The organism is Flavobacterium sp. AK-345 (assembly GCF_058310175.1).
Genome location: NZ_JBZEER010000006.1, coordinates 115,343 through 173,013, shown reverse-complemented (window position 1 = coordinate 173,013; position 57,671 = coordinate 115,343). Strand labels below are relative to the sequence as shown.

Genomic DNA, 57,671 nt, shown 5'->3' with positions numbered 1-57,671 from the left:
GACATCGGCATTCAAAATCAGGTCTTCTGTGTGTTGCTCTTCTTCCCAGGCAATCCCATTAATTATAAGAACTTCTTTATAGCTTTCTTTTATCTTTCCAAAATCAGAAACAAAAACATCGTATCCTTTTTTCTTTCCGAGAATAGCCGTTCCAACGCCACTTTCTCCTCCGCCTAAAACAACTAGTCTCATAATTTATAAATTAAAAATTGAGAATTAAAAATTAAAAATCTAATACACGAGGCTTCTAATTGCATCACTTTTTCCCTTTTAAGGTTATTATAATTTTCGCTAATATTTTACATATTTCTTCTGCTTCGTTATGAATACTTTCGAATTCATTTACAGAAATATAATCTGTTGCTTTTAATAATTTCAACCAGTAAATTGTTTCTCTTGCTTCCTTGTATGAAATCTCAAGTTTAAACAAAAACTCTTTATCCGATCTTCCTCCTATTGATTCTTCAATATTTGCTCCTATTGAAGTTCCACTTCTTAAAAGTTGTTTACTTAAAACAAACTCTTTTTTTGTATTTGTTAGATGTTTGTATAAATTAACTATTCTAACTGCAAAGAGAAATGACTTCTCTTGAATAATATTCTCCTTCATCTACCCGAACAAACAATCTTTTAATTTTTAATTCTAAATTTTTAATTGAACTTATCTAAGTTTCAAGGTAACAATTGATAATATGGCTAACATAATGGCAACAATCCAGAATCGGGTTACGATTTTACTTTCATGATAGCCCTTTTTTTGATAATGATGATGTAATGGCGACATCAGAAAAATTCTTCGGCCTTCGCCAAAACGTTTCTTTGTATATTTAAAATATGCCACCTGAATAATTACTGAAGCACTTTCCGCAAGGAAAATTCCGCAAAACAATACGATCAAAATTTCTTTACGAACCGCAATTGCCAAAACTGCAATGATTCCACCAATGGTTAAACTTCCGGTATCCCCCATAAAAACAGAGGCGGGATAGGAATTATACCAGAGAAATCCGATCAAAGCTCCCACAAAGGCAGATATAAAAACCGTCATTTCTCCTGAATTGGGTATGTACATTATATTGAGGTAATTCGAAAAAATTATATTTCCTGAAACAAACGTAAATATTCCGAGTGCGAGGACGGATATTGCCGAGGTTCCTGCGGCGAGTCCATCAATTCCATCTGTTAAGTTAGCCCCGTTAGAAACTGCTGTGATGATAAAAATCACTACGGGAATAAAAATCAACCATGCCCATTTTTCATATCCATCTCCTAAAAACGATAAAACTTCTGCATAATCAAATTCATTATTTTTTACGAATGGAATTGTTGTTGCAGTTGATTTTTCTTCAACAGGTGCTGGTACAACCAGAGTTGTAGTCGTATTTGCTTTCAATAAATCAGTTCTTCCAGTATCGGTTCTTACGGTCACAGCAGGATTGAAATACAAAACAGTACCTACAATAAGTCCTAACCCGACTTGTCCAATAACTTTAAAAATTCCTTTAAGCCCTTGTTTATCTTTTTTGAATATTTTGATATAATCATCCACAAAACCAATTGTTCCCATCCAAAGTGTAGTTACAATAAGCAATACGATGTAAATATTTTGCAAACGAGCAAACAATAAAACTGGCACAATAGTGGCAAAAATGATAATCAAGCCACCCATTGTTGGTGTTCCTGCTTTTTCATTTTGACCAGCAAGACCAAGCTCACGAACTGTTTCACCAACTTGCTGCTTACGCAAAAAATTGATAACCCGTTTTCCGTAAATTGTTGATAGAAGCAACGAAAGCATAAATGCCAACGCTGATCTAAAAGTAATGTACTGAAAAACCCCTGCTCCCGGCATGTCTAATGTTTTTCTCAAATATTCAAATAAATAGTATAGCATATCTTTTTGTTTTAAACTCCAATTTTGAAACTCCAAATTCCAATTTATTCTGTGGCATTTTCGGATTTAAAAACTGATTATTATTTATTTAGCTGATCTAATATTTCTTTTACAGTTTCCATATCATCAAAATGATGACGAACTCCATTTATTTCCTGATAGGTCTCGTGTCCTTTTCCGGCAATTAATATAATATCATTAGGCTGAGCCAATTGACAAGCCGTTTTAATAGCTTGCTTCCTGTCTGTAATTCTCAGCATTTTTTTATAATTCTGTGGTTCAACACCTTTTTCCATTTCATCCAAAATCACTTCAGGATCTTCATTTCTTGGATTATCAGATGTTAAAATGGCTTTATCGCTTAAATCTGTAGCAATTTTAGCCATAATTGGTCTTTTAGTTTTATCCCTGTTTCCGCCGCAGCCTACAACCGTAATCAATTGTTCGTTTTTAGTTCGGATGTCGGCAATCGTTTTTAAAACATTGTCTAAGGCATCAGGCGTATGCGCATAATCTACAATTGCTGTAATATTTCCTTCTGAAATGATATACTGAAAACGTCCTGAAACACTTTCTAAATCAGACAATAAACGCAAAGCTTCTAAACTGTCCATTCCTAATTCCACCGCAGTTACATAAATAGCCAGGACATTATAAGCATTAAAAGTTCCGATAAGTTTTACCCAAACTTCGTTATCATTTACTTTCAATAATAAACCTGACAATTGGCTTTCTAAAATTTGAGCTTTAAAATCAGCATAAGTTTTTAGAGCGTAAGTTCTTTTTCTTGCAACCGTATTTTGAAGCATTACGGGTCCGTTTTTATCATCTATATTGGATAAAGCGAAAGCCGTTTTTGGCAATGAATCAAAAAATGATTTTTTTACATCTCTGTATTCTGCAAAAGTTGGATGATAATCTAAATGATCGTGCGAAAGATTCGTAAAAATCCCTCCAACAAAATGCAAAGCTTCTGTACGTTTTTGGTGAATTCCATGCGAACTCACCTCCATAAAACAATGCGTTACACCAGCTTCAATCATCTCATTTAAATAATGATTAATGGTGATAGAATCCGGAGTTGTATGTGTTGCATTATATTCTGTTTCATCAACCATGATTTTTACGGTTGATAATAAACCAACTTTAAAACCTGCTTTTTGAAACAACTGAAACAATAATGACGCAATTGTTGTTTTTCCGTTTGTACCGGTTACGCCAACTAATTTTAATTTTTCAGAAGGATTTCCAAAATAATTAGCTGCCATAAAAGCCAATGCCGTATTGGTATCTTTTACTTTTATATAAGTGATTCCTTTTGCAGGATTCTCTGGTAAAGTATCACAAATAACAGCAATTGCACCTAACTGAATTGCTTTTTCGATATAATCATGACCATCAGAAAGTGATCCGCGAATGGCTATAAAAACATCATTGTCTTCAATTTTTCTTGAATCGAAATCAATTTTGTTTACAGCGATTTCTGTCGAACCTGTTACAGACTCAATAGCTACTTTATATAATATGTCTTTCAGTATTTTCACGATAATTCTAATACTATAGTTGTGTTTTTACTAATATTTTGTCCAGCTTGTAACGACTGTTTTTTTACTTTTCCTACTCCGTTTACTTTTACTCTCAAACCTAAATTTTCTAGTAAAGCGATAGCATCCATTCCCGGCATTCCTTTTAAATCCGGAATTCGATTTGATTTTTTATTGGCTTCAACTACATAATATTTATCATAACTAGAATCCTGTTTTGGAACTCTTGAATCCAGTTTTTTAATTTTATTGGTTGATGGCGCATCTGTAAATATTTTTTGAGCGATTCTTTTAAAAACCGGACCTGCAACATCGGCACCATAATAATTATTCTTAGATGTATTTGGTTTGTGAACCACTACAATACAAGAATATTTAGGATGATCTGCCGGGAAGTATCCTACGAAAGAAGAAGCGTAATACAACGCTGATTTCCCTTCTTTCCCTCCATAATTCATCTGAGCTGTTCCTGTTTTTCCTGCCATCGAAAAATCTTTCGAATACAATTTTGATCCTGTTCCTTTTTTTACAACATTCTCTAATACTGCTTTCAGTTTTTTAATAGTTTCCTGTGAACAAACTCTTGGGTTCATTACTTCAACATCAAACTTTTTAATGGTCTTATTCCACTCTTTAATTTCTGACACAAATTGCGGCCTCACCATTACACCATTATTGGCAACTGAATTGTAAAATGCCAGTGTCTGCATTGGTGTAACTGAAACTTCATATCCAAAAGCCATCCACGGAAGTGAAATTCCCGACCAATGTTTATCTCCTGGTTTTGGTATATATGGCCTTCCTTCTCCTTTAAAATGCAATCCTAACGGTTTATCTAATCCATAACTCTTAATGTGATTCACAAATTTGGATGGATTGCTTTTATAGTTGTCATAAACTGCCTGAACCATTACGGTATTTGACGAAAGTTCGAAACCACGTGCTAATGAAACTTTTCCATAACCTCCATGATGCGAATCATTAACAGGACGCCCGTAATATTTTACTTGTCCGCCGTGACTATCGTAAACCGTACTTGTATCTGCTACTTTATCTTCTAAAATTGCCATTAAATCGACTAATTTAAAAGTCGAACCTGGCTCATGAGATTCTGCAACAGCATAATTTGTGGTTTCGTAATACGATCCGTCTTCTGCTCTTCCTAAATTCGAAATTGCTTTTACGTGACCGGTTTCTGTTTCCATAACTACCACACAACCGTGATCGGCTTCGTAATCTTCCAATTGTTTCAACAAAGCGTGGTGTGCAATATCCTGAATAAAAACATCTATTGTCGAGATTACATCGTAACCATCGATAGGATCAACTTCGTTTAAATCACGAATTGGTTTCCACTGCCCTTTTGCAATTTTTTGTTTTAAAATTTTACCGTCTTTTCCGTTCAGGTAACTTTTAAAAGCCCATTCGATTCCTTTACCTACCTCTACTCCTGTCGCGGGATCAATTCGGTCATAACCAATGGTTCTTTCAGCAATTTTTCCTATTGGATGTTTTCTAACTGTTTCCTGCTCGATGATAATTCCGCCTTTAAACGGACCTAAATTAAACAATGGAAATCCTTTTATTTTTACATATTCGGTATAACTCAAATTGCGTCCTATTAAATAGTAGCGATTTTTATTTTCTCTGGCTTTTCTTAATTCTTTTTCATAGTAACCTCCCGGTCTATCCAAAACCGTTGCTAATGAATCTGATAACGCTTTTACATGCTTTTCAAAAGTTTCTGTTTTTGGCGCTTTTGCATCAAATCTAATTTCATAATTAGGTATTGATGTTGCGAGCAAACTTCCGTCTGCAGAATAGATATTTCCTTTATTTGCCGGAATTATAAAATTCTTAATGGTACGCTGTTTTGCCAGTTTTCTATAGTAATCTCCTTCAACCCATTGAATATTAGTCAATTTAACAACAATAGCAATTGCCATCAAAAAGATGAAAACTGCTACGAGGTAAATTCTGTAGGATATATGTTTATCGTCTACTGCCATATTCTTTTAAAGAAATTTTTTTCTTCTTCTTTTTTAACTTCTATTTTTACAGGAGGAACCGTTGACGGAAAAATTTGCTTTTCCTGCATTTTATCCGATATCGTCGACTCCATTTTTAACTTCATTAATTCTGATCTTCTGTCTACAAATTCTGATCGTAATTCTTTTACTTCATTATTCAGTTTTGCAATTTCAAAAACCTTTTGCTCGTATCGTTGCGTATTGGCAATCATTATTATGGCAAGCAGAATAAGGAAAACAATAAACCGCCAGTTTTTTACCGCGTCATCGTTTAATAGAAATCTTGCTTTTAATATGCTAAATACTCCGCCTTTCATTTTTATACCTTAATTATATCTTTTCAGCAATTCTTAATTTTGCGCTTCTTGCTCTGTTATTAATTTTAATTTCAGTATCATCAGGAACAATTAATTTTCCAATGGTTTTAAAAGGAACTGAGAAGTTTCCAAAAAAATCACGCTCAGGCTCTCCTTCAAACATTCCGTTTTTAATAAATCTTTTTACCAATCTGTCTTCTAAAGAATGATAAGAGATTACTGAAAATCTTCCGCCCGGTTTTAAAATTTCTAACGATTGCTCGATAAATTCTTTTAAAACATCCATTTCCTGATTTACCTCAATTCTAATCGCCTGATAAATCTGCGCTAATATTTTATTTTTAACTCGTTCCGGTAAATATTTTGCCAGAACTTCTTTTAATTCATCTGTTGTTTTAATTGGTCTATGCTCTCTGGCTTCTACAATTGTTCTTGCCAAAACGGGTGCATTTTTCAACTCCCCATAATCAAAAAAAACACGACGTAAATCCTGTTCTTCATATTCGTTAACCACCCGATAAGCATTTAAATCACTTTTCTGATTCATCCGCATATCCAGATCGGCATCAAATCTGGTTGAGAAACCTCGCTCCGGAACATCAAACTGATGGGATGAAACTCCTAAATCTGCCAAAATTCCATCTACACTTTTTACTCCGTGAAAACGTAAAAATCTTTTTATGAATCTAAAGTTCTCATTAATTAAGGTAAACCTTTCATCCGGTAATGCATTTGCAAGCGCATCTTCATCCTGATCAAAAGCAAACAATTTTCCGTTTGGTCCCAATCGTTTCAAAATTTCTTTTGAATGACCTCCGCCACCAAATGTTACATCTACATATATTCCGTCTGGTTTAATATCTAAACCATCAACTGTAGGATGAAGTAAAACCGGATTATGATATTCCATTGTCGTCGTCATTAATATTTCCCATTACTTCTTCGGCTAAATCTGCAAAATCCATATCTTCGCCGCTTATTGATTTTTCATATAAATCCTTATCCCAAATCTCCACAATATTAACCGCAGATGAAAAAACCACATCTTTTGAAATACTTGAAAAAGCAACCAAATCCTTTGGAACCAATAACCTCCCTAATGCATCGATTTCTACCACTTTAACTCCTGCAGTAAATCTTCGGATAAAATCATTGTTCTTTTTTACAAAACGATTAAGCTTGTTGATTTTTTGCATCATCAAATTCCATTCGTCCATTGGATATAATTCTAAACACGGTTGAAAAACAGAGCGCTTCAAAACGAAACCGTCCTGAAGAGATGAAGCCAATTGCTTTTTTAAAGGTGCAGGCATCATTAGCCTTCCTTTAGCATCGACTTTACACTCGTATGTTCCTACAATTGTGTTCAAGAAAAATTCATTAACATGTTATACAGCAAAAATATAAAAAAAAATACCACATTTTACCACAATCTACCACTTTGTTAATAAGTTTAACCACTTTTACCACAACTCACTTAATTAATAGATAATCAATACGATAGATTATAATTATTGAATTGATAATTCTGTTTAACAATTGCAAAAAATACATAGACTTTCTCTTAAAAATTAGCCATAATATTAATTTTTTAACATTTGGCAATTATTCATTTTTAAACAATAAAACCTGATTTTTAACCACTTATAAATTCTACTGAAATTATCTAGTTAAAAAATGTCACCAAAAATTTATTTTTATTTATTAAACCCTATATTTGTCCAAATTGAAATTGGCATTAGATTAAATGGACAAAAACTACAAAAAAGAAGGCAAATACAGCTATTATGAAGCTGGAGAAGGAACTCCTATCGTAATTTTACACGGCTTAATGGGAGGTCTAAGTAACTTTGATGCTGTAGCAGAATATTTCCCAACAAAAGGATACAAAGTTGTTATCCCTGATTTGCCAATATATACCCAAAGTATTCTAAAAACGAACGTAAAAAGTTTTGCGAAATATGTAAAAGACTTTATCACTTTTAAAGGTTTTGATAAAGTAATTTTATTAGGTAATTCACTTGGAGGACATATTGCTCTTTACCATACAAAATTATATCCTGAAAAAGTTGCCGGCCTTGTAATTACCGGAAGTTCTGGTCTTTACGAAAGCGCAATGGGAGACAGTTATCCAAAAAGAGGTGATTATGAATACATCAGAAAGAAAGCTGAAGATGTTTTTTATGATCCAAAAATTGCTACTCCGGAATTGATAGATGAAGTTTATGCAACCGTAAATGACCGCATTAAATTAATCAAAACCTTAACGATTGCAAAGAGTGCTATTCGCCACAATATGGCCAAAGATTTACCAAAAATGACAGTGGAAACCTGTATTATTTGGGGTAAAAATGATGCCGTAACTCCACCAAATGTGGCCGAAGAATTTGATAAATTATTGCCTAATTCATCTTTATACTGGATAGACAAATGTGGACACGCTGCTATGATGGAACATCCTCAGGAATTTAATGCAATTCTTGAAGAATGGCTCGTTAAAAAGAATTTATAGCACTTAACTTTCGATTTTAAGGAGGTTTTAAAAACAAAACACATGAAAATTACAACCGCCGAATTTATTATCAGTAATTCTGAAGTTGCAAAATGTCCACAGGATTTTTTGCCGGAATATGCTTTTATCGGAAGATCAAATGTTGGTAAATCATCGTTGATTAACATGATTACCAATCATAAAAATTTAGCAAAAACATCCGGAAGACCTGGAAAAACACAACTTATAAATCACTTTAAAATCAATAACAATTGGTTTTTAGTCGACTTACCGGGTTACGGTTATGCTAAAGTATCTAAGAAAACAAAATCTGTTTTTCAACAATTTATTACCGATTATTTTGAAACGAGAGAACAGCTTGTATGCGCTTTTGTTTTGATTGATATTCGCCACGAAGCTCAAAATATTGACATTGAATTTATGTCATATATGGGCGAAAGCGAAATTCCGTTTTGCATTATTTTTACTAAAGCAGACAAAATCAGTAAAGTAAAAATAGATTCGCATGTTGCAGCTTACAAAAAACAAATGTTTGCTAATAACTGGGAAGAAATGCCTCGATATTTTGTAACCTCATCTACAGAATCCACCGGAAAAGAAGAACTTTTATCTTATATCGACGAAGTAAATCAGGAAGTTTTTAAGAACAATAGTCAGTTTTAAAATTCCAAAATTTAAATTCCAAATTCCAATAAAAGGAATAATCAAATAGAAAATCCCAAATTCCAATTTATAATTGGAATTTGGGATTTTTTTATTTGGAATTTCAATTCCTTGGGTTATTTTGTCAAACTTTGTATAAAAAAACCTTTGTCAAGGTTTAAAACTTTGACAAAGGTTTCCCGTATAGTTTGGAATTTGGAATTTAAAATATTGGGATTTATTTAGTAAGTTCCAGTTTCTCTGCAAAATAATCACAGAAATCTTTCATTGTATCTGCCATCTTTTCGTCGTCTGTGGCACGTTTAAACGTATCTGACATTGCTACTAATGTTTGGTGAAAGAAAATTTTCATTTCATCAACCGGCATATCTTTTGTCCACAAATCAATACGCATTGTTTCTTTAGCTTTGCTATCCCAAATAGACAACATTATTGCTTTTGCTTCTTCAGCTTGTACGCCACCGTCTTGCGCGCTCCATGTTAATTTTTCAGGAACACGGTTTTCGTCTAATTCTATATTGAATTTAATTTCTGAGTTTATTGTATCTGACATTATTTCTTAGGTTTATATTTGGACTTTTCGAAAATTTCTTTAGCATTTGTTTTTAATAATTCCGGCAGCGTTACATTATTATTTTTCATGAACGAACGTACTACTTGCCAGCCAATCCAGGCACCAACTCTTCCGGGAGAATCGTTATCTATTTCAAGATAAAATTTAGAAAATGGTGCAGGAGCAATAAATCGGGTATTTAATTTAGGATCTTCACTATACAGCATTTCATTTTCAATAAAATGACGCCACATGTATTCTTCATTTTCTTCACACCATTTTATTTGTTCTGACGTATAACCCATTTTTTCTGCATCTGTATAGTCTGGTAAAAGCAAATCTTTGGCATACAATTGTTTTCCTTCAAAAATCATTTGAGAAAGCAAAGTTCTATCCGCAGAAGCCTGAATTTTTCTAAAAGAAAAACTAGAAACTACATCAGGCATAATTTGCCTTTCCTCAAAATTCTCTTTCAGGTAATTGGGAAATTCATAAAACTTATGGTTTTTTCCCAAATACAATTCTAATGCAACAATAACCAGACTATCTGCGTAAATTGCTTTTGCATTATAATCCATTTCTCCAATTACCGTAATTACTTTTGGTATTTTAGTTTCAGGAAAATAATATTTTACGTGTTGGAAAAGCGCATTGAATTCTTCACGAACAGGTTCAAAATTGGAATATTTTTTTTCAACTTCTGTGTAAACTTCTCTCCAGATTGGATCCTGCATTTTATTCAGCCACACATTATCATCATTTCCGGCAGGGAAAAAGAAAGGATATTGTTTTTTTACTTTGGCTAAATCCTGAGGTTTTGTTTCAAAAAATACTTTATCGAAACGTTCTACTTTTACATCAACCGGAATTTCCTCAACAGCTTTTTCTACTTTACTTTTTTGATCACAAGACAAAAAAAACAAGCACAGAACCACTACAAAGCGATATAATTTCATTTTATTTTAATTAGATTTGTGTTGCATGAATTTAAGCACAACATGCACTTAAAAATATTTGTGCAAATATACATTCCAGTATCTTAAACTTGACCTATTATGACTAAAAAAAGCACAATTCAAGCAGAAAAAGTAAATACGCATATTGTTGAGTGGTTAAAAAATTACGCTAACAATGCAAAAGTAAATGGTTTTGTAATCGGAATTTCCGGTGGAGTTGACTCTGCTGTAACTTCTACTCTATGTGCCCAGACGGGTTTAAAAGTTCTATGTGTTGAAATGCCTATTCATCAGGCAGAAAGTCAGGTTTCGAGAGGAAGAGAACATATTGACCAATTGAAAAAGCGTTTTCCTAACGTTTCGGATGTAAAAACTGACTTAACATCAACTTTTGAAGCTTTTAAGGCTTCTGTGCCATCTACAGAAGATTCAACAAAAGTTAATTTATCACTAGCTAACACACGTGCACGTATCCGTATGACGTCATTATATTATTTAGCCGGAATTCATGGCTTATTAGTTGCAGGAACAGGGAACAAGGTAGAAGACTTTGGTGTTGGTTTTTATACTAAATATGGAGACGGTGGAGTCGATTTAAGTCCAATTGCTGACTTAATGAAGTCTGATGTTTATGCTCTTGGAGAATTTTTAACAATTCCAGCCTCAATTTTAACAGCAGCGCCTACAGATGGTTTATTTGGTGATAACAGAACCGATGAGGACCAATTGGGAGCAAGTTACGACGAACTTGAATGGGCAATGGAAGCCTCAGAGTCAGGAAAGACGCCAGCTGACTTCACAGGGAGAGAAAAATCTGTCTTTGAAATTTATAAACGTTTAAACACCAGCAACAAGCATAAAATGGATGCCATACCTGTCTGTTTAATACCAAAAACGTTAAAATAAAACTTTTTAACATTTGTCTGCGATTAATTACAGAATTTATTTATTAATTTTACAGCTCCAAAAAACATGATAATAATTCTAAAAAGGTAAAATTATGATTAAAGTATGTCTTGCAGACAATCATCCTGTGACTCACTTTGGCGTGAAATCTTATTTCAAAGACCACGATCAAATTTCAATTGTTGCTAACGTAGGCAATTTTTCAATGGTTAGAGATATTCTTCAGACGAAGGAGATCGATATTCTAATTCTGGATTTAGAATTAGAAGGTCTTTCGAGCATCTTCGAAGTGAAATCTATCCTAAAAAATTTCCCGAAAACAAAAATTGTAATCTTCAGTGATCTCGCTGAACAAATGTATGCTCCAAACGCGATTAAAGCGGGAGTTTCCGGGTACGTGCACAAAACAGAAAAACTTGAAACTTTAGGTCTTTCTATTATTAAAGTACACGAAGGGAAAATTATTATCAACGAAACTGTACGTAAAAACATGGCGCTTATTGCTAAACAAAGCAAAAGCGAACGCTTGTACAGAAAACTTTCGAACCGCGAAATTGAGGTTTTGCGTTACTTAAGCGATGGTAAAAAGAATAATGAAATCTCTAAAATTTTAAACCTGAACGAAAAAACGATCAGTACTTACAAATTGAGATTATTAACTAAATTAAACGTGACTAATTTAGTTGACTTAGTAAATAAAGCTAAGACATTAGAAATTATTTAATGGTGTAAAATTACTCTTGCTGATATCTTCCAAATATCAGTTGAATAATCCAGAAACCGTAAACAAAAGCTCTGTACTATTAAGTACAGAGCTTTTTAAGTTTTTAGTGATAAGGAACTACAACCCTGCCTAATTTTCTTGAAAAATTATTCAGCAGCTTAGAATAATCAACTACCATAGATAAAAGCTCTGAATTATCTTCTTGCGGATCTGACAATAAAGATTGTTTTAATTCCTGTATAATTTTTGAAACCAAATACCAGCGCATGGAGAAAATAGTATCAGAAACATTTTGTTCTATTGTTACATTTTTATGTTTTGGAAAAATATTTTGCCCTTCCCAATTGTGAATAGCCACTTTTTCATCTTCCATTAATATATTGGTCACTTCCTGAGCAAATTCCGGTGGTAAATGCATTAAATATTTATCTAAACTAAAACTTTCGTTTTGGTTGTAGAAATCAATCAAACCGTTAAAAATACTTTGGAATAAAGAATTGGAGAGTTCCACCTCATCTTCCTGAAGACTTAAATATACTTTTTCGTAAACCTTATATTTTCTTTTTTCGCTTACTTCTTTAATAACGCCTTCTTCATCGGCTTTTAAGTAAACATCTTCAAAATCTTCGAGAACACTTCCGTAAAGCAATAATATTTCGATTATTTTGCGTTCAAAACCATATAGAATATCTACTTTTTCTGCCTGTTGCGGATATCCCGATTCTCCAGGATAATCATCCGGAGGACCTGTTCTTGGATCATCTGGATCGCCGCCAGAATAACCGGTATTTGGATTTTGGTTTCTAACTACTTCAAAAGGTTTTTGTTGCTGCTTTTGCTTTTTATCAGCATCAGCAATATCTTTTTGAATCAACTGTGCCAGTGTGCTTACTAAAACCTGCTCAGAAATATCCATAATTCGGGCACATTCCTGAAGATATACTTCTCGCTGAATACGGTCTGGTATTTTCGAAATACTAGTTACCATATCCCGAATCAAATCTGCTTTTTTGATTGGGTCGTTTTTGGCTTCGTTCATTAAAATTGAAGCTTTAAACTGTATAAAATCTTTGCTGTTTGCTTCTAAATAGGCTACTAAATCATCATGAGAATTTTTTCGTGCAAAACTATCCGGATCTTCCCCATCAGGAAAACCACAAACTCTTACGTTCATTCCTTCTTCCAGAATCAAATCGATTCCTCGAATAGACGCGCGCAAACCTGCAGCATCTCCATCAAAAAGCACAGTAATGTTTTTTGTTAAACGATTGACCAAACGAATCTGATCTGGCGTTAAAGCCGTTCCTGAAGAAGCAACAACATTCTCGATTCCGGCCTGATGAAACTGGATTACATCTGTATAACCTTCAACCAAATAGCAATTGTTGAGTTTTGCGATCGATTGTTTGGCCTGAAAAATTCCGTAAAGCACTCTACTTTTATGGTAAATATCACTTTCGGGAGAATTTAAATATTTGGCTGCTTTTTTATCATTGGTTAAAATACGCCCTCCAAATCCTAAAACTCGTCCGGACATACTTTCTATAGGAAACATTACACGACCCTTAAAACGGTCAAAAGGGCGATCTTCTCTGGCAATTGTCAAACCCGTGCTTTCCAGAAATTCCAGTTTGTATCCTTTACCCAAAGCTTCTTTGGTCAGTGCGTCCCAGGTTTCCGGTGAATATCCTAAACTGAATTTCTTGATGGTTTCGTTGGTAAAACCTCTTTCTTTAAAATAGGAAAGTCCAATTGCTTTTCCTTCTTCTGAATGTAAAAGTGTATTATGAAAATATTCTTTTGCAAATTCTGAAACCAAGTACATACTTTCGCGAACATCCGTAATGGCTTTTTCAGCATCTGTCTGTTCAGTTTCTTCAATTTCAATATTGTATTTTCTGGCTAAATACCGAATGGCTTCCGGATAGGTAAATTGTGAGTGTTCCATTAAAAATTTAACAGAGTTCCCTCCTTTTCCGGTACTAAAATCTTTCCAGATTCCTTTTGCTGGCGACACCATAAACGACGGAGAGCGCTCATCTGAGAACGGACTCAGACCTTTAAAATTACTTCCGGCGCGTTTTAAATTTACGAAATCACCAATAACCTCCTCTACACGAGCAGTTTCAAAAACAGTATCAATTGTATTTTGTGAGATCAAAACGTAAAATATTTTTAAAATTTAGAGCCTGTAAAAGTACATAAATCAATCTTGAAATCTGATCATTTTTTCATAAAAAAAGCACCTCTTTCGAAGTGCTTTTTTACTAACTAAACTCAACGCAATTTTTAATTTAAATCGAAACGCAATCCTAATGAAATATTTTTTTCGTCAACCAGATTATCCTGAAACAAAGGATTTAAATCATATTTTGCATACAAACTCAACGATTTGTAACCGATGTAAGAACTTAATCCGTAAATAAAATTATTTACATTATAATCGCCTTTTATGGTTGTTTTATATTTTAAATCTTCTTCTTCAAATTTTAAAATTTGTTTCGATTTTACGTTAATTCCGGCATAACCTCCAATTCCGAAACGGAAACTTTTATGTGTTTTAAAATACGTTTTTCCGTTATTTACTGTGGGCTTAGTAAAATCAAATTCTAAATGTACAGGCAATACTAAATACACGTTTCTAAATCGGGATTCATTGAGATGTATCCTATTGACCTCCAAATTTGTCTGATCTTGATTTACTACAAAACTGCGATTGTCTGTTGGACGAATATTATTATACATTAATGACAGTCCGTATTTTGCATGCAATAAATTATCGTTTTTCATTAATCTTGAATTATAAGTAAAACCCCATTCATAAAAATGCGAACCTATAAAACTGTAATTCGAATCCTGAAGTTTGCCATCGACCATCATATTATTTAACCCCATTGCAAATACAAATTGCGAAGTGGTTCTTTTTTCGCCATGAATAGAATCTTTTGTTTTTTTTCTTTCTTCCCAATTTCGGTCATTCCAGTGAATAACCAGCATATGTTTTTTTGTTGAATCCTGCTCTTGAATTTTTCCATCTACTTTTTGCTGTACCAGATCATTAAGTTCATTTTGAGCCAAAGTAACTTTTTCTTCGATTATTACGGCTCGGGCTTCAGCCAGTTCTTTCTTGCGTTTATCGGCTTGTTCCTGAGTTATTTTCCCTTCTGACAACTGAACATTTACAGCTTCAACTTCTTCTTTTAAAGCAGCTTTTTCTTCTTTTGTTATCTTTTCTATTTTGTCGGCAATTTGCCTTGCCCTAGATTCAAAAGTTTCCTGTCCCAACACTTTGCTGACAAATAAGAAAACTAAAATTACGAGGTAAACGGTAAAATTTTTCATGATTGATTTTTTAAAATGATTTTGATTGATGATGATTAATTGTGAATTGTAAATACTTTTATTCCATCTCCATCGGGTTAAAACCCGACGCTACAATATGGATCGTTCCTCCGGAACTAAAAATCTATATTCTATTTTCTTTACTCTTTCTTCTTTACTCTTTCTTCTTTACTCTATTTTCTTTACTCTATTTTCTTTACTTTCCTGATTTCGATTCGCCAATGCCACTTTTACGGTTTGATAATTTTTATTGACTTTTGTAATTACTTTTTCTCTAAACGAAGTTTCTAATTCTCCATCGACTTGATTAAGTAAATCATTGGCGTTGATTTTTATTTTCGATTTTGGTTTAGCCGAATGTTCTGCCACCACAGTTTTTTCGGCTGTGTTTAGCAATTGATCGACATTTTCATTTTTAGAAGTTTCGACAACTGAAGTTTGATTATTGATTGATTGTTTTTCCTGATTGTTTTTGATGATGACTGAAGACTCCGCTATTTGATTTTTTTCATTTTTTATAAGTTGTTGATATGATTTTTGTACAGAAACATCTGGATTACTATTTGCTTCTTTTTTATTTGATGTTTTAATTGTTGCTTTTTCTGAAACTGCAATTTCTATTTTACCAGATTCTATCCTATTTATATTGGGTTTTACTGCTGAGTCTTTTTTTGTAATTTCTTCTATAACGACATTATTCTTTTGAGTCTCAACAGAATCTTTCTTCTGATTGAAAAAGAAAGTTCCAACTAATAAAAAACCAACAATACTTGCCGCGATATACAACCATTTATAGTTCTTTTTAGGCTGCTTTTCTTCTGCAATACTCAACATAGCGTCTAATCGATCCCAGGCTTTGTTGCTTGGTTCAATTGTACGTTGGTTTAGTTTTTCACGGAAATCCTTTTCAAAATTATTCGGTTCCATTATCTTGTTTTTTTAATGTATTAATTTGTGTTTGCAGCATTTTTCTGGCGTGCGATAATTGCGATTTTGATGTTCCTTCATTTACACCTAACATCTTGGCAATCTCATTGTGTTTATAACCTTCAATTGCATATAAATTGAAAACCATTTTATAACCGTCTGGCAAAGCATCAATTAAAAACTGAATTTGTTCTATCGAAAACTGGCTGTCAATGGCGTTGAAACTTTCTTCGACATAAATTTCGTCTTCGGTAAATTTTACCTTTTTCTGAACTCTTAAATACGATATGCATTCATTCACCATAATTCGGCGAATCCAGCCTTCAAAACTTCCTTTGTGTTCAAATTTGTTCAGATTGGTAAACACTTTCATGAAAGCAGTTATCATTACATCTTCTGCCAGTTGAATGTCTTTTATATATTGTCGACAAACACTTAACATTTTTGGAGAAAACCGACCGTAAATTTGCTGTTGAGCTTGTCGATTATTCTCGACAGCCAACTTTATAATTTCAGTTTCTTCCTGATGTAAATGAATAATTTTCATTAATAAGCGTTCCGGTTTTGTTTTACTAACAGACTTCTATTAGCATAGACGAGTTTGGTTTTGAAATGGTTGCATGGAAAATAAAAAAAATCAAAAAATAAATTCCAAATTCCAAAATAAAAAACAAAAACAACTGATTTACAACAAAGTAAAACAATTTTCTAATTTTCTAATTGACAAATTATCTAATTACTTCTTTCTCTCAATAACGTAATTCACCATCAGAATAAGGGCATCTTTAAACTCAGAATCGGGGTAATTCTCTAATAGTGAAAGTGCTTCCTGCTGGAATTCGATCATTTTATTTTCGGCGTAAGCCAAACCATTATTGTTTTTTACAAAAGCAATAACTTCTTTTACGCGTTTTTTGTCTTTGTTGTGGTTTTTGATGGAGTTTATCAGCCACTTTTTTTCTTGCGGAGTACAAGTATTTAAAACATGAATTAAAGGCAAAGTCATTTTTTGCTCTTTAATATCGATTCCGGTTGGTTTACCTATGGCTTCTTCGCTGTAATCGAATAAGTCGTCTTTGATTTGAAATGCCATTCCGATAAGTTCACCGAATTTGCGCATGTTCTCGACCTGAATATCATCTTCAATTACCGATTTTGCACCAAGAGCGCAACAAGCCGCAATAAGTGTAGCAGTTTTTTTTCGGATAATTTCGTAATAAACCTCTTCGGTAATATCGAGTCTTCTAGCTTTTTCTATCTGAAGTAATTCTCCTTCGCTCATTTCGCGAACGGCGACAGAAATAATTCGGAGTAAATCGAAATCGCCATTATCTATCGAAAGCAATAATCCTTTCGACAATAAATAATCACCAACCAAAACAGCAATTTTATTTTTCCAAAGTGCATTGATAGAAAAGAATCCGCGGCGGCGATTACTGTCGTCCACTACATCATCATGTACTAAAGTTGCGGTGTGAATCAACTCAATAACAGAAGCTCCTCGATACGTTCTTTCATTTACAATACCCCCGGAAACCATTTTTGATGTCAGAAAAACAAACATCGGACGCATTTGTTTTCCTTTTCGATTTACAATATAATACGTAATTCTATTCAGCAACGCAACCTTTGAGGTCATCGATTCATGGAACTTTTTTTCGAAAAGTTCCATTTCGTTAAAAATGGGCTGTTTTATTTGAGAAGTAATGTTCATTTCGACTCCAAATATACTATTTTAAATAAAAAAACGTTGACTATTTTATGTTAGTATATGAACAATTTATGTACTAATTAAAAAATTAACCAAAAAAACATCTAATTCCAATTCCCAATTTGAATTCATTAATTAAAAGTAAAACCTAAACTATTTATTATGAAAACAAAATTTTTATTAATTGGAACTTGTATCACTTTATCATTTTTTATTAGTTGTAATTCTGATGAAAGTGGAAACGACGGAACGAATGCTAAAATTTCAAATGACGAAATTGTTACCAATTCTAAAATTGATGCATCGATAGAGGATGTAACTAATATTGCTGAAGATCAATTTGATGCTCAGCAAAACAGCACTAATAAACCTAGCGGAATAATCAAAAACTTTTTACCAAGCTGCGCCACAATTACTACTGTTTTAACCAATAATACCTGGACAAGAACGGTCAATTTTGGTGTTGAAGGCTGTACGCTAGACAATGGAAATTCGGTAAAAGGAAAAATGACTGTTTCGTTCTCTAATGACTTTTCTGCATCGACACAAACGATTAGTTATACTTTTGAAGGTTTTTATCACAATGGTAAAAAAATTGAGGGAAGCAAGAGCATTGTTCGGACAAAAAAAGCTACCGATTTGCTTGCAGAAGTGCATCCTGTTTTAACAGCAACAATTGACATGACTGTTACTTTTGATGATGGAGGCGTTTATACCCGAAAAGGAACTTTGACAAAAGAAACTATTTCCGGTTATGATACCTGGTTTAATTGGGACGATAATAAATCTGTTGTAACAGGAAGCGGAACCACGACTTTCCCAAATGGAGATACTTATTCGGCAGAAATTACAACTCCACTGGAATTTAATGCTGCGTGTAAAAAACCATTTGCCGTAAAAGGTGTTTTATCGTTAACTAAAAACGGCGCTAATGCGATTATTGATTATGGAAATGGAGATTGCAACACTTTGGTAACAGTTACTAAAGATGGAGTAACCGAAGAAATAGATTTGAAAAAATAAGCCTTTTTTGCCCAAAAAAAGCATTAAAAACAGGTTTGATCTTGTCTTTAATGCTTTTTTATTTATATAATTAAATGTGTAGTCCCCAACGGGACATTCTATCGGTTATCGTTTTTTTCTACCAATATGTAATTCCTAACGGAATATTTTGCTGCTATTAAATGATTAGATTGGTATTATTCTGCTTTTTTATAACTTAATTCTTTCAATAAATATCTCGGAGAGATTACATATTGGTAGAAATTAATTATTACGCGTGTATTTTGTCCCGTAGGGACTACACAAATATTTCAAAATCAATTATCATTTCCTTCCTTGTTGGCCAATTGTCCGCAAGCGGCATCAATATCTTTTCCGCGGCTGCGACGAACTTTTACTACTACTCCAATATTTTCCAAAGCTTTTATGTAGGCCATAATAGATTCTTCCGAAGCTTGTTGAAACTCTCCGTCATCAATTGGGTTGTATTCAATTAAATTAACCTTACAAGGCACATATTTGCAGAATTTAACCAAAGCATCAATAGAAGCTTTATCGTCGTTAATTCCTTTCCAAACCACGTATTCGTATGAAATTTTGCTTTTTGTTTTTCTGTACCAATATTCAAGTGCTTCTCGTAAATCTTTTAAAGGAAAATTTTTGCTGAAAGGCATAATCTTCGCACGGATTTCATCAATTGCCGAATGCAGAGAAACTGCCAATTTGAACTTCACATCGTCATCGGCCATCTTTTTAATCATTTTCGGAATTCCTGATGTCGAAAGCATAATACGCTTTGGCGACATTCCTAAACCTTCCGGCGACGTGATCATATCGATTGCTTTAATGACATTATTATAGTTCATTAAAGGTTCTCCCATTCCCATAAAAACAATATTCGAAAGCGGATGATTGTGATACAAACGGCTTTCTTTATCAATCGCCATAATCTGATCGTAGATTTCTCCCGGTTCCAGATTTCGCATACGCTTTAATCTTGCCGTCGCACAAAAATTGCAGTCTAAACTACAGCCAACCTGACTTGAAACGCAAGCTGTTGTTCTGGTATCTGTTGGAATCAAAACAGATTCTACCACTAAACCATCATGCAGACGAACGGCATTTTTTACAGTTCCGTCACTGCTGCGCTGCATTGTATCAACCTTAATATGATTGATTACAAAATTATCTTCGAGCATAGAACGTGTTGTTTTGGCAACATTCGTCATATCCTCAAAACTGTGTGCTCCTTTGCTCCACAACCATTCATAGACTTGATTTCCGCGAAAAGCTTTGTCATTATTTGCGACAAAAAAATCTCGTAATTGATCTTTTGATAAGGCTCTTATGTCTTTTTTCTCCAATTGCATGGTGCAAAGTTACTGTTTTTTTCTTAAAAAATTCTGACGATATATTGTTGCTTATTACCTGCAAATACTTGTTTTTATTTGGGGAACTACACCTTTTTCTATTTTACAAATTATAATTATTTAATAAATTTCCAACTATGATTTTTATCATTCTCTGCTTTATGTATTCCCAATAATTTTGGTCTAAGAAATAATAGGAATTTTTAAAGATTAAAAATTCATTGAAGTTTCCTTTATTCCAAAAACAAACTAATACCATATCAAAATGAAAGTAATTAAATCAATTTTATTGACAGTGATTTTTACAACAATGTCATTACAGGTAAACGCACAAAAAAACTATACTATAGCAAGATCAACTTTTGAGGTTGCAGGAACTTCAAATGTACACGATTGGTCAATGAAATCTTCAGAAGGAAATGGAATTGCCAATTTAACAGTTATAGATTCTAAATTGGTTGATATAAACAACTTAACTATTACATTATTAGCAGAAAGTTTAAAAAGCACTAAAACAAGCATGGATGATGTGGCTTACGAAACCCTGGACACAAAAACATACAAAAACATTAAGTATGTTTTAAAATCTGCCACTAAAATAAACGAAACAACCTGGAATTTAACCGGAACATATACAGTTTCAGGAATCAGTAAAGAGTTTAAAACTGTTGTAAACGTAACGTCTATAAATGGCAGCTTTATTTTGAAGGGATCAAACCAGATCACTTTTGCAGATTTTGGAATGTCAGCCCCAACAGCAGCACTTGGTGTGGTTAGAGCCGGAAAAGACCTAACTTTAATTTTCAATCTTACTTTTAGCGAACTAAGCATGAAAGGATCTTTAACACAAAATTGATTGCTATAATATAAAATAACAAAAATTCAAAAAGAGCTATTTGACAAAAATCAAATAGCTCTTTTTTTATACATCAATTTTAATAAAAATGAAAACGTTGTAGTTCTTAAATATGAATTTAATAAAATTTTAACAATGATTATTGTCATAAAAATCCTGGAATAACAGGAATAAATTTGAACAAGAAAATAAAACACGTGATTAAAATTGAATTCAAAAAATTATCTCACTTCACTAAATAATAGTAAAAATGAAATCAAACAAAATTAAATTATTCGCCTTTATCATTTCTTTTTTAGGGATGACCACATTTGCAACTGCACAAAAAAATTATGTATTAGACAGCAAGCCTGCATTTTCAGTTTCAGGCACTTCAACGTTACATGACTGGGAAATGAAATCAAATTCAGGAACAGGAACGGGCAACTTTACAATAGTCAATTCAAAAGTTACTGATATCGAATCTTTATCAATAAATCTTTTAGCAGAAAGCGTTAAAAGCGAGAAAAAAAGCATGGATAAAGTGGCTTATAAAACACTGAAAACTGATACGCAAAAAACTATAAAATATGTTCTTAAATCTGCCCAAAAAATAAATGAAACAACTTGGGAACTAACAGGAACGTATACTATTGCAGGCGTGAGCAAAATCCTGAAAACTACTGTAAAAACAGCTATCACAAAAGATGTATTAAACATGCAGGGATCTAACAAAATTACTTTTACAGAATTTGGAATGAAATCTCCAACCGCAATGTTGGGAACCATCACAACCGGTGAAGATTTGACTGTAAAATTCAACTTAAACTTTAATTTATAACCGCCATGAAAAAGATTTATGTATTCATTATTGCATTAGTCAGTACGTTTGCCGTCAATGCACAAGTTAGTTTTGGACATATTCAGAATCAAATTCCACGAAACCAAAAAGGAATTAATCAATTTGATGTTAAAAAAGATACTGTTGCCTTTAATGGTTTAAGTGTAGATATGGGAGCTGCATTCGCGCTTCAGTTTCAGGCTTTGAATTCGTTTAATGATCAAAGAGATTTGGCTACAGCACCGGGTTACAGATTGAATAATCTGGAGAATAATTTTAATTTACCCAATGCTAATTTCACTATTGGAGCTCAGTTATATGATGGTGTTCGTGTGAATTTAGATGTTTATCTGGCTTCAAGACATCACAACGAAACCTGGGTAAAAGGAGGTTATTTGCAAATTGACAAACTGGACTTCATTAAAAAAGATTTCCTGGCTGATTTTATGAAATATACAACGATCAAAATTGGTCAAATGGAGAATAACTATGGTGATGCACATTTTAGAAGATCAGATAACGGAAATGCCTTCATGAATCCGTTTGTTGGAAACAACATTATGGATGCGTTCATCACAGAAATGGGAGCAGAAGTTTATTATAACAGATCTGGTTTTGTAAGCATGATTGGAGTCACCAATTCTAAACTAAATCAAAATGTTGCAGAGATTGTACCAGCAACTCCAACGACTGCAAAACCAGATTCTAATACCACTATAAGTCCAACAATATTAGCAAAATTAGGCTGGGACAAACAAATCAACGAAGATTTGAGAATTAGACTTACAGGATCTTATTACCATACTGCAAACTCTAGTGGAAATTTATACGCTTCAGACAGAGCAGGAAGCCGTTTTTATGGTGTAATGAGTCACACTGATTATAATATTATTGATCCCGCAACCGGAAATATTGTTACATCTGTAGCAAACAATTTTGATCCGACTGCTAATAAAGATACAGGAAGATTTAATCCCGGATACGGAAACTGGGCAACATCATACATGGTAAACCCGTTTATAAAATATAAAGGACTTGAATTTTTTGGAACTTTAGAATTTACTTCAGGAGGTGATTTTAAAGGTACAGACGACACTCGTAAAGTAAACCAATATGTTGGGGATTTAGTCTACCGTTTTGGTGAAGGAGAAAGATTTTATATAGGCGGAAAATATAATTTAGTTGATGGAAAATTGGCCAACGCAAATACTCAGAGTATTCAAATAAATAGATTTGAAGCGGCGGCGGGCTGGTTTATGACTAAAAATGTTTTGGCAAAATTAGAATATGTGGATCAAAACTATAAAAACTTCTCTCAATTTAACGGAGCAACTCCTAACGATCTTTTTGGCGGTAGTTTTAAAGGATTAATGTTCGAAGCAGTAATTTTATTCTAATGAAATGAAACGCCTGTTTTTAAATTTAATCTTGGGTTTAGTATTTTTTTCATTCTTAGGAAGTACTAAACCCGCTTTTTCAGGTGATCCTCTTTTGATGATTAATAAAATCAAAATAGAAATTACAGGAGTCTCCACCGTTGGCAAATACAATTGTTCAAATACATTTTCTAAAACAGATACTGTTTATTTGAATTCTAAAAACAACAACTTCAATACCGAAATCAAAATGACAGATTTTGATTGTGGCAACAAAATAATGACTAAAGATTTACAGGGAACTGTAAAAGCAAAAAAATTCCCTAACAGTACCGTTTTTCTTTCCGACATTAAACCTTGCGGAAAAAATTACAAATGCAATCTCACTTTTTTAATCACTAATAAAACACTTAAATACAAAGATTTTATTCTCTATAATGCTGAAGATAAAATTCACGGATCTTTAAACTTAAATTTTTCTGATATAGAACTTGTACCGCCTGTAAAAATGGCCGGTTTAATAAAAGTGAAAGACGAAATTGTGATTAATTTCAGTTTATACAAAAACCCACTTAAACAATAAAGCAAATTATTAACCAGATTGGATTTTACTTTTTACTTCCTACTATTCTTTAAAACCGATTTCAAAGGAATTTTTAAAATCTAAGTTTCAAAAACAAAAAATTTGGCACGAGAATTGTCTTGCTCTTAGCAGAAAAATAATCTTACGAAGAGCGCTTAATTTTAAAATTTGTATTTTTATTTTTTCAGCTTTATAACCTTTATATTTTATCAACTTTTAAAAATGAATTAATCATGAAAAAACAAATTTTAAGCTTAGCTGTTATTGCTCTATTGGCATTTGCCGTACAATCTTGCGGAGATAAAGAATTAAAACCTAAGGAAGACAATCTGACTCTTGGAAACAAAGTCGATTCTTTAACAACAGATATTGAAGAAGTGAAAGACAGTGCCGTTATTAAAGCCGAAGATGCAGCTTCAAAAGCAAAAGCAGCTTCAGAAAACGCTGTTCAGGATGTAAAAGATGCGGCTAAAGAAACAGCTGCAGATGTAAAAGAAGCTTCTAAGAAAGCTGCAGATAAAGCAGAAGCTGCTGCAAAAGCTGCCAAAGACGGAACAGTAAAAACTGCTAAAGACGTTAATGAAGCATTGAAAAAATAATTTCCTTTGAAATCAAACTTAGAACCATTCGTTACGGCGAATGGTTTTTTTTATGAAAAAAAGTGAGCCGATATTTTTTGTATTTTTGTCTTTAAATAAGAACTACAACAAAATGCATTTTATATCACAAGAACTAGAAGATTATATTGAACAACATTCTGAAAACGAACCGGAATTGTTAGCAAAACTAAATAAGGAAACCTACCAGAAAATACTTTTGCCAAGAATGTTAAGCGGACATTTTCAGGGTCGCGTTTTGAGTATGTTGTCTAAATTGATTCGTCCGGTAAATATTCTCGAAATAGGAACTTATACTGGCTATGCAGCTTTGTGTTTGTGCGAAGGAATGCAGGAAAACGGACAATTACATACTATCGATATTAAAGAAGAATTAGTCGATTTTCAGCGTAAATATTTTGATGCTTCGCCTTGGGGAAAACAAATTTTTCAGCATTTGGGTGAAGCTGTAGATATTATCCCAACCCTGGACGTAAAATTTGATTTGGTTTTTATTGATGCCGATAAGGAAAATTACCTGAATTACTGGGAAATGATTGTTCCGAAAATGAATAAAGGCGGCATTATTTTATCTGATAATGTTTTATGGAGCGGAAAAATCCTCGAACCTGTTCACCCAAATGATGTGAGTACAAAAGTACTTTTAGAATACAATTTACTTTTAAAAAACGATCCGAGAGTGGAAACAGTTTTACTGCCTATTCGCGATGGATTAACGGTGAGTAGAGTACTTTAGAAAAGTTGCTAAGGTTCTGAGATACTAAGATCCTGAGTTTTCTTTAGAATGGAAAGACTTAGAACCTTAGTATCTCAGAAACTTAGAATCTTTAAAAAAATTATCCCGGAAAATATTGCGGTTTTAGTCGTTTATAAACCAAATAAAGCAACGATCCAAAAACTGCTCCGAAGAAATAACCTGTAAGAATGTCTCCGGGATAATGCAATCCTAAATAGATTCGGCTATAAGCGAAGATTAAAGGCCATAAAAACAATAATCCGAAATACTTGAAATGGCGTTTTAAAATCCAGAACAAAAAGGTAGCAACCGCCATTGTATTGGCAGCATGTCCTGAGAAAAAACTGTATGAATTACGAATCTGAACGGCACGAATAACACCTTTAAGATCAGGATTGTTACACGGACGCAAGCGCGCAAAAGTATGTTTAAAAAGATTTGTAGTCTGATCTGTAAAAGCGATCAAAACCGCTATAAAAAGCAATATATATAGAGTCTGCTTTACTCCTATTTTTTTGTAGATCAGAAAAAAAAGAAATAAAAAGAATGGTGTCCAATACAATTGATTGGTAATAATAAGCCAAAGGCCGTCAAATTTTTCAGAACCTAAACTATTAAGATATACCAATAAATTGATATCAAATTCTTTTATTTTTTCAAGCATTATTTTTGGCGTTTAACTGGTCCTGAGATTGTTTCTATATCTTCTTTTACTTTGTCGATTTCTGCAGCAGTATCACCCAATAAATTAGTAGAGACACTAGTCGTATCGCCTAATAAATTAGTTTTTGCCTCGTTAATCTGCGCATTGATATTACCGGTGATATTCGTCAAAGTTTGAGAATCAAAACCATTAGCTTCTGCTCCTTTATGAATTTCACTTTTAATATCGTTGGTTGCGTTTTTTAACTGCGCCATTGCTTTACCCATAGTACGGGCAATTTCCGGCACTTTATCAGAACCAAAAAGCATTAAAACTATAAATAGTATGAAAACTAATTCTCCTCCTCCTATACCAAACATAACTTTTATTTTTGTGTGTCACAAAGATATTAAATTTTGTAGCTCATGAACTTTAAAATTTCCTTAAAAAAAAAGACTCTTTTCAGAGTCTTTTAATTGTATGCTTAATCAAATTTTGATTTTTCTTCTACTTTTGGCCAGGAGTTGTTGGTTACATCAATATCTGCAGTCATCAATTTTGGATCTATCTGAATGCTTTTTATAGCTTTTTCTGTAGCGTAAACTTTTTTGGCAGTATCATTGCTTTTTCTCCAGATTTGAGCCGGATACTGGAAGTTTTGTTTAGAACCATCTTCATAAGTAATCTCAACAAGAATTGGCATAATCATTCCGCCTGGTTTGTTAAACTCAACTTCGTAGAAATATTTAGGCGATTTTAAACTTGCTTTTTCTTCTGCTGTAAAAGTTTGGTCAACGTAATCAGATAATAATTTTACATCATCCACTTTCAATGCTTTTTTCTTCGAAGCATTTACCTCAGCGTTATCACCAGCTACTAAATATACAAACGGTCCTTTATCAAAACCAAAACGCCCTTTTCTAACTTTTACATCTTTAAGATCAGCTGTTGGAGTATCAGAAACATAATATTGTTTCACTTCTTTAATTCCGATATCTACGAAATCTGTAGAGTAAAACCATCCTCTAAAAAACCAATCCAAATCTACTGCAGAAGCATCTTCCATAGTTCTAAAGAAGTCTTCCGGAGTTGGATGCTTGAATTTCCATCTGTTTGCGTATGTTTTAAAAGCATAATCAAACAATTCTTTACCCATAACTACTTCTCTTAAAATATTAAGACCTGTAGCCGGTTTTCCGTATGCGTTATTTCCAAATTGGTGAATAGTTTCTGAGTTAGACATAATTGGCTCTAAAAACTTTTGGTCTCCACTCATGTAAGGAACAATATTTTTTGCAGGTCCGCGTCTTGAAGGGAAATTTGGATCTAATTCCTGTTCAGCCAAATATTCTAAAAATGAATTCAAACCTTCATCCATCCAAGTCCATTGACGCTCATCTGAATTTACAATCATTGGGAAGAAAGTGTGTCCAACTTCGTGAATTACAACACCAATCATTCCGTTTTTAACTTCTTTGCTGGTCACTCCGTTTTCGTCAGGACGACCAAAATTCCAGCAAATCATTGGATATTCCATACCCTGATCTTCTGCAGAAACTGAAACCGCTTTTGGATAAGGATAATCAAAAGTATGAGAGGAATAGCTTTTCAAAGTATGCGCCACTGTCATTGTTGAAGTTTCTCCCCAAAGCGGATTTGCTTCTTTAGGATAAACAGACTCTGCCATAACGATTTTACCACCCAATTGTACAGCCATCGCATCGTAAATAAACTTTCTTGACGAAGCAATACCAAAATCACGTACGTTTTTAGCGCTAAATTTCCACGTTTTTTTCTTTTCAGAGAAACCTTTTTCAGCCGCTTCAGCCTCCGCTTGTGTTACAATTACAACAGGTTTATCAAATGATTTTTGAGCTTGTTCGTAACGTTTTACCTGTTCTGCAGTAAAAACTTCAGCCCTGTTTGTCAATTCTCCTGTTGCGTCAATAACGTGATCAGCAGGAACTGTAATGTTTACATCAAAATTTCCGAAAGGAAGAGCAAACTCCCCGCTTCCCCAAAACTGCATGTTTTGCCATCCTTCAACGTCGTTATAAACTGCCATCCTTGGATAAAACTGCGCAATTACATACAATTTGTTTCCGTCTTTTTCGAACAATTCATAACCAGAACGCCCGCCTTCTTTTCTATAATTATTGATGTTATACCACCATTTTATTGCTAATGAAATTTTTTCACCCGGTTTTAAAGGAGTTGCCAGATTAATACGCATCATCGTTTCGTTGATCGTATATGACATTGGATTTCCTTTAGCATCTTTTACCTGTTCGATATTAAAACCACGCTCTAAATCTTTTTTCAAATATTTGCTTGAAAAACCATCAAGTGGCAAAACCTGATTGATTTTTTCGCTTTCAGCCAAAGTCGACTGTGTATTTGCTTTTGCCTGATTTTGATCTAACTGAATCCATAAATATTCTAAACTATCCGGAGAATTGTTTGAATACGTAATAACCTCAGATCCCGTTATTTTTGATTTTTTATCATCTAATTCGATATCAATTTTATAATCTGCCTGTTGTTGGTAGTATGCAGGACCCGGCGCTCCGGAAGCCGTACGAAACATATTAGGCGTAGCTAATAAATCATACATCTGGCTGAACTTATTCGTATCGTATTTTCCTTGTTGTTTTGGAGCAACGACCGAAGTTGATTTTTCCTGAGCCATTAATAAAGCAGGAAAAATTAATAATAATGAAAGTTTTTTCATAAAAATGTAATAGGTAGTTTTGTCAGGGTGTGAAAATAATAATTATAATGGTAATTTTACTTATCCATTAATACTTTAACACTTCTTTCCTTGAAGATTCTGTAAAGAGAACACTCTTTTTAGTACCAAAAGCTGAAATATGTGTAATATTCTGCTGCTCAGCATTCCAATCAACTAAAATTGTATTCGAAATCTCAATTGTTTTAAACTTGTCAATATCCTTTATTCTGGAGTAACAAACCAAAACATCGCCGGCTTCGACTTCTTTAGACAAAAAAGTAATTGCTTTTGACTGTCCGTTTATTTTTATTGTAAAATTTTCTGAAAGATATTTTTTCAAAAGATCTAAATCCTCCTGTGTTTCTTTCTCTGTTCCTACAAATGTTTTTTTATGGTATTTTTTTTCCATACCATTATTCAAATCATCAATAAAAATACGCGACGTAATTTGAATCATTTTTTTTTCCGCTACATAATTGACCTGATAAACGCCCATGTAAAACTTATGAAACGCAAAAGATGATAACGATATAAACAAGATTCCAATTAAGAAATAAACTAACTTTTTTTTCATTTCTGTTTCATTTCCACTTTTTTGAACTCTTTATTTTTATTAATCATAAAGTCCATTAATTCAAACTTTTCTTCCGGTTTTAAATATTTCTTAGATTCTGCATCATTAGAACAATACATCAAAAACAAGTCAATTTCATCTTCTTTTAAACCCAGTGTTTTGGTAAAAAAGTCGGGAGTAAAATTACCTTTAGAATATTCAACAAATGCGATATCACTTATCACCTCTTCTTTTACATCTTCATCTTTACGAAACAGCTTTTTTACGTCTTTAAATATCCTAACAAAATCAGTTCCGTATTTAATAGTCTGATCAGAGTACATTGCCTTATTTTCAGGACTTGATAATTTATCATCTTCAAACTGCATATCAACAATTCCCTGCGACCCGCCTTGTAAAGATTTAACTTTTAATTCTTTATGAACCAAAACTTCTTTCAGCTCTATATTTACCAAATCCAGAGGCACCGTAAAAAGTACTTCTGCACAATCTTTCTCTGTCAACACCACTTTTTTAGATTGAAATGCAATTCCGGTAAAGAGCAAAGTGTCTTTAGGCCTTGCCATAATATCAAACAATCCGTTTAAACCAATAAAAGTTCTAACATTGGCATTTATATTCATTACATAGCCACTTTCTATGGTAAGTGACTTATTGGTAACTTGTCCATGTAATGGTTTCCTTGAGTTTTGTCCAAGCGCAATCTGACAAAATAAGCACACAACGAGTATTCTTAGGCTATTTTTCATTTTCGAGAATTTTTAGATATTTTCCGGCTAATTCAGTTATTAAAAACATACTCATTGTTTTGTTTTTACTATTCAAAGATACGGCAAATTCAGAATCTTCTATGCAATATAATTGAAATCCTTTAATATCTTCTACCGAAATTTTCAATCTTTCTGTATAATATTTCTCATCAAAAAGGTATTCTATTTTTCTAAAAAGCGCTTCTTTTTTCTCGACTTGCACTTCTTTTTTCAACATTGAAGTTCTCCCCGAAATTGCATTTAACAAAGCATCACCCGGAGTCGATGTTGCTGTGTACACTTTTCTTTCTGCAGGCGTATATTTTTTTTGTCCTGCCGGAATAATGCCCAGATTTTCGGCATTAATATTTGCATTTTCGTTTACAACGACTTCTTTCAATTCAATTTCTTTAGCAACCATTTTTATCTGAAGCAGATTAGATTTTAAATCTTCAATTGTAATTCTTCGTTTAAAGGGCTCCAAATTAACTGATGAAAAAACCAGCACATCGCCTTCTTTAGCAACAATCGAAAACATTCCGCTTGCATCAGAAACCGCTGTTACCTGCGTTTCATTATTGATAATATTAACCCCTTCAACAGAAGTTGATTGTTCGAATATTTGACCAAGAATTTCTTTGGCACCAGTAGTTTGCCCAAACGAAATTTGGGTTATCCAGAGAAAAAATATGAGTAAGGTTTTATTTGTTTTCAACAGCAAGTATTTCTTTATATTTTACAGCTAATTCTCCTAAAAGAAATTCTGTCGAAGTTTTATTTTTAGAATTTAAAATCGTCGTAAACTTATCGTTTTCAACAGCGTAATATTCAAATCCTTTTACATATTCATTTGGAATTTTTAGTCGGTTTACAAAATGATCCAGACTAAACATCTTCTCTAAAAGTTTCATAAAAAACTCTTTTTTCTCTACTGCAACTTCCTTTTTCAGCATTGCCGTGCGCCCTGATAAAAAATTCAATAACGGATCTGCAGAAATTGAACCTCCGGCAAGCGAACTCGTACTTGCAGTTGCATTTAATGCTGTAGCAGTGTGTAATTTTCTTTCCGCCTCAGTATATGTTTTTTGTCCTGCGGGTATAATTCCTAATGCCACAGCATTTATATTATCGTATCTTCTTATAATAACTTCCTGCAATTGATGCATTACAATATTAAGTTTTACTATAAAATTAAGTTCCGAAAAATTTTCAGGAGTAACTAAAACTCTCTTTTCTTTAAATTGAATAGAGGAAAAAACAAGTTCATCTCCTGCTTTCGCCAAAATCGAAAAAGCTCCTTCAGCATTTGTAGTTGTCATGACTTCAGTTCGTGCATTCACTACATAAACACCTTCCAAATCATTTGTATTAGAAACAATTTTTCCGCTTATTATAATGCGCTCTTCATTTTGAGTCCACGCAGTCTGACTCAAAACAACACATAAAACACATAAAACTTTGTTGATCAAAATGAAAAAATTAAAATTATTCTTAAAAGTGTAAAAATATCTTAATGTACTCCAAATTTAGTATTAACGGCTTGGTAAAAATATGTTAATTAAACTTTGAATTTTAAGCCTAAAAAAGGAGTTTTTAATATCTTTAGCAGCATAATCTGAGATTAAATTTTATGAAAAATATTATTATTGCCAGCACTTCTACTTTGCACGAAGGGAGTTATTTAGAGTATTTATTACCTACTTTGCAAATTCATTTTAAAAATTGTAAAAGTATTTTATTTATTCCATATGCGCGCCCTGGCGGAATTTCACATGACGAATATACCGCAAAAGCTGCTCTGGCATTTTCGAAAATTAACATAGCCGTAAAAGGAATTCATGAGTTTGAAAACCCTGAAGATGCCATAAAAAATGCGGAAGGAATATTTACCGGAGGCGGAAATACTTTTTTACTTGTAACAAAATTATACTACCATAATGTGATGCAGATTCTCTCTGAAACTGTAAAAAACGGAACTCCATATCTAGGAACAAGTGCCGGAAGTAATATTTGCGGTTTATCTATGCAGACTACGAACGATATGCCAATTATTTATCCTCCAAGTTTCCAGACTTTAGGATTAATTCCTTTCAACTTAAACCCACATTACCTAGATGCCGATTTACAATCGAAACATATGGGCGAAACGCGTGAAACCAGAATCAAAGAATTTCACGCCTTTAATTCAATTCCCGTTTTAGGATTAAGAGAAGGAAGCTGGCTTGAAGTAAATGGAGACAAAATTACTTTAAAAGGAAATTTAAAAGCGCGTTTGTTCCTGCAAAACGAAACTCCTCAGGAATTAGAAACAGAAAGCGATTTAAGTAATTTAAAATAAAGCTTTTTTACCATTAAGATATTAAGTTTATTAAGTTTTGAGCTTAATTTATCTTAATATCTTAATGGTAAAAAACAAAAAAGCCTTAAACTAATAGTTTAAGGCTTTTTGAAGAGCGAAAGACGAGGCTCGAACTCGCGACAACCAGCTTGGAAGGCTGGAGCTCTACCAACTGAGCTACTTTCGCATTAACAGGGTGCAAATATAAACAATTAAATCATTTTAAAAAATAAAAATCAAAAATTATTCAATTTTGATAAAAAAACCGAAATAATAAAATTTCGGTTTTTTAGAGCGAAAGACGAGGCTCGAACTCGCGACAACCAGCTTGGAAGGCTGGAGCTCTACCAACTGAGCTACTTTCGCATTACTGGTGCAAATATAAAAAATAAGTTCAGTTCAAAACAAGCTTTTTTGCAAAAAAATTAATTAAAAAACAACGATTCCTTATAACCTATTTAAAACTAAAAAGTTATACTTTTATTATTTTTTACACATTATGACTATTATCAAAGAAATTCCATCAAAAGACACTTATATCGTTCGTCAACCAGTACTCAGAAAAGGAAAACCTATCGAAAGCTGCATCTTTGAAGGAGACGGTTTAAATACTACACATCATTTTGGGTTATTCGAAAACGACGACTTAATAGGTATTATTTCATTATTCTCCCAAACCAACACTATATTTGCCGACAAAAATCAAGCTCAGATTCGAGGCATGGCTATTTTGGAAAATCATCAAAAAAAAGGATTTGGTGAAGCTCTCGTAAAATATTGCGAAGATTATTGCAAGTCGCAAAACGTTGATTTAATTTGGTTTAATGCCAGAACAGCAGCAGTTGGGTTTTACAAAAAAATGAATTATCAAATAATTGGCGAGCCTTTTGATATAAAAGATGTTGGCGAACACTATTTAATGTTTAAAAAATTATAAAATGAATAAACTCTACTTTCTGATTGTAATATGTTTTTTTATTAGCTGCAAAAAAGATGAACCAAAAGTTATTCGTGTAAAAAAGACTCCCCCACCGGCAATTATACTTACTGATGAAAGAAAAGTAGTTGTCGATACTGCATTAATAAATGTTTTTAAAAGTGAAACTCTGAAACAATTTTATATTGCTTCAGAAAATAAAAGCGTTTGGGGAAACCTTAAAAAAAGAACTTACGTTTTATCCCAATTAAAAAAAGCGGAAGAATTAGGTTTAAATCCCGAAGATTACAAAGCTGCAACACTGGAAAAATTTGAGAAAAGAATCAGTTCTTTAAATGATAAAGAATTGGCTACTTATGACATATTACTAACTTATAATTTTGAATTATACTTAACTCATTTATATAAAGGAAAGCTCGATCCTAAAAAACTATATACAGATTGGGATTTGGAAGAAAAAATATTTGATCCAAATAATACTCTTATTAAAGCTTTCAATAAAAACAAATTAGACAGCATTGTAGATAATATTCAACCAAAACATCAAACCTATAAAGAGCTTTTAAAAGCACTGGAACTCATCAATACTTATCCGGAAGAAGAAGTTACAGATACTATAAAATCTGCGGATAAAATAACACTGAATGACACTAACAATGCTTTAATAGACATTAAAAAGAAACTTTTATTCTGGAAAGATCTGACCGGAAAAGACAGTCTGACTAATAAATACGATAAAAAAACATTCGAAGCTGTAAAAAGATTTCAGGAAAGACACGGTTTAGCCGCCGATGGTGTTATTGGAGCAGGAACCTTAAGCGCTTTAAACTTTACTAAAGAAGGAAGAAAACAACAAATAATTGCCAATCTTGAAAGATGGAGATGGTATAATAATGATTTTGCAGAAAATTATTTCATAATTAATATTCCGAATTACAGTTTGAATGTTATTGAAAATCAAGACACCACTTTGGTTCGAAATGTTGTTGTGGGAACAAGCAAAAGAAAAACACCTATTATTACATCAAAGCTAAAAACGGTCGTTTTTAACCCAACATGGACAGTTCCTCCCACTATCCTGAAAGAAGATATTATTCCTGAGATGAAAAAGAACAGAAACTATTTAGCCAAAAAAAGAATCACCATATTTGATTCTGCCGGGCGCGAAGTTGATCCTAAGGCATGGAATGAGGACAAACCTAATAGTTACCGTTATGTACAAAGTCCGGGTTATAACAACTCTTTGGGATTAATGAAAATTTTATTTCCAAATCACCATAGCGTTTATTTGCACGATACCAATCATCGTAATTATTTTGGAAGAAACAATCGTTCTTTAAGTTCAGGATGTGTGCGTATTGAAAATCCGTTAGAATTGGCAGAACATATTTTGAATGATACAATTGCGACAAACTGGCCAAAAGAAAAAATCGATTCTATTATTGAAACAAAAAAAACAATAAACATCAGAATCACAAAAAAATATGCTTTATACCAATGGTATTGGACAGCATGGAGCAAAAAAAATCAGCTCATTTTCAGAGCTGATATTTATAATCTTGATTCGGATTTGTATAGTAAACTAAGAAATTAGTTTTGCCTCCATCGCAAAACTTCTTGATGGATGATAGATATACAAACACGATTTATCTTTTATTGTTTCGATGATTTCATTTGTTAATTCAAATGGAATCGCCGGACAACCCTGGCTTCTGCCTAATCTTTTATTATTTCTGATGAAAGATTCAGAAACATAATCGGCTCCGTGCATAACAACCGCTCTTTCACGGGCATTATCGTTTACACCTTTTTCTAATCCGTCTAATTTTAGTGAAACGCCGTGTTTTCCCTGATAAATTTCGCCAGTTGAATAAAACCCTAAACTACTTTTAAAAGACGAGTTTGCATTCGAAAATGCCGAAGCAAATTCTTCTCCTGTATTTCTTCCGTGGGCAACCAAAGAATGGAATAAGATTTTATTTGAATTTAAATCAATTACCCAAAGGCGTTTTATGTTTGATGACAATCCAAAATCAATCAGCGTTAAAATATCTTTTTTGACAATTCCTTTCTCTTTTAATAAGTAAAAGCCTTTTAATGCTTCAGAAAAAGTTTTAAGTTCAGGCAACTCAAAATGGTTAGAATTTAATGCATTATAAACATTTTCAATTTTAGCATCTACAGAAAGTTTTTCAACTTTAGCAATACTTCTGGTCGTTACCTTTTTCAATTCTGGAGTGTTCTTAGTGTCTTTTCCAAAAGACAATAGCAAAAACACCAATAAGGGATAAATTTTGTAAATCATTGAAATTCTTTAGGTTAATAATAAATTTGGGTTCAGCAAAAGTATAAAAAAAATATAGCGCACAAAATAAATCACTGTAAATCAGGCATGTTTTGTTTAAAATTTAACAGATAGGAAAGAAAATTTTAGCATATCGACGGAAAAAACTTATTTTTACTGATTATTTTAGATTTAAATATGTAATCATAAACTTACATCTGTTGAAAAGATATAATTATTGAATATTAAAGTGTAACAATTAACAAAAACGACTGTCTATTTACAGGCAATCATATTCGTTATTTTTATTCAAAAATGAAAAAAATATTTTTTTTAAGTTTTTTACTATCAACATGCTTCGTTTTTAGCCAAAAGAAAACTTTACAGGCACAGCCAATTTCTCAATCTATTGTGGTTGATGGAAAATTAGATGAAGTCGCATGGGAAAATGTTCCTGTAGCTACAGACTTTGTTATGTTTGAACCTGATAATGGCAAACCTATTCCTAATACTAAAAGATCTGAAATCAAGGTTTTATACAATAATGACGCACTTTATATTGGTGCAATGCTATATGATGATGAGCCAGATAAGATTTTAAAAGAAATCTCTCAACGTGATAATTTTGGAACTGCAGATATTTTTGGTGTTTTCATCAATGGTTTTAACGACGGTCAGCAAAATTTTGAGTTTTTTGTTTCTGCTTCTGATGTACAAGGCGATTGTATTATGACAGATGCAAATGGTGAAGATTTTACCTGGGATGCGGTCTGGATCAGCAAAGCCAGATTAAGCGATAAAGGCTGGATTGTTGAAATTAAAATTCCGTATGCAGCTTTGCGTTTTTCTGCAGAAAATAAACAAACGTGGGGAATTAATTTTTTCAGGGAAATAAAAAGAGAACGTAAAAAATATACGTGGAATTTAATTGATACCAAAATTGGCACTTTTACACAGCAAAACGGTAACCTGGAAGGAATTGAAAACATCAAACCTCCTACCCGATTGTTTTTTATGCCTTACGCTTCTTATTATTTAAATGCCGGAGAGGGACAAAAAACCTACGGAACAATGAAAGGCGGAATGGATATTAAATATGGTATAAACGATGCTTTTACACTCGATGCCATTTTAATTCCTGATTTTGGACAAACAAAATACGATGATCAGATTTTGAATTTAGGTCCGTTTGAGCAGCAATTTAACGAAAACAGGGCTTTTTTTACCGAAGGAACTGATTTGTTCAACAAAGGAAATATGTTTTATTCGAGAAGAATTGGAGGAAAACCGTCCATTGATCCGGATTTAAATGATGATGAAAAAATCATCGAAAATGTTCAGAACGTAAATCTTATAAATGCGCTAAAAGTTTCGGGAAGAACTAAAAATGGTCTTGGAATCGGGGTTTTAAACGCTGTTACCGAAAAAACATTTGCTGTAATACAAGATACAATAACCGGCGCAACGAGACGCGAAGTTGTAGAACCTTTGACAAATTATAATGTTTTGGTTTTAGATCAGCGCTTTCGCAAAAATTCATCAGTAACCTTAATCAATACAAATGTTTCCAGAAATACACATTACAGAGACGCCAACGTAACCGGTCTGGCGTGGGATTTAAATACAAAAGCGAATACCTATAATTTATCCGGAAATGTAAAATACAGTTTAATTAATGCCGAAGAAGATAAAAAAGGAATTTATTCAACTATTGGCTTTGCCGAAACAAGCGGAAATTATCGCTACAGTTTTGGTTCTGATTTTGTTTCTAAAGATTTTGACCCGAATGATTTGGGAATTAATTTCTACACTAATTATTACAACTTTTACGGAAATGCCAATTACAGAATTCTAAACCCAACAAAACTTTTCAATAGTTTCAAGATTAACCTGAATTTGTATTCAGAATTTAATAAAGAGTCCGGAAAAGTACAGGACAACAGCATCAATGCAAATGTGAACCTTACAACTGTAAAAAACAATTATTACGGAACAGGAATTACATTTTACCCATTAGAATCATACGATTATTATGAGCCAAGGGCAGACAATAGATATGTAGCGCTTCCGCAAAGGATAGAATGGTGGGGCAGCATTTCGACCAATTACAATTATAAATTTGCTTTAGATTTAAATCCTACTTTATTACTTTTTAATCAATCAGGGCGACTGAATTATGGCATTGACATTGGCCCAAGATATCGTTTTAACGATAAACTATTGTTGACATACACTTTTAGCTATTTAAGAAAAGACAACAACAAAGGATATATCGACAGTGTTGATGAAGATGATAATGAAAGCACACCCGAAACTATTGTTTTTGCAAATCGAAATGTAATTACTTACGCTAACACTTTAGGCGGAAAATATGCAATAAACAGTGCGATGACGCTTAATTTGGCCGTTCGCCAATATTGGTCGTATGCCGAAAACAAAGATATTCTTGAACTGGAACAAGACGGAACTTTATCTCCACATCCGCAATATACAGAAAACAAAAATTCGAGTTTTTATTCCTGGAATGCAGATCTTTCCTATTCCTGGTGGTTTGCTCCTGGTAGTCAGGTTTCGGTTTTATATCGTAATAGCGCAGCTAATTTTGAACGTACAATTGACAAAGAATTCAAATCGAATGTAGCCGACTTATTAACTAATACGGCATTAAAACATGTTTTTTCTGTAAGCGTAAAATACTTTATTGACTATAATGCGGTCAAAAATAAAATTAGAAAGCGAGCGTAGTCTGAATTAATTTTAAAAAATAAAGACTTATATAATTAATTTAATATTTTTAAATACAATTCATTTTATTAAATATAAATTGTGACATTGCTTTCTTGCTCATTTTATAAATGGTTTATCTTTGTAAAAAACTAAAAATGATGAACAAAAAAGTAATACTTATGATTTTAGACGGTTGGGGAAAATCTCCTGACCCTAAAGTATCTGCAATAGACAATGCAAACGTTCCTTTTATAAACAGTCTTTACCGAAATTACCCAAGTGCACAACTTAGAACTGATGGTTTAAACGTAGGTTTACCAGAAGGGCAAATGGGAAACAGTGAAGTGGGTCACATGAATCTTGGTGCCGGAAGAATCGTATATCAGGATTTAGCCAAAATAAATCTGGCAGTAGCACATAAAACGCTTGCAAAAGAGCAAGTACTTGTTGATGCATTTAAATATGCCAAAGAAAACAATAAAAAAGTTCACTTTTTAGGATTAGTTTCTGATGGAGGTGTTCACTCTCATACTTCACATTTACGAGGATTAATTGACGCTTCTCAGGAATATGGTTTAGATAATGTTTTTATCCATGCTTTTACAGATGGTCGTGATGTTGACCCAAAATCGGGAGCTAAATACATTCATGATTTAGAAGAATATATTAAAGAAACTCCTGTAAAAATTGCTTCAATCATTGGTCGTTATTATGCAATGGATCGTGACAAACGCTGGGAAAGAGTTAAACTTGCTTACGATTTATTAGTAAATGCAAAAGGAACTCATTCTCAAAATGCAGTTGCCAGCGTTCTTGACAGTTATGCAAATCACGTTACCGATGAGTTTATCGAACCAATCGTTATGGTTGATGAGAAAGAAAATCCATTGGCTACGATTATCGAAGGCGATGTTGTCATTTTCTTCAATTTTAGAACAGACAGAGGTCGTGAGCTTACAGAAGCACTTTCTCAACAAGATTTTCACGAGCAAAACATGCACAAAATAAACTTGTACTATGTTACGCTTACCAACTACGACGAAACGTACCAAAACGTAAAAGTTGTTTACAATAAAGATAATATTACTGAAACTCTTGGTGAGGTTTTAGAAAAAGCCGGCAAAAAACAAATTCGTATTGCCGAAACCGAGAAATATCCACACGTAACTTTCTTCTTTTCCGGCGGAAGAGAAACTCCGTTTGAAGGCGAAAGCAGAATTTTAAGAAACTCTCCAAAAGTAGCAACTTACGATTTACAGCCAGAAATGAGTGCTTTTGAATTGAAAGATGCGCTTATTCCTGAATTAAACAAAGGCGAAGTTGATTTTGTTTGTTTAAATTTTGCAAACGGTGATATGGTAGGCCATACCGGAATCATGAGCGCTGCAATTCTTGCTTGTGAAGCTGTTGATGCCTGCGTAAAAGGGGTTATCGAAGCAGCTCTTGCAAACGATTATACTACAATTGTAATTGCAGATCACGGAAATTGCGAAACTATGATTAATCCTGACGGAAGCCCAAATACGGCACACACAACAAACCCGGTGCCGATTATTTTGGTTGACAAACAATTAAAGAACATAAACGATGGTGTTTTAGGTGACATCGCTCCTACTATTTTAGAGTTAATGGGCGTTCAGCAACCAGCAGCAATGACTTGTCATTCGTTGTTGTAGAAAACATCTTAGGTTAAATTTTTAAACCATATAAGTTATATAAGTTCATTTAAAAAACTTACTATACTTATATGGTTTTATTTTTCCAAAAAAACAAATCACGCTGATTTATATTTACTTATATAACTTATATGGTTTAAAAAGCATCACACTATAAAAAAGTGATAAATCTGTTCTACGCCATAAATAACAAGTCCTATCATTCCTCCTACCAGCGTTCCGTTGATTCTGATGTATTGAAGATCTTTCCCGATTTCCAGTTCTAATTTTTCAGAAACTTCCTTTCCGTCCCAGCTTTTTACAGTAGAGGAAATTAAATCGCCTATCACTTTTTTATTATTCAAAAGCATTGATAATAAATCAATTTTGATAAAATTATTGATTTTGTCGATCATTATTGGATCGTCTTTTATTCCGGTTCCGAAACCCTGAATTAAATTTGAGATACTATTTTTGATGGAAGATTGATCCCCTTTTTCCAAATCATTAGTAATAGACAGTTTTATCTCATCCCAGATCCCGTTTACATAATCCTGAACTTCTTTTTTGCCGGCAAAACCAAGAATTAGGTTATTGATTTTTACTCGCATTTCTTCTGAATTTTTTACCTGATCCAGAAAATTATAAACATACTCGTCTATTTTAATTCTCACGGCGCTGTCTGGATTTTTGGCTTCATCTAAAAATTCGGCCAAACCATTAAAAATTCCTTCTGAAATGCTTTTATCAGCTAAGCCAAAACTCAAAAAAGGCGTTGATTCTTTTACTTTTTTGCGAATCAAATCTTTATTATTTGCCAATTCGGTGCTCATAACTTCCATCAAATTGGTTAGCAATTGATCTTTTACATTTCCTTTTTGCAAAGGTTCCAAAGCCAAAGCGACCCAATCTCCAAAATTAATCCCTTCTAGTTTTTCCTTAAACTGAACCTGAATTAATCGTTTTACATCTTCATCTTTTATAGTTTTTAAAACACCCGGAATAATATTTACGACAACCAAATTGGCAATTTTATTGGCATTTTCTCCCTGTGAAAGCCAATCTGAAGCTTTTGTCGCAAAATTGAATTCTTCTATTTTAATTTCCAGTTTTTCCCGATTCAGGAATTCTTCGGAAACAAAACTGCCCAGATTTTCGCCAATTTCATTTTTCTTTGTTGGAATAATCGCTGTATGCCAAATCGGGATTCCCATCGGATGACGAAATAAAGCCACAACTGCAAACCAATCTGCAATTCCACCCACCATTGCTGCTTCGCTAAACGCCTGCAGTATCGGAATCTTAAAATAAATCGCAATTATAAATAAAAGGACCGCAAAACCTAAAAGTGCCAAAGCGTTTCCTTTCATTTTTCGTAAAGCTTTTTCTTTGGATATATTTTCCTGGACTATCGGAGTTTTCATGATTTAAACGTTTTTACTACTAATTTACGTTTTTTCTGTCAAATATTAAGTTGAAAAGAACAAGAGATTAAAATTGAAAGTTTGCCACTCCCGATAGCTATCGGGATCACTAATTAGCACTAATTATATTGGTTTTAAAAATTCTACTAAACTGTTATTCGTGGAAATTCGTGAATTCGTGGCGAAAAAAACCAATTCGAGGCAAAAAATTTTAGCCAAAAATTTATATTAAAATTGTACTTTTGCGAACTGAAAATCTGAAAAATATGATTATCCAAAAAAGTAGAGAGGAAATTGAATTAATGCGCGAAAGTGCTTTGATCGTATCTAAAACATTAGGAATGATTGCTTCTGAAATTAAAGAAGGAGTCACCACATTATATCTTGACAAGTTAGCCGAAGAATTTATTCGTGATCATGGCGCAGTTCCTAGTTTTCTGGGATTGTATGATTTTCCGAATTCGCTTTGCATGAGTCCGAATGCACAGGTTGTACACGGAATTCCGAACAATACACCTTTGAAAAATGGTGATGTTATATCTGTAGATTGTGGTGCATTCAAAAACGGTTATCACGGTGATCACGCTTACAGTTTTGAAATTGGTGAAGTTGCTCCGGAAGTTAAAAAACTTTTGAAAATCACTAAGGAATCTCTATATGTTGGGATTCGTGAATTTAAAGCAGGAAATCGCGTAGAAGATGTTGGAAATGCGATTCAAAAATATACTGAAGCTCACGGTTACGGTGTTGTTCGCGAATTAGTTGGGCACGGCGTTGGACAGAAAATGCACGAAGAACCGGAAATGCCAAACTACGGAAAACGCGGTCGAGGAAAACTTTTTGTTGAAGGAATGGTCGTTGCTATTGAGCCAATGATTAATATGGGAACAAGAAACATCAAACAACTTAAAGACGGCTGGACAATCTTAACGGCTGACGGAAAACCAAGTGCGCATTTCGAACACGACGTTGCCTTAATTGATGGTAAACCAGAATTATTATCGACTTTTCAATACATCTATAAAGCGTTAGGAATTGAGAGTAATGAAGAAGATGAATTTAGACAAGTGCCTTTAGTATTATAAGTTATTCCATAGATTCAAATAATTATTAGAGAATAAAAACACTTTGTGAAGCTTCGTGCTAACTTTGTGAAACTCTGCGAAACAACCCCCAATGAAAAAACTTTTTAAACTAATACTTAATACAATCCCACGCCCATTATTAATTCGTTTGAGTTATGTGGCCCGTCCGATTTTGGCTTTATCATTAAAAGGAGATAAATTTACTGACCCAATTGATGGGAGAAGTTTTAAATCGTTTTTACCTTACGGATACGGAAAACAACGTAACAATGTACTTTCGCCAAGTACGCTTTCATTAGAAAGACACCGTTTGCTTTGGTTGTATTTAAACGATCAGACTGATTTTTTTACAGCTCCAAAAAAAGTATTACACTTTGCTCCAGAACAAGCTTTTTATAAATTATTCCGCAAGCAAAAAAATCTTGACTATACGACAACGGATTTATTTTCGCCTTTGGCAGATGTAAAAGCAGATATCTGCAATTTACCTTTTAAAGACAACGAATACGATGTGATTTTGTGCAATCACGTTTTAGAACATATTCCGGATGATACAAAAGCAATGCAGGAATTATTTCGTGTATTAAAGCCAGGCGGAATGGCTGTTTTACAGATTCCTCAGGATTTATCGAGAGAAAAAACCTTTGCTGATGATACCATTACCGATCAAAAAGAACGTGCTAAAATATTCGGACAATACGATCACGTTCGTATTTACGGACGCGATTATTTCGACAAATTAAGAAGTATCGGCTTTATCGTAATCGAAGAAGATTATACGAATAAAATTGCCCCAGAATTGGTAGAAAAATATTGTTTGGCAAAAGGAGAAATTATTCCTCTTTGTTTCAAACAGGAAATTAAACAGTAGATTTTTCACCATATAATTGATTTATAGTTTATTTAAAAAGTTTTCAAAATAGCAATATTTGAAAACTTTTTAAATTTTAGCTCAAACCCTAATACAACCCAACCCTAATTTTGAAACCTTCAAAATCATTTCAATTTTGTTTTGACGTCAGTTTTGACAAAAACCTGAACACTTATCTTCCAACTTCTTATGTCGTTGAAGATACGAATGACATTAAATATTTAGACAAAAAAGCAACTTCCGGAATTCTTAAAAGCTTCGGAATTGTTTTTGATGATTTAGATTCCAATTCAAAAAAAATACTGACAGCTTGCGAATCATTAAAGCCTGAGTTTATTTTCAAAAAGTTCAGCGCAAAAATCAAGTCGGCAAAAACAATTGCAGATTTACAGAAAGACTCTAAAATTGAATTTGCGATTCGCCAGCATTTGCAATTAAATCTGGATTGCTTTTATACTTTAATTCTAAAAGAGCAATTTCCGCTGTCTATTAATATGAGCGCTGAAAAAGATTTTTTTCGTTCCAGAGTCAATATTGAACCCCGCTCTTTCGAACCTCAAATTCAATTTGACAAACACGACGCCGGCATTACTTATAGTTTATCTTTAAAAGAAAATGAAACTACCTTTTTACCCATGAATAGTAGCGTAGATGTTCTTTTAGACGAGCCGGGCTGGTTAATTATAGATAAGAAATTAGGACAGTTAAAAGATCTCAATTCTAAAAAACTTTCGCCTTTTTTAACCAAAAAATCAATCGAAATACCTTCAAAATTAGTTGACAATTACTTTAAGAATTTCATTCCCGAAATTGCTAAAAAAATTGATATTCAGGCAACCGGTTTTGAAATTGAACTTCGTGATACCATTATTTCATGCACGATTCAGCCTGTTTACGATTTCTTCAAAAACTGTTATTATCTCAATTTATTTTTCGATTATAATGGCTATTCATTTGATTCAGGCAAAACGAAGAAAACACATTCGTTTGTTGATTTCAGCATTATAAATGAACCTAAAATAATTCAGTTTAAACGAAGTGCTGATGAGATTTTATATACAAATAAATTAGTTGAAATTGGTTTAACAAAAATCAAAAACGAATTATTGGGATTGAATTCTGAAACAGAAATTAGCGATCCTTACACCAATATTCAATTTATTATTGATCGTAAAGAAGAGCTTGAAAATCTAGGATTTACAATCCAGAATTTAAAACTCGAAAGCAAAGAAATCATTACAGGAAACCATACAGTTTCAGCTTCAAAAGAAACAACCGGAGATTGGTTTGACATTAAAATAATCATTACAGTTGGAACTTATACGATTAACTTCAGTGAAATAATTCCTAATATAAAAAGTAAAGAAAGACTCTTTTTATTGCCTGATGGAAACTATTTTTTGATTCCCTTAGAATGGTTCAGTAAATATAGTTCGCTGGCAAAACTGGCAAAAACAGAAGACGGAAGTCTTCTGTTGCGTAAAAGTAATTTTACCGCTTTGGATGCAATACCGGAAATCAAAAATGATACAGAACCCATTTACGAAGCTGAATATGTAGCTTCTGATTTGCTAAAAGCTACTTTAAGACCTTATCAAATTGATGGTGTAAAATGGCTTTTGGGTCATTTTAACTCCAATTTGGGTGCTTGTCTGGCTGATGATATGGGACTTGGTAAGACTTTACAAACCTTGGCCGTTCTCGTGGCCGTACAGGAACAATTAGGATTTACAACGAAAACCACGAATTTTGATTTATTTCAAAATGAAACCACTATACAAAGAGAACCACTAAAAACCCTGATTGTTTTACCTTCTTCATTGGTTTTTAACTGGTACAATGAAGCAGCAAAATTTACACCGCACTTTTCGAAAATGCAATATGTGGGTAATGACAGGAAATTATTAGCAAGCAGATTAGATTCTTGTGATTTAATTTTTACGAGTTACAGCATTGTCCATCGAGATATTTCAATTTTAGAAAAATACAATTTTCGCTATTTAATTTTAGACGAAAGTCAATACATTAAAAACAAGAATTCTAAAATTTTTAAAGCGATTAATAAAATAAAGACGTATAATAAAATTGCGTTGAGTGGTACCCCAATCGAGAATTCGCTTGACGATTTGTGGTCGCAAATGGAATTTATAAACCCTGAAATTTTGGGTACTTATAATTTTTTTGCTGAAAATTTCAAAATTCCGATTGAGAAAAAGCAAGACGAAAATAGTTTGTCTGAATTAAAAAATCTGATTCAGCCTTACATATTAAGAAGAACCAAAGAACAGGTTTTAAAAGACTTACCCGAATTAACAGAGCAAATTTATTACTGTGACATGGATCCCGAACAGGAAAAATTATACGAGCAGGAAAAATCTAAAGCCCGTAATTTTTTATTAAAAACAGACGGATCAAGTCCAGACAAAATTAGCATTATCAATACGTTGATGAAGTTAAGACAATTGAGTAATCATCCGAAAATGGTCGATCAGGAATCTGAAATTGATTCCGGAAAATATATTGCGGTTACTAATTATCTCGAAACTTTAGTAAAAGAGAAACAAAAAACGATCATTTTTAGTTCGTTTGTTACTAATTTGAATTTTTACACGACTTGGTGTAAAGAAAATAAAATAACATTCTGTGAAATTACAGGTGAAACTCCGGCAAGTAAAAGAGAACAGCAAGTAAAACTTTTTCAGGAAAAAGAAGAGCCGCTGTTATTTTTTATTTCGCTTAAAGCGGGTGGCGTTGGTTTAAATATTACCAAAGCTTCTTATGTTTTATTTCTGGATCCGTGGTGGAATCCTTTTGCTGAAAAACAAGGCGTTGGGCGGGCACACCGAATTGGACAATTAAATAAGGTGAATGTTATTCGCTTCATTTCAAAAAATACGGTAGAAGAAAAAATAATCAAATTGCAGGAAAACAAAAAGCTGTTATCTGATTCGCTTTTAGAAGAAAGTTTTGTTAACGATGAAATCGAAGTTAATCTGGATTATATTTTGGGTTCGTAATAAATTGTTTTTAAAACCAATAAAATGTACTATTTTTCGTTGTATAAATTGTTATATTTACAATCTTACAACATAATTAAGATGTCAAAATTTTTGTTTCAGAACTTTCTTTTGTTTTTCATTTTTACTTTCGCGACAGCGCAGGAAGTACAAACAGAAGTTATTCCTCCTTATAATATAAAAACAGTTTCGTTTGTTCAAAACGGAAATAATGTTGTGCCAATATTTGAATTAGGCTCCACGTTTGAATTGCAATTTGATGATTTATTTGGTAACGAAGCCAATTATTATTTTGATATTACGCATTGCGATTACAACTGGAAACCAACCGATATTCCTAAAACAGATTTTATTCGTGGTTTTGATAATCAAAGAATTACAGATTATGTAAATTCTTTTAACACGCTTCAGGTTTATTCACATTACCGGCTTGCTTTTCCTAATCAGTTTACAACGCAATTACGACTTTCAGGGAATTATATCTTAAAAATTCTGAACGAAGATAAGGAAGTTGTTTTCTCAAGAAAATTTATTTTATATGAAGAGCACTCGACCGTTGCTGCACAGGTAAAAAGAAGCCGAAACCTCAGCAATATAGACTATATGCAAAATCTTGAATTTACGATACTTTCTAATGATATTGCTTTTCAAACGCCTTTGCAAAATGTGAGGGTGCTTTTGCTGCAAAATGGAGATTTTAATACCGCAATTAAAAACATTCCTCCTCAATATACTATTGGCAATCAGTTGGTTTATAAATATGGACAGGAAACTTTGTTTTGGGGTGGAAATGAATTTTTATATTTTGAAAATAAAGACATTCGGGCCGCTAATAATAATGTGGGGAAAGTAGGATCTAATAATGATATTTATAACTCTTATTTGTATACCAATGCAGCAAGAGCAAATCAAATTTATACCAATTATGAAGATGTAAACGGTAATTTTGTTGTTAAGAACATCAACGGTTCAAACAACGAAATTGAAGCCGATTATGCCTGGGTTTATTTTACACTTTCTGCACCAACATTCAGGTCAAATAATAAGGATATTTATGTTACCGGAATGTTTAATAATTACAGCTTATCGGCAGAAAACAAAATGGATTACAACCAGGATAAGGGTGTTTTTGAAAAAGCAATTATGATCAAACAGGGTTTTACCAATTTTCAATATAAAATCGCCGATAAAAAAGGCATTGTTGATTACGAAAATGCTATTGATGGCAACTTCTATCAAACCGAAAATGAATACACAATATTGGTATATTATAAGCAAAGTTCTGATCGATATGAAAGAGTTATCGGAAAGGGGAATGCTAACTCTATCAATATCACCAATTAAAACATTGTTAAAGGATTTCGGGTAAACAAATTTTTTTCGTAAGTTTGCCACTATAACACTCACATATATACGACGTTAGTATGGTTTCTCAGATTACAAGAGGCATAAAAATATCTGTTTTAACTAGTTTTGAAGGTACTTACTTCAAGAACTACAAGATTCATTTTGCCTTTAGTTATGTAATTACAATCGAAAACCACAGTAAAGATTCGGTTCAGTTAACTTCTCGTCACTGGGAAATTTTCGACTCTCTTAACGATCTAGAAGTTGTTGACGGTGAAGGAGTTATAGGTAAAAAACCAGTTTTAAAACCTGGCGAAAATCACACTTATAGCTCTGGTTGTTTGCTTTCATCTCCATACGGAGCCATGAAAGGTCATTTTAATATGATCAATTTTACCACAACAAAAACATTCAAAGTAATTGTTCCTACTTTTAGAATGTGCGCTCCTTTTGCACTGAATTAATTTATTGCAACTTCTATTATTCCCTCTTTTGTAATCGCATAAACTTTGTCTTTTTCTGTTGGAATTAGATATGAATTTCCTGTAAATTCTCCAAAAGCCGGAAAAATCAACTGATTTGGTTTGTGAAAAAAGCAAGATAAACTTAAAAATTGTCGTCCTAATCCTCGTAATTGTATTCCGGGATGAATGTGTCCGCAAAAATTAAAGAAGTTTTCTTTTTCTGTGGGATGATGGGTTAATAAAAAATTGCCTATTTCTAATTCATTAAAAATTTCAATATTTAGATCTGAATAGTTTTGTTTAGAAATAATATCGTGATTTCCTTCCACCAAAATTATTTTCTGCGAATGTTCTTTAGTCCATTGCACAAAAAGATCCCATTCGTTATTGATTTTACTATGAAACAAATCGCCCAAAAAAACGATTGTTTTTGGATTAAATAATTCTAAAACTGTTTTTAATCGGGTAAAATTTTCAAAAATGGCATTGTTTGGAATTCCGATTCCGTGTTTTCTAAAATGTGCCACTTTTCCTAAATGCACATCTGAGATTAAAAGTATTTTTTCTTTTTCCCAAAAAACAGCACCAGATTGATGCAGAATGAAATCCTGATTGTTTATTATTATGTTCATTTACGCTGTTGTAATTATTTTTAACACATAGAACCATAGCATTTGGAATGTTCAAAAAAGACGTTTCACTTTTCATATAAACGCATAGCTATGTGAAAAACGAGTTTTCTTAAATAATATTTCTTAGTTAAATAGAATCTATGTTTCTGTGTTAAATTAGATTTTTAGAATCAGCCAAAAAAGTGTGATTCAAGAGGTTTTATCCAAAAATCAGTCCAAAATTATTTCATGTAACTGGCTGTCATTTTTTTAATTCTTTCTGCCAATGTTTCACTTGATAATTTTTCCCGAAGTCGATCTGTAATAATTGGAAAACTAAAAGGTGTTGGCTTTTTACATTGTTTCCAGACAATGGTTTGCCTGTTAATTCGTTCTAAAGCCTGAATCAAACGTCCTTCTTCCAATTGATGTTCGAATGTTTCAATATACGCTTGCTGAAGCAATAAATTGTCGGGTTCATAATCTCGGAAAACTTCAAAAAGCAATTGCGAACCGCTTTGTAAATGTTTGGTTTTAACTGGTTTTCCAGGCATTCCGGTAAATACCAAACCGGCAATTACAGAAATATCCCTAAATTTTCGTCGCGCCATTTCAGTCGAATTCAAACTTTTTTGCAAATCGTGATGTACGTATTCTGTTGAAAATAAATTATTATCAAAAACACTTTCCATATCAATTTCCTGATCAGAAAGTAATTCAAATCCATAATCATTATAAGCTAACGAAAAAGTAATTGGAGAGAGTAGACTAATTCGATACGAAATAATACTGGCCAAGGCTTCGTGTACAAATCGGCCTTCAAAAGGATAAAAAACGGCATGAAATCCTTCACGGGTTTTAAACGTTTCTATTAAAAACTCATTAGTATCCGGAACGATGCTTTCTTTTCTTTGTCTTGCAAAGAGAGGTTGCAATGCAATTAATTCAGGCGTTAACTTATCAGTATTTGCCGCATATAATTCTTCCCTCAATAATTCACTCATTTGTACCGATAATGCCATACGACCGCCCATCCAGCTTACTACTCTTGAAGCTTTTTTAGGATCTGCTTTTCGCACTAAAACCTGCATATTTTTTACGCGGAATAATTCAAGTCTTTTTCCGGCAAACGTAAAGACATCTCCAGGCTGTAGTTTTGAGGCAAACCATTCCTCAATAGAACCTATATAGCCTCCGGTTAAAAACTTAACATTTAACGATGCATCGCCTACAATAGTTCCAATCTGCATTCTGTGATGCATAGCAATCATTCGGCTGTGGATTTTAAAGCGTCCGTCTTCTTCGATTTCAACTTTTTTGAATTCGTCATACGCTTGTAAACTCTGGCTTCCGTTGGTGATAAAATTCAGAATCCAATTCCAGTTTTCTTTTGCCATGTTTTGATAACAAAAGGTATTTTTAACTTCTTCAAAAATTTCATCAGGATAAAATCCATCCGAAACGGCCAATGTATTGAGGTATTGCACCAAAACATCCCAACTGTTCAAGTACGGAATCCGATCTTCGACAATTGTTCTCGCAGCTGCTTTTTTTAATGCCGATGCTTCAATTAATTCTATAGCGTGCGTAGCGAGAAAATAAATCACACTTTCTTTTCCAGGCTGATGTCCGCTTCGTCCGGCTCGCTGCAGAAAACGCGCGACTCCTTTTGGCCCACCAACCTGAATAATGGTTTCAACAGGCGCAAAATCTACTCCTAAATCTAAACTAGAAGTACAAACAACTACTTTTAAGTCTTCATTTCGAATCGCATTTTCAACCCACAATCTGGTTTCTCTACTTATGCTTCCGTGGTGCATTGCCATATCTCCGGCAAATTCAGGATATTTTTCTAATATCGCCTGAAACCACATTTCACATGCAGAACGTACATTGGTAAAAATTAAGGTCGTTTTACTTCTTCTGATGATTTTTGCAACCTCATCAATTAAGTGCAAACCCATATGACCGCGCCACGGGTAACTGTCCATTTTTTCAGGCAGAATCGAAAGCACTTTTATTTTTTTATTGATATTGGCCTTTATCAAAACTGAATTTTGATAGGCTTCAGAATTTACTCCTAATAAAACTTGCTGTGCCAATTCAAGATTTCCAATTGTGGCTGAGATTCCCCAGATTCGCATTTTGTGCGCCACTATTTTTAATCTCGACAAAGCCAATTCCATTTGAACACCACGTTTTGTACCTAATAATTCGTGCCATTCATCTACAACAATAGCGGAACAATTGGCAAAAGTTTTCGCAAATTCTTTTGATGCAAGAAGCAATTGTAAACTTTCAGGCGTTGTTATCAGCAAATCCGGCATTTTCTTGCTTTGCTTCGCTCTTTCGCTTTGAGAAGTATCTCCAGAGCGGATTCCGACTGTTAATGGCAACTCTAAATCTTCAACAATTCGTTCTGCTGCTTGTTTTATTTCTACCGAAAGTGCTCGCAAAGGTGTAATCCAAATAGCTTTTAATCCCGGTTTATATTTTGTTTTATAATTCGGGTTTTTCTTCATATAATCAAGAACTATCGGAAACCATAAAGCATAGGTTTTTCCGCTTCCGGTTGGTGCGTTTAATAAACCGTTTTTGCCCTGTAAAAAAGCCGTCCAGGTTTGAGTTTGAAACGGAAAAGCTTTCCAACCCTGATCCTGAAACCATTTTTCTGCAATTGCATATAGTTCTTCTCTGTTCATTTTTTTATATAAGGTTCAAAGTTACAAAGGCTCAGAGGGACAAAGTTTAGCGGTTTCCTAAAGTTTTTTTCTTTGAAACTCTGTTACTTTGTCCCTTTGAACCTTTTACGAAATCATACTTTTTAAGTCTTCAATCGAATTTGCTTCGTCAATTTTTTTATCGTGTCGCCATCTCAAAATTCTTGGAAAACGTGTTGCAACGCCGCTTTTGTGTCTTTTTGAAAGTGCGATTCCTTCAAAACCAATTTCAAAAACCAATTGTGGCGTAACACTTCGAACGGGACCAAAACGTTCTAAAGTATTTTTCTTTATGAAATCATCAACTCTTCTAAATTCGGCATCGGTTAAACCGGAATAGGCTTTTGCAAATGTTACCAGTTCTTTTTCGCCTTTATCATTGGTTTGCCAGAGCGCAAAAGTATAATCCGTAAATAAATTGGAACGTCGCCCGTGACCTCGCATGGCGTAGGTTAAAACGGCATCGATTACAAGAGGTTCAATTTTCCATTTCCACCAATCGCCTTTTTTTCTTCCTACTAAATACGCCGAATCATTTCGTTTTAACATCAAACCTTCGCTTTTCATTTCGCGGGCACGCATTCTTTCATTTGTCACATCTTCCCAGGAATGGAGCAAAACCCGTTCTGACAATTGAAAAGAAGTTGTTTTATCTTTAATTGAATCGTATAATTGTTCTAATAATAATCTTCTTTCGGCATAAGGCAAATTCCGAATATCCTGACCTTCCCATTCCAGAATGTCATAGGCTTTTAAAATTACGGGGACTTTTTCGAGTAAACTTGCTGATATGGTTTTACGTCCAATTCTGGTTTGTAAATCATTAAAAGTTCCGATTTCACCTTCTGGAAAAGCTAAAATTTCGGCATCAATTACGGTTCCATCCGGAATTAAACCAACGAAAGATTTAAACTCAGGATATTTATCCGTAACTAGCTCCTCGCCTCTTGACCAGACATAAATTTCGCTTTCGCGGATGATGGTTTGCGACCGAATTCCATCCCATTTGTGTTCTATTGACCAATCTTCGGGATTTCCCAAATTTTCCACTTCGCCTTCAATTGGATATGCGAGATAAAACGGATAGGGCTTTGATAAATAATCGCTGTTTTGTTCATCCAAAATCAATTCCTGAAAAGTGATCGTATTCGGATCCCAATTTCCCATTAATTTATACGCCAAAGCATCTTCATCAACATCTTCTGCTTTAGAAAGTGCTCTTGTCATTAATTTTTGGCTTACGCCGATTCTAAAACTTCCGGTGATTAATTTGGTAAAAACAAAGCGTTCGTAATAATTCAGCGCAAGCCAGTTTTGCTGTAAATATTCTTTTTTCTCCGGATCTGTTTTCTTTTTTAAAGCGATGATTTCCTGAAGATATTCGGTTAAACTTTTATCTGAATGTTCTTTTGTAGTTGGAATAATCAATGCAATTGTTTCTGCCAAATCTCCCACAATGTGATAACTTTCTTCAAAAAGCCATAGCGGAATATTAGCGATTTCATTTGCCCAATTTCGCAATAAAGTGGTATTGACAGGTCTCGGCGGACGACGATGTGAAAGAATGGCAATGGTCCAAACTTTATCTTCCGGTGATGCATTTTTAAAATACATCGTCAGCGCATCGACTTTTACATTCGTTTTATTCGAACTATCAAGGACTTTTATGAGTTGGGCGAAATTTTTCATTCTCGAATTTCTTTTTCGGTTTCAACTTCTCTTTCCATTTCTGCCGTTTCGCCTTCATATTGGGTTTTCTCGGTTCTGGCGTCGTATCCTATTTCTCTTAAATATTTAGAAAAAATATCGGTATAACCATGCGTGCAAATTACTTTTTCTGCGCCTGTTGCTTTTATGCTATCCAAAAGAGAATACCAATCGCAGTGATCACTCAAAACAAAACCTTTATCAATCGCACGTCGGCGTCTGGCTCCGCGAAAAGCCATCCAGCCACTTGCTGAACCTGTAACGAAAGGTGTCATTTTCCTGATCCACGTACTTCCGTGTGCGCTTGGCGGTGCGAGTACAATGTTGCCTAATAAATCTTCTTTCTTGGTTTCGTAAGTCACCAATGTTGTTGGCGGAAGATCAATTAAAGGGCGTACCACATTGGTCATATTTTCAATGGCGCCATGTGTGTAAATTGTTCCGAGATCTGTATCTAAGTATTTTAAAAGTCGTTGTGCTTTTCCTAAAGAATATCCGAACAAAATCGAAGTTTTTCCTTCTGCTTTATTTTCTGCCCACCAATTATTGATTTCTGTAATAACTTCGGCTTGCGGTGTCCAGTTAAAAGCGGGTAATCCAAAAGTGCATTCGGTTATAAAAGTGTGGCATTTCACCACTTCATACGGAACCGAGATCCCGTCGTCTTCAACTTTGTAATCGCCTGTAAAAACCCAGACTTCGCCTTTATGTTCTACTCGAATTTGTGCGCTTCCAATAATATGTCCGGCGGGATGAAAAGAAAATTTTACATTATTGATTACAAAGGTTTCGTTCCAGTCTTTTCCTGTAACATTTATTTCGCCCAAACGATGGCGAATTATAGGAATATTAGTGTGATGTGTAATATAATTTTGATGCCCCCAGCGCGCATGATCAGAATGTCCGTGTGTAATAATGGCGTTTTTTACCGGTCGCCACGGGTCGAGATAAATATCGGCCTGCTGGCAATAAATTCCGTTATCGTTAAAAGCTAAAAGGGGAATTTTCATTTCGTTACTATTTAAATATTTGAAAAAATATTTGGCGTATTTGTATCAAATTTAATTATTAAACTGCTGATGCTCTTTACAATTTAGCCCGATTTGTTTATTTAATTACAACTTTTAATATTGTGTTATGATATAATCAAAATATCCTTTGTACTTTTGTGAAAATTTAAATAATTCGTAATTTTAAATACTTACAACCCATGTTAAAAGGATTCTTTCATGTACCAAAAGCGGTAAACGAACCGGTAAAAGGTTACGCACCGAACTCACCAGAAAAAGCAGCTGTTCAGGCAGCATACACTTCAATGTGGAACTCTAAAATCGATGTTCCATTATACATTGGTAGTGAAGAAATCAAAACCGGAAATACAAAAACCATTTCAGCACCTCACGATCACAAACATATCGTAGGAACGTATCATTTAGCTGAAAAACAACATATCGAAAAAGCAATTGCAAATGCGCTTGAATCAAGAAAAGCATGGGCAAATATGGCATGGGAACAACGTGCTGCTATTTTCTTAAAAGCTTCTGAACTTATTGCAGGTCCATACAGAGCTCGTATAAATGCTGCTACTATGATTGGACAATCTAAAAATATTCACCAGGCAGAAATTGATGCTTCTTGCGAATTGATCGACTTTTTACGTTACAACGTAGAATTTATGACTCAAATATACAACGATCAGCCAAAATCTGATTCTACAGTTTGGAACCGTTTAGAATACAGACCTCTTGAAGGTTTTGTTTACGCGATTACTCCATTCAACTTTACAGCTATCGCTGCAAATCTTCCTGCAAGTGCTGCTATGATGGGTAACGTTGTTATTTGGAAACCAAGTGACAGCCAGGTATTTTCTGCAAAAGTTATTATTGATGTTTTCAAAGAAGCTGGTGTTCCTGATGGCGTTATCAACGTTGTTTTTGGAGATGCCTTAATGATTACTGATACTGTTTTGGCTAGCCGTGATTTCGCCGGAGTTCACTTTACAGGATCTACTCATGTATTTAAAGATATCTGGGCAAAAATTGGTGCCAATATTAACAACTATAAAACATATCCAAGAATCGTTGGTGAAACTGGTGGTAAAGATTTTATCATTGCGCACCCAAGTGCTAACGTAAAACAAGTTGCAACTGGAATTACTCGTGGAGCATTTGAATTTCAGGGTCAAAAATGTTCTGCAGCTTCAAGAGCTTATATTCCGCAAAGTTTATGGCCAGCTGTAAAAGAACAATTAATTGCTGATGCCAAATCTATGAAAATGGGTTCTCCGGAAGATTTCGGAAACTTTATTACAGCAGTTATTCACGAAGGTTCTTTTGATAAATTGGCGAGTTATATCGATCAGGCTAAAAAAGATGCTGATGCTGAAATCATCATTGGAGGAAACTACGATAAATCTGTAGGATACTTTATTGAGCCAACCGTTATTGTAACTACAAATCCAAAATATACTACAATGGAAACCGAATTATTCGGACCAGTTATTACTATATATGTTTACGAAGATGCAAAATGGGAAGAAACTTTAGAATTAGTTGATACTACTTCTGAATATGCTTTAACAGGAGCTGTATTTAGCCAGGATCGTTATGCTATTGAAGTAGCAACTACGAAATTGCAAAATGCTGCAGGTAACTTCTACATTAATGATAAACCAACCGGAGCAGTTGTAGGAATGCAGCCTTTTGGTGGAGCAAGAGCTTCCGGAACTAACGATAAAGCTGGTTCTGCATTGAACTTATTACGTTGGGCTTCTCCTAGAACTATTAAAGAAACTTTTGTAACTCCTGAAGATTACAGATACCCATTTTTAGGATAATACATTAGATCATCTAATTTATATAACCCACAGTTGTCTTTTGATAATTGTGGGTTTCTTTTTTAAACAACTCATTTTTAAACAATTGTAAAATTTGTAGTACTTTTCTTATGTTGTTAAAAATCAGTCACTTAACTTCTAAAAAATCCTAATTTATCATTCAAAAAACTTATAGTATGAGGTTAAAAATAAGCTAACATATAATTTTGTCAAAGTTTTAAATCACAAAGAAACAAATAGAAGAAACAGTTTTACTGATATAAAACATGACACTAATTCTAAATTAAAAAGCTTATGAAAAATTTAAAAAATGTTCCTGAAATCATTGTAAAATCAAAATGTATTGGTCACCCAATTAATTTTAAATGGACAAAAAAGAAAATAGATGCGATTTTAGATCCTTTGGAAGGAAATGAAGAACTAGAAATTGCATTAACCCAAATTAACCATAAAGCTGCTATAGGTTTAACAGCAGCTCTTTTAGAATGGGTAAATTGGCGCTTTACAGGATATACAAAAGCAGCAAATGATATCGACAGACGTATCGAAGCACTTTGGGCTTCAATTGTTAATCCTGAATATTCAAGTCCTCTTGATTTTGATACAGATTTAAACATTCCTGCAACAAATTCTGTAAACGGACCAATTTGGGTTGCTCTTATGAATGTGAAAATGGTAGATGTAAGATATAGAAAAGGATCATACTATCTTCAAAACGAACTTGTTGGTTTAGTTTTACTTGCACGTCATATTTCTCCAAAAAAGAAAGTATTTGATAAATGGTTTAGTAGTAGAATAATAGAATTAGCCCGTTTGCTTCCTTGCCAATATAGTGATGAGAATCTTGACGAAACTGACGAAGCAATTTATGATTCATCAAATGAACCTGTAATTTGCAGAGAGTTTTTCTTCGATCCTAAATTCAAATATTCTCCTGAAGCAGCAACACAATCTCTTAATGAGTTTATAGATCATTTAGATCAAAAAAGAAATTCATTTTTACAAATACAAGAAATGGCTTATTAGTTTAAATAATTTCAAATAAAAAAACCGAATCTAAAATTTAGATTCGGTTTTTTTATTATTTGAAGGTTTTCAAACTTGAAACCTGAAACTTTTGAAACAAATTTTTAAGGTTGAAACTTCAATGGTAAATGCACGACTTTTTTAGTCTCAAAAAACTCATCTTCAAAAATATCTGCCAAATCATATAATGTTGCTTTTGGAAAATCTTTTAATTCTTCTGCCAAATCTCCACCTTTAAGATATAAAATTCCATTTTTCAATGTATGCTTGTGTTGCTTTTTGATTTTATCTTTTATCCACGAAACAAAATCCGGCATATTGGTAACGGCACGACTTACAATAAAATCAAAATCTCCTTTTACCAATTCGGCACGTTTTTGTTCTGCTTTTACATTTTTCAATTCTAAAGCATCAACCACACCCTGAACCACTTTTATTTTTTTGGCTATAACATCAATTAAATAAAAACGGGTTTCAGGAAAAAGA

Annotated in this window: 53 protein-coding genes and 2 tRNA genes (2 of these 55 running past the window's edge); 23 read left to right on the top strand and 32 right to left on the bottom strand. The window is 33.4% G+C overall.

What is annotated here, in order from left to right:
* The 8 genes from murD to AC4FQ3_RS13080 all read right to left on the bottom strand — a co-directional run.
* On the bottom strand, window positions 1–192 hold the 5' portion of the coding sequence (gene murD / locus AC4FQ3_RS13115; RefSeq protein WP_463462184.1) for a UDP-N-acetylmuramoyl-L-alanine--D-glutamate ligase. Its footprint begins 1,140 nt before the window's first position; the window shows 192 of its 1,332 coding nt (coding positions 1–192); its start codon is at window positions 190–192; the stop codon falls past the left edge of the window.
* Window positions 193–256: 64 nt separating this feature from the next.
* Complete coding sequence (locus AC4FQ3_RS13110) at window positions 257–610, bottom strand: four helix bundle protein (protein WP_491182126.1); 354 nt, start codon at window positions 608–610, stop codon at window positions 257–259.
* 51 nt (window positions 611–661) lie between these two features.
* A complete protein-coding gene (gene mraY / locus AC4FQ3_RS13105; protein ID WP_042564049.1) occupies window positions 662–1,894 on the bottom strand; it encodes a phospho-N-acetylmuramoyl-pentapeptide-transferase in 1,233 nt (410 codons plus the stop codon).
* 80 nt (window positions 1,895–1,974) lie between these two features.
* Window positions 1,975–3,438 (bottom strand): UDP-N-acetylmuramoyl-L-alanyl-D-glutamate--2,6-diaminopimelate ligase, encoded by a 1,464-nt coding sequence (locus AC4FQ3_RS13100; protein ID WP_491182125.1) that lies wholly within the window; start codon window positions 3,436–3,438, stop codon window positions 1,975–1,977.
* The gene (locus AC4FQ3_RS13095; RefSeq protein ID WP_491182124.1) at window positions 3,435–5,447 is read right to left on the bottom strand and encodes a penicillin-binding protein; all 2,013 of its coding nucleotides are present in this window, start codon (window positions 5,445–5,447) and stop codon (window positions 3,435–3,437) included. Before AC4FQ3_RS13095 ends, AC4FQ3_RS13100 begins: the two co-directional genes overlap by 4 nt.
* Complete coding sequence (locus AC4FQ3_RS13090; RefSeq protein WP_042563792.1) at window positions 5,438–5,785, bottom strand: FtsL-like putative cell division protein; 348 nt, start codon at window positions 5,783–5,785, stop codon at window positions 5,438–5,440. The genes AC4FQ3_RS13095 and AC4FQ3_RS13090 overlap by 10 nt, the downstream gene beginning before the upstream one ends.
* Before the next feature lie 13 nt (window positions 5,786–5,798).
* Entirely contained in the window at window positions 5,799–6,707 is a 909-nt protein-coding gene (gene rsmH / locus AC4FQ3_RS13085; protein ID WP_491182123.1) for a 16S rRNA (cytosine(1402)-N(4))-methyltransferase RsmH, read from the bottom strand.
* Window positions 6,682–7,155 (bottom strand): division/cell wall cluster transcriptional repressor MraZ, encoded by a 474-nt coding sequence (locus AC4FQ3_RS13080; protein WP_042563791.1) that lies wholly within the window; start codon window positions 7,153–7,155, stop codon window positions 6,682–6,684. Before AC4FQ3_RS13080 ends, rsmH begins: the two co-directional genes overlap by 26 nt.
* Before the next feature lie 377 nt (window positions 7,156–7,532).
* Here AC4FQ3_RS13080 and AC4FQ3_RS13075 point away from each other — a divergent pair, with 377 nt between their 5' ends.
* Complete coding sequence (locus AC4FQ3_RS13075; protein WP_042563790.1) at window positions 7,533–8,297, top strand: alpha/beta fold hydrolase; 765 nt, start codon at window positions 7,533–7,535, stop codon at window positions 8,295–8,297.
* A 42-nt stretch (window positions 8,298–8,339) separates the two neighbouring features.
* Complete coding sequence (yihA, locus tag AC4FQ3_RS13070) at window positions 8,340–8,960, top strand: ribosome biogenesis GTP-binding protein YihA/YsxC (RefSeq protein ID WP_042563789.1); 621 nt, start codon at window positions 8,340–8,342, stop codon at window positions 8,958–8,960.
* A 217-nt stretch (window positions 8,961–9,177) separates the two neighbouring features.
* Here the strand turns inward: yihA and gldC are convergent, their stop codons facing one another.
* On the bottom strand, window positions 9,178–9,513 hold the full coding sequence (gldC, locus tag AC4FQ3_RS13065; RefSeq protein WP_042563788.1) for a gliding motility protein GldC: 336 nt from the start codon (window positions 9,511–9,513) through the stop codon (window positions 9,178–9,180).
* On the bottom strand, window positions 9,513–10,469 hold the full coding sequence (gene gldB / locus AC4FQ3_RS13060; RefSeq protein ID WP_491182122.1) for a gliding motility lipoprotein GldB: 957 nt from the start codon (window positions 10,467–10,469) through the stop codon (window positions 9,513–9,515). Before gldB ends, gldC begins: the two co-directional genes overlap by 1 nt.
* Before the next feature lie 99 nt (window positions 10,470–10,568).
* Between gldB and nadE the strand changes: the two genes are divergently transcribed.
* Both nadE and AC4FQ3_RS13050 read left to right on the top strand, forming a co-directional pair.
* A complete protein-coding gene (gene nadE, locus AC4FQ3_RS13055) occupies window positions 10,569–11,375 on the top strand; it encodes an NAD(+) synthase (protein WP_042563786.1) in 807 nt (268 codons plus the stop codon).
* 94 nt (window positions 11,376–11,469) lie between these two features.
* Complete coding sequence (locus tag AC4FQ3_RS13050; RefSeq protein ID WP_026730588.1) at window positions 11,470–12,099, top strand: response regulator transcription factor; 630 nt, start codon at window positions 11,470–11,472, stop codon at window positions 12,097–12,099.
* A gap of 103 nt (window positions 12,100–12,202) precedes the next feature.
* On the opposite strand, the gene dnaG is transcribed toward AC4FQ3_RS13050, so the two are convergent.
* The 5 genes from dnaG to AC4FQ3_RS13025 all read right to left on the bottom strand — a co-directional run bounded on the left by dnaG (window position 12,203) and on the right by AC4FQ3_RS13025 (window position 18,082).
* A complete protein-coding gene (gene dnaG, locus AC4FQ3_RS13045) occupies window positions 12,203–14,260 on the bottom strand; it encodes a DNA primase (protein WP_042563785.1) in 2,058 nt (685 codons plus the stop codon).
* 128 nt (window positions 14,261–14,388) lie between these two features.
* Window positions 14,389–15,441: an ATP synthase subunit B family protein gene (locus AC4FQ3_RS13040; protein WP_491182121.1), complete on the bottom strand. Its 1,053-nt coding sequence runs from the start codon at window positions 15,439–15,441 to the stop codon at window positions 14,389–14,391.
* A 168-nt stretch (window positions 15,442–15,609) separates the two neighbouring features.
* Complete coding sequence (locus tag AC4FQ3_RS13035) at window positions 15,610–16,368, bottom strand: hypothetical protein (RefSeq protein WP_491182120.1); 759 nt, start codon at window positions 16,366–16,368, stop codon at window positions 15,610–15,612.
* Complete coding sequence (locus tag AC4FQ3_RS13030; RefSeq protein ID WP_491182119.1) at window positions 16,355–16,915, bottom strand: RNA polymerase sigma factor; 561 nt, start codon at window positions 16,913–16,915, stop codon at window positions 16,355–16,357. Before AC4FQ3_RS13030 ends, AC4FQ3_RS13035 begins: the two co-directional genes overlap by 14 nt.
* Window positions 16,916–17,104: 189 nt before the next feature.
* Window positions 17,105–18,082, bottom strand: coding sequence for a polyprenyl synthetase family protein (locus tag AC4FQ3_RS13025; RefSeq protein ID WP_042563781.1), 978 nt, complete (start codon window positions 18,080–18,082; stop codon window positions 17,105–17,107).
* A gap of 159 nt (window positions 18,083–18,241) precedes the next feature.
* Between AC4FQ3_RS13025 and AC4FQ3_RS13020 the strand changes: the two genes are divergently transcribed.
* Complete coding sequence (locus AC4FQ3_RS13020) at window positions 18,242–19,102, top strand: hypothetical protein (RefSeq protein ID WP_491182118.1); 861 nt, start codon at window positions 18,242–18,244, stop codon at window positions 19,100–19,102.
* 296 nt (window positions 19,103–19,398) lie between these two features.
* On the opposite strand, the gene rlmN is transcribed toward AC4FQ3_RS13020, so the two are convergent.
* The gene (rlmN, locus tag AC4FQ3_RS13015) at window positions 19,399–20,451 is read right to left on the bottom strand and encodes a dual-specificity RNA methyltransferase RlmN (RefSeq protein ID WP_491182117.1); all 1,053 of its coding nucleotides are present in this window, start codon (window positions 20,449–20,451) and stop codon (window positions 19,399–19,401) included.
* 265 nt (window positions 20,452–20,716) lie between these two features.
* Between rlmN and AC4FQ3_RS13010 the strand changes: the two genes are divergently transcribed.
* From AC4FQ3_RS13010 to AC4FQ3_RS12985, 6 genes are all read left to right on the top strand, one after another.
* Window positions 20,717–21,307 carry a YceI family protein gene (locus AC4FQ3_RS13010; protein ID WP_491182116.1) on the top strand — a complete coding sequence of 197 codons (591 nt, stop codon included), beginning with the start codon at window positions 20,717–20,719 and terminating at the stop codon, window positions 21,305–21,307.
* A gap of 250 nt (window positions 21,308–21,557) precedes the next feature.
* Window positions 21,558–22,127 carry a YceI family protein gene (locus AC4FQ3_RS13005; protein ID WP_491182115.1) on the top strand — a complete coding sequence of 190 codons (570 nt, stop codon included), beginning with the start codon at window positions 21,558–21,560 and terminating at the stop codon, window positions 22,125–22,127.
* A 5-nt stretch (window positions 22,128–22,132) separates the two neighbouring features.
* Window positions 22,133–23,524, top strand: a complete 1,392-nt coding sequence (locus AC4FQ3_RS13000) for a hypothetical protein (RefSeq protein ID WP_491182114.1) — start codon at window positions 22,133–22,135, stop codon at window positions 23,522–23,524.
* Between the two features lie 31 nt (window positions 23,525–23,555).
* Window positions 23,556–24,086, top strand: a complete 531-nt coding sequence (locus AC4FQ3_RS12995; protein ID WP_491182113.1) for a hypothetical protein — start codon at window positions 23,556–23,558, stop codon at window positions 24,084–24,086.
* A 233-nt stretch (window positions 24,087–24,319) separates the two neighbouring features.
* The gene (locus tag AC4FQ3_RS12990) at window positions 24,320–24,685 is read left to right on the top strand and encodes a hypothetical protein (protein ID WP_491182112.1); all 366 of its coding nucleotides are present in this window, start codon (window positions 24,320–24,322) and stop codon (window positions 24,683–24,685) included.
* A 112-nt stretch (window positions 24,686–24,797) separates the two neighbouring features.
* The gene (locus AC4FQ3_RS12985) at window positions 24,798–25,439 is read left to right on the top strand and encodes an O-methyltransferase (protein WP_073397045.1); all 642 of its coding nucleotides are present in this window, start codon (window positions 24,798–24,800) and stop codon (window positions 25,437–25,439) included.
* Window positions 25,440–25,539: 100 nt separating this feature from the next.
* Here the strand turns inward: AC4FQ3_RS12985 and AC4FQ3_RS12980 are convergent, their stop codons facing one another.
* The 7 genes from AC4FQ3_RS12980 to AC4FQ3_RS12950 form a co-directional block, all read right to left on the bottom strand.
* Window positions 25,540–26,103, bottom strand: a complete 564-nt coding sequence (locus tag AC4FQ3_RS12980) for a phosphatase PAP2 family protein (RefSeq protein WP_491182111.1) — start codon at window positions 26,101–26,103, stop codon at window positions 25,540–25,542.
* On the bottom strand, window positions 26,103–26,462 hold the full coding sequence (locus AC4FQ3_RS12975) for a twin-arginine translocase TatA/TatE family subunit (protein ID WP_042563772.1): 360 nt from the start codon (window positions 26,460–26,462) through the stop codon (window positions 26,103–26,105). Before AC4FQ3_RS12975 ends, AC4FQ3_RS12980 begins: the two co-directional genes overlap by 1 nt.
* 104 nt (window positions 26,463–26,566) lie before the next feature.
* Entirely contained in the window at window positions 26,567–28,813 is a 2,247-nt protein-coding gene (locus AC4FQ3_RS12970) for a M1 family metallopeptidase (protein WP_491182110.1), read from the bottom strand.
* 67 nt (window positions 28,814–28,880) lie between these two features.
* Entirely contained in the window at window positions 28,881–29,387 is a 507-nt protein-coding gene (locus AC4FQ3_RS12965; RefSeq protein WP_491182109.1) for a DUF6702 family protein, read from the bottom strand.
* The gene (gene bamP, locus AC4FQ3_RS12960) at window positions 29,384–30,136 is read right to left on the bottom strand and encodes a BamP family beta-barrel-assembly machinery protein (protein ID WP_042563769.1); all 753 of its coding nucleotides are present in this window, start codon (window positions 30,134–30,136) and stop codon (window positions 29,384–29,386) included. The genes AC4FQ3_RS12965 and bamP overlap by 4 nt, the downstream gene beginning before the upstream one ends.
* Window positions 30,126–30,851, bottom strand: a complete 726-nt coding sequence (locus AC4FQ3_RS12955) for a carboxypeptidase-like regulatory domain-containing protein (RefSeq protein WP_463462201.1) — start codon at window positions 30,849–30,851, stop codon at window positions 30,126–30,128. Before AC4FQ3_RS12955 ends, bamP begins: the two co-directional genes overlap by 11 nt.
* Window positions 30,838–31,605 carry a carboxypeptidase-like regulatory domain-containing protein gene (locus AC4FQ3_RS12950; RefSeq protein ID WP_491182108.1) on the bottom strand — a complete coding sequence of 256 codons (768 nt, stop codon included), beginning with the start codon at window positions 31,603–31,605 and terminating at the stop codon, window positions 30,838–30,840. Before AC4FQ3_RS12950 ends, AC4FQ3_RS12955 begins: the two co-directional genes overlap by 14 nt.
* A gap of 161 nt (window positions 31,606–31,766) precedes the next feature.
* On the opposite strand from AC4FQ3_RS12950, the gene pepE reads away from it, so the two are divergent.
* Entirely contained in the window at window positions 31,767–32,474 is a 708-nt protein-coding gene (pepE, locus tag AC4FQ3_RS12945) for a dipeptidase PepE (RefSeq protein WP_491182107.1), read from the top strand.
* A gap of 114 nt (window positions 32,475–32,588) precedes the next feature.
* On the opposite strand, the gene AC4FQ3_RS12940 is transcribed toward pepE, so the two are convergent.
* Together AC4FQ3_RS12940 and AC4FQ3_RS12935 are read right to left on the bottom strand one after the other, a co-directional pair.
* Window positions 32,589–32,661 (bottom strand) — tRNA-Gly (locus tag AC4FQ3_RS12940).
* A 106-nt stretch (window positions 32,662–32,767) separates the two neighbouring features.
* A tRNA-Gly gene (locus AC4FQ3_RS12935) sits at window positions 32,768–32,840 on the bottom strand.
* A gap of 133 nt (window positions 32,841–32,973) precedes the next feature.
* Between AC4FQ3_RS12935 and AC4FQ3_RS12930 the strand changes: the two genes are divergently transcribed.
* Together AC4FQ3_RS12930 and AC4FQ3_RS12925 are read left to right on the top strand one after the other, a co-directional pair.
* Entirely contained in the window at window positions 32,974–33,411 is a 438-nt protein-coding gene (locus AC4FQ3_RS12930; protein ID WP_491182106.1) for a GNAT family N-acetyltransferase, read from the top strand.
* Between the two features lies 1 nt (window position 33,412).
* A complete protein-coding gene (locus AC4FQ3_RS12925) occupies window positions 33,413–35,005 on the top strand; it encodes a L,D-transpeptidase family protein (RefSeq protein WP_491182105.1) in 1,593 nt (530 codons plus the stop codon).
* Here AC4FQ3_RS12925 and AC4FQ3_RS12920 read toward each other — a convergent pair.
* Window positions 34,994–35,716 (bottom strand): murein L,D-transpeptidase catalytic domain family protein, encoded by a 723-nt coding sequence (locus tag AC4FQ3_RS12920; protein WP_302094697.1) that lies wholly within the window; start codon window positions 35,714–35,716, stop codon window positions 34,994–34,996. The two genes, AC4FQ3_RS12925 and AC4FQ3_RS12920, sit on opposite strands and share 12 nt — an antisense overlap.
* Before the next feature lie 294 nt (window positions 35,717–36,010).
* Here AC4FQ3_RS12920 and AC4FQ3_RS12915 point away from each other — a divergent pair, with 294 nt between their 5' ends.
* Both AC4FQ3_RS12915 and gpmI read left to right on the top strand, forming a co-directional pair.
* The gene (locus tag AC4FQ3_RS12915) at window positions 36,011–38,440 is read left to right on the top strand and encodes a DUF5916 domain-containing protein (protein ID WP_491182104.1); all 2,430 of its coding nucleotides are present in this window, start codon (window positions 36,011–36,013) and stop codon (window positions 38,438–38,440) included.
* A gap of 140 nt (window positions 38,441–38,580) precedes the next feature.
* The gene (gene gpmI, locus AC4FQ3_RS12910) at window positions 38,581–40,098 is read left to right on the top strand and encodes a 2,3-bisphosphoglycerate-independent phosphoglycerate mutase (protein WP_042563761.1); all 1,518 of its coding nucleotides are present in this window, start codon (window positions 38,581–38,583) and stop codon (window positions 40,096–40,098) included.
* A 146-nt stretch (window positions 40,099–40,244) separates the two neighbouring features.
* On the opposite strand, the gene AC4FQ3_RS12905 is transcribed toward gpmI, so the two are convergent.
* Entirely contained in the window at window positions 40,245–41,501 is a 1,257-nt protein-coding gene (locus tag AC4FQ3_RS12905) for a DUF445 domain-containing protein (RefSeq protein ID WP_491182103.1), read from the bottom strand.
* Between the two features lie 266 nt (window positions 41,502–41,767).
* Between AC4FQ3_RS12905 and map the strand changes: the two genes are divergently transcribed.
* The 5 genes from map to apaG all read left to right on the top strand — a co-directional run bounded on the left by map (window position 41,768) and on the right by apaG (window position 48,285).
* Window positions 41,768–42,586, top strand: coding sequence for a type I methionyl aminopeptidase (map, locus tag AC4FQ3_RS12900; protein ID WP_115843391.1), 819 nt, complete (start codon window positions 41,768–41,770; stop codon window positions 42,584–42,586).
* Between the two features lie 91 nt (window positions 42,587–42,677).
* On the top strand, window positions 42,678–43,457 hold the full coding sequence (locus AC4FQ3_RS12895) for a methyltransferase domain-containing protein (protein WP_491182102.1): 780 nt from the start codon (window positions 42,678–42,680) through the stop codon (window positions 43,455–43,457).
* Window positions 43,458–43,567: 110 nt separating this feature from the next.
* On the top strand, window positions 43,568–46,474 hold the full coding sequence (locus tag AC4FQ3_RS12890; protein WP_491182101.1) for a DEAD/DEAH box helicase: 2,907 nt from the start codon (window positions 43,568–43,570) through the stop codon (window positions 46,472–46,474).
* A gap of 81 nt (window positions 46,475–46,555) precedes the next feature.
* Window positions 46,556–47,818 (top strand): type IX secretion system plug protein, encoded by a 1,263-nt coding sequence (locus AC4FQ3_RS12885; protein WP_042563757.1) that lies wholly within the window; start codon window positions 46,556–46,558, stop codon window positions 47,816–47,818.
* 80 nt (window positions 47,819–47,898) lie between these two features.
* A complete protein-coding gene (apaG, locus tag AC4FQ3_RS12880) occupies window positions 47,899–48,285 on the top strand; it encodes a Co2+/Mg2+ efflux protein ApaG (protein ID WP_042563756.1) in 387 nt (128 codons plus the stop codon).
* Here apaG and pdeM read toward each other — a convergent pair.
* The 4 genes from pdeM to AC4FQ3_RS12860 form a co-directional block, all read right to left on the bottom strand.
* Entirely contained in the window at window positions 48,282–48,917 is a 636-nt protein-coding gene (gene pdeM / locus AC4FQ3_RS12875) for a ligase-associated DNA damage response endonuclease PdeM (protein ID WP_042563755.1), read from the bottom strand. The genes apaG and pdeM overlap by 4 nt on opposite strands.
* Window positions 48,918–49,138: 221 nt before the next feature.
* Window positions 49,139–51,598 carry a ligase-associated DNA damage response DEXH box helicase gene (locus tag AC4FQ3_RS12870; RefSeq protein WP_491182100.1) on the bottom strand — a complete coding sequence of 820 codons (2,460 nt, stop codon included), beginning with the start codon at window positions 51,596–51,598 and terminating at the stop codon, window positions 49,139–49,141.
* Window positions 51,599–51,703: 105 nt separating this feature from the next.
* Window positions 51,704–53,305 (bottom strand): ATP-dependent DNA ligase, encoded by a 1,602-nt coding sequence (locus tag AC4FQ3_RS12865; RefSeq protein WP_491182099.1) that lies wholly within the window; start codon window positions 53,303–53,305, stop codon window positions 51,704–51,706.
* Complete coding sequence (locus tag AC4FQ3_RS12860) at window positions 53,302–54,333, bottom strand: ligase-associated DNA damage response exonuclease (RefSeq protein ID WP_491182098.1); 1,032 nt, start codon at window positions 54,331–54,333, stop codon at window positions 53,302–53,304. Before AC4FQ3_RS12860 ends, AC4FQ3_RS12865 begins: the two co-directional genes overlap by 4 nt.
* A 200-nt stretch (window positions 54,334–54,533) precedes the next feature.
* On the opposite strand from AC4FQ3_RS12860, the gene pruA reads away from it, so the two are divergent.
* Both pruA and AC4FQ3_RS12850 read left to right on the top strand, forming a co-directional pair.
* Entirely contained in the window at window positions 54,534–56,159 is a 1,626-nt protein-coding gene (pruA, locus tag AC4FQ3_RS12855) for an L-glutamate gamma-semialdehyde dehydrogenase (RefSeq protein ID WP_491182097.1), read from the top strand.
* A gap of 294 nt (window positions 56,160–56,453) precedes the next feature.
* Window positions 56,454–57,185, top strand: a complete 732-nt coding sequence (locus AC4FQ3_RS12850) for a hypothetical protein (RefSeq protein WP_042563750.1) — start codon at window positions 56,454–56,456, stop codon at window positions 57,183–57,185.
* 104 nt (window positions 57,186–57,289) lie between these two features.
* On the opposite strand, the gene rsmG is transcribed toward AC4FQ3_RS12850, so the two are convergent.
* Window positions 57,290–57,671: the 3' portion of a 16S rRNA (guanine(527)-N(7))-methyltransferase RsmG gene (gene rsmG, locus AC4FQ3_RS12845; RefSeq protein ID WP_463462212.1), read on the bottom strand. Its footprint extends 248 nt past the window's final position; the window shows 382 of its 630 coding nt (coding positions 249–630); its start codon lies beyond the right edge, outside the window; it ends in the stop codon at window positions 57,290–57,292.

Bases quoted from the DNA above. Each gene is read 5' to 3' on its own strand.
- AC4FQ3_RS12860 (WP_491182098.1), bottom strand. From the start codon at position 54,333: ATGAAAATTCCCCTTTTAGCTTTTAACGATAACGGAATTTATTGCCAG.
- AC4FQ3_RS12850 (WP_042563750.1), top strand. From the start codon at position 56,454: ATGAAAAATTTAAAAAATGTTCCTGAAATCATTGTAAAATCAAAATGT.
- mraY (WP_042564049.1), bottom strand. From the start codon at position 1,894: ATGCTATACTATTTATTTGAATATTTGAGAAAAACATTAGACATGCCG.
- AC4FQ3_RS12925 (WP_491182105.1), top strand. From the start codon at position 33,413: ATGAATAAACTCTACTTTCTGATTGTAATATGTTTTTTTATTAGCTGC.
- rlmN (WP_491182117.1), bottom strand. From the start codon at position 20,451: ATGCAATTGGAGAAAAAAGACATAAGAGCCTTATCAAAAGATCAATTA.
- AC4FQ3_RS12930 (WP_491182106.1), top strand. From the start codon at position 32,974: ATGACTATTATCAAAGAAATTCCATCAAAAGACACTTATATCGTTCGT.
- gpmI (WP_042563761.1), top strand. From the start codon at position 38,581: ATGAACAAAAAAGTAATACTTATGATTTTAGACGGTTGGGGAAAATCT.
- AC4FQ3_RS13020 (WP_491182118.1), top strand. From the start codon at position 18,242: ATGAAAACAAAATTTTTATTAATTGGAACTTGTATCACTTTATCATTT.
- AC4FQ3_RS13010 (WP_491182116.1), top strand. From the start codon at position 20,717: ATGAAAGTAATTAAATCAATTTTATTGACAGTGATTTTTACAACAATG.
- AC4FQ3_RS12985 (WP_073397045.1), top strand. From the start codon at position 24,798: ATGCATTTTATATCACAAGAACTAGAAGATTATATTGAACAACATTCT.
- AC4FQ3_RS12965 (WP_491182109.1), bottom strand. From the start codon at position 29,387: ATGAAAAAAAAGTTAGTTTATTTCTTAATTGGAATCTTGTTTATATCG.
- AC4FQ3_RS12865 (WP_491182099.1), bottom strand. From the start codon at position 53,305: ATGAAAAATTTCGCCCAACTCATAAAAGTCCTTGATAGTTCGAATAAA.
- AC4FQ3_RS12970 (WP_491182110.1), bottom strand. From the start codon at position 28,813: ATGAAAAAACTTTCATTATTATTAATTTTTCCTGCTTTATTAATGGCT.
- AC4FQ3_RS13005 (WP_491182115.1), top strand. From the start codon at position 21,558: ATGAAATCAAACAAAATTAAATTATTCGCCTTTATCATTTCTTTTTTA.
- nadE (WP_042563786.1), top strand. From the start codon at position 10,569: ATGACTAAAAAAAGCACAATTCAAGCAGAAAAAGTAAATACGCATATT.
- gldC (WP_042563788.1), bottom strand. From the start codon at position 9,513: ATGTCAGATACAATAAACTCAGAAATTAAATTCAATATAGAATTAGAC.
- AC4FQ3_RS13110 (WP_491182126.1), bottom strand. From the start codon at position 610: ATGAAGGAGAATATTATTCAAGAGAAGTCATTTCTCTTTGCAGTTAGA.
- bamP (WP_042563769.1), bottom strand. From the start codon at position 30,136: ATGAAAAATAGCCTAAGAATACTCGTTGTGTGCTTATTTTGTCAGATT.
- pepE (WP_491182107.1), top strand. From the start codon at position 31,767: ATGAAAAATATTATTATTGCCAGCACTTCTACTTTGCACGAAGGGAGT.
- gldB (WP_491182122.1), bottom strand. From the start codon at position 10,469: ATGAAATTATATCGCTTTGTAGTGGTTCTGTGCTTGTTTTTTTTGTCT.
- AC4FQ3_RS12870 (WP_491182100.1), bottom strand. From the start codon at position 51,598: ATGAACAGAGAAGAACTATATGCAATTGCAGAAAAATGGTTTCAGGAT.
- AC4FQ3_RS13030 (WP_491182119.1), bottom strand. From the start codon at position 16,915: ATGAAAATTATTCATTTACATCAGGAAGAAACTGAAATTATAAAGTTG.
- AC4FQ3_RS13035 (WP_491182120.1), bottom strand. From the start codon at position 16,368: ATGGAACCGAATAATTTTGAAAAGGATTTCCGTGAAAAACTAAACCAA.
- AC4FQ3_RS12990 (WP_491182112.1), top strand. From the start codon at position 24,320: ATGAAAAAACAAATTTTAAGCTTAGCTGTTATTGCTCTATTGGCATTT.
- map (WP_115843391.1), top strand. From the start codon at position 41,768: ATGATTATCCAAAAAAGTAGAGAGGAAATTGAATTAATGCGCGAAAGT.
- yihA (WP_042563789.1), top strand. From the start codon at position 8,340: ATGAAAATTACAACCGCCGAATTTATTATCAGTAATTCTGAAGTTGCA.
- AC4FQ3_RS12885 (WP_042563757.1), top strand. From the start codon at position 46,556: ATGTCAAAATTTTTGTTTCAGAACTTTCTTTTGTTTTTCATTTTTACT.
- AC4FQ3_RS12980 (WP_491182111.1), bottom strand. From the start codon at position 26,103: ATGCTTGAAAAAATAAAAGAATTTGATATCAATTTATTGGTATATCTT.
- apaG (WP_042563756.1), top strand. From the start codon at position 47,899: ATGGTTTCTCAGATTACAAGAGGCATAAAAATATCTGTTTTAACTAGT.
- AC4FQ3_RS12915 (WP_491182104.1), top strand. From the start codon at position 36,011: ATGAAAAAAATATTTTTTTTAAGTTTTTTACTATCAACATGCTTCGTT.
- pdeM (WP_042563755.1), bottom strand. From the start codon at position 48,917: ATGAACATAATAATAAACAATCAGGATTTCATTCTGCATCAATCTGGT.
- AC4FQ3_RS13050 (WP_026730588.1), top strand. From the start codon at position 11,470: ATGATTAAAGTATGTCTTGCAGACAATCATCCTGTGACTCACTTTGGC.
- AC4FQ3_RS13040 (WP_491182121.1), bottom strand. From the start codon at position 15,441: ATGAAAAATTTTACCGTTTACCTCGTAATTTTAGTTTTCTTATTTGTC.
- AC4FQ3_RS12905 (WP_491182103.1), bottom strand. From the start codon at position 41,501: ATGAAAACTCCGATAGTCCAGGAAAATATATCCAAAGAAAAAGCTTTA.
- rsmH (WP_491182123.1), bottom strand. From the start codon at position 6,707: ATGACGACGACAATGGAATATCATAATCCGGTTTTACTTCATCCTACA.
- AC4FQ3_RS12975 (WP_042563772.1), bottom strand. From the start codon at position 26,462: ATGTTTGGTATAGGAGGAGGAGAATTAGTTTTCATACTATTTATAGTT.
- AC4FQ3_RS13095 (WP_491182124.1), bottom strand. From the start codon at position 5,447: ATGGCAGTAGACGATAAACATATATCCTACAGAATTTACCTCGTAGCA.
- pruA (WP_491182097.1), top strand. From the start codon at position 54,534: ATGTTAAAAGGATTCTTTCATGTACCAAAAGCGGTAAACGAACCGGTA.
- AC4FQ3_RS13025 (WP_042563781.1), bottom strand. From the start codon at position 18,082: ATGAACATTACTTCTCAAATAAAACAGCCCATTTTTAACGAAATGGAA.
- AC4FQ3_RS13090 (WP_042563792.1), bottom strand. From the start codon at position 5,785: ATGAAAGGCGGAGTATTTAGCATATTAAAAGCAAGATTTCTATTAAAC.
- AC4FQ3_RS12920 (WP_302094697.1), bottom strand. From the start codon at position 35,716: ATGATTTACAAAATTTATCCCTTATTGGTGTTTTTGCTATTGTCTTTT.
- AC4FQ3_RS13075 (WP_042563790.1), top strand. From the start codon at position 7,533: ATGGACAAAAACTACAAAAAAGAAGGCAAATACAGCTATTATGAAGCT.
- AC4FQ3_RS12895 (WP_491182102.1), top strand. From the start codon at position 42,678: ATGAAAAAACTTTTTAAACTAATACTTAATACAATCCCACGCCCATTA.
- AC4FQ3_RS13000 (WP_491182114.1), top strand. From the start codon at position 22,133: ATGAAAAAGATTTATGTATTCATTATTGCATTAGTCAGTACGTTTGCC.